The sequence below is a fragment of the Streptomyces lasiicapitis genome, assembly GCF_014646335.1.
GTDB classification, from domain to species: Bacteria; Actinomycetota; Actinomycetes; order Streptomycetales; family Streptomycetaceae; genus Streptomyces; species Streptomyces lasiicapitis.
Window position 1 is genome coordinate 173,015 of the sequence record NZ_BMNG01000019.1, and the last position, 44,845, is coordinate 217,859.

The window sequence follows — 44,845 nt, forward strand, 5'->3', positions numbered from 1 at the left end:
CTCCACCGCCATGATGATCGCGGGCATCGGCACCATCGCCGCGGGCGGCATCAGCTGGGTGCCCACGGGGCCGGACTTCACCCGCTACCTGCCGCGCAACGCCCCGAGCAAGCCGCTGGTCGGCCACGCCGTCGGCGGCGCCGCCATCGTCGTGGTCCCCATGGTCCTGATGGGCGCCGTCATGGCCGTCTCCACGCCGGGCCTGTCCTCCGCGCAGGACCCGGTCGCCTTCCTCGGCGACCTGCTGCCGACGTGGATCGCGGTGCCGTATCTGATCATGGCCCTGATCGGCATGCTCCTGATCAACTCGATGTCGATGTACTCGGCGGGCTTCACGGCCATGACCCTCGGCATCAAGGTCCCGCGCGCGTGGGCGGTCAGCGTGAACGCGATCATCAGCCTGATCTTCGGCTACCTCCTGATGAACGTGGCCACCAGCTTCATGGGCTCCTTCATCTCCTTCCTCACGCTGCTCGCGGTCGCCTTCTCCGCCTGGATCGGCGTCTTCGGCATCGACATGCTGCGCAGGAAGACGTACGACGGCGAAGCCCTGATGGACACCAAGCGCACGAGTGCGTACTGGTACAAGGCGGGCTTCGCCTGGCAGGCCATGACCTCCTGGGGCGTCGCGCTCCTCGTGGGCCTGCTCTTCACCAAGGTCGACTGGTTCAGCGGCCCGCTCGCCACGTCCTGGATCGGGCGCAACGGCCTCGGCTGGCTCATGACGATCGTGGTCGCGGGCGTGCTGTACGCGGTCCTGCCGCGCGAGCCGCTCCCCGAGACGGCCACGCCGACCGAGCCGGCCACCCCGGCCGAGGCCACCGGGCCCACCGCCGAGGCCAAGCCCGCCCCCGCCAAGGCGTGAGCACTCCAACTCTCCGCCCACCCCTGGCTATCTGACGAAGCGTCAGCTAACGTCCCCCTTCGCCGCATCCGGTGAAGGGGGACGTCTTCATGCCCGTCACAGTCGTACGTTTCAACCTCGTCGATCCCGCGGCCACGCCCGACACCCTCAGCGCGCGCTACCGCGCCGCCCTGGAGATGTCCGCGTACGCCGACGACCGCGGCGTGTCCACGATCCAGACCGAGGAGCACCACGGCGTCGCCAACAACTGGCTGCCGTCGCCGTTCGCCTTCGCGGGCGCGGTGTTCGGGGCGACGCGCAAGATCGCGGTGACCGTCTCGGCGGTCATCGGGCCGCTGCACGAGCCGCTGCGCCTGGCCGAGGACATCGCCGTACTCGACCTGCTGAGCGGCGGCCGGCTCGTCACGGTCGCGGGCATCGGCTACCGGCCCGAGGAGTACGCGGCCTTCGGCGTCGAGTGGACGCGGCGCGGGAAGCTCCAGGACGAGCTCCTGGACACCCTCCTCAAGGCCTGGACCGGCGAGGAGTTCACCCACCGCGGCCGCACCGTGCGCGTCACCCCGCGCCCGCACACGCAGCCGCACCCGCTGCTCCTGGTCGGCGGCTCCTCGAAGGCGGCCGCGCGCCGCGCCGCCCGGTTCGGCCTGCCGTTCTTCCCGAGCGCGCACCTGCCGGAACTGGAGGCGTACTACAACGAGAAGCTCACCGAGTACGGCACCGAGGGCTGGACGATGATGCCCGCCGCCGAGACCCCGCTCCTGCACCTCTCCGAAGACCCCGACCGCACCTGGGCGGAGCACGGCGAGCACTTCCTGCACGAGGCGCGCACCTACGCCTCCTGGCAGTCCAAAGACATCCGCTCGGCGGTGCGCTCGGGGGCCACGACGGTCGCGGAGCTGCGCGCCGAGGGCGTCTACCGCGTCCTGACGCCCGACGCGTGCATGGCCTTCGCGGAGGAAGGGGCCAATCTCGTGCTGCATCCGCTCGTCGGCGGGATGCCGGTCGACGAGGGGTGGCGGAGCATGCATCTGTTCGGCGAAAACGTACTGCCCCGGCTCAAGGACCGATTGCGCGGTCCATGAGCCGGGGCAGCCTTCCTCAAGAGGAGAGGGGCAGCGGGGGGTTTAGCCCATCTCCTCCAGGGTCTTGCCCTTCGTCTCCTTGACGAACTTCATGACGAAGGGGATCGAGAGCGCGGCGAAGGCGCCGTAGATGATGTACGAGCCGGTCAGGCTCCACTCCGACATGCTCGGGAAGGTCTTGGTGATCGCGAAGTTGGCGAGCCACTGCGCGGAGGCCGCCACACCGAGCGCCGCGGCACGGATCTTGTTCGGGAAGATCTCGCCGAGCAGCACCCAGACCACCACGCCCCAGGAGAGCGCGAAGAAGAGCACGAAGGCGTTGGCGGCGATGATCGCGGTCAGGCCCTGGCCCTGCGGCAGCGAGACGTCGTCACCGGAGCCGGTCCGGTAGGAGAACGCCCAGGCCATGGTGAACAGGGCGACGGCCATGCCTGCGGAGCCGATCAGGGCGAGCGGCTTGCGGCCGATCCGGTCGACGAAGATCATCGCGATGACCGTACCGACGATGTTCACGATCGACGTCTCGAAGGAGTACAGGAACGAGCTGCTCGGGTCGTGGCCGATCGACTGCCAGAGCTGGTTCGAGTAGTAGAAGATCACGTTGATGCCGACGAGCTGCTGGAAGATCGACAGGAAGATGCCGATCCAGACGATCGGCAGGAAGCCGAACTTGCCGCCCAGCAGGTCCTTGAACGTCGACGTGTGCTCGCGGCGCATGGCCAGCTCGATCTCGGCGGCGCGCGCGTCCACGTCCACCGTGGTGCCCTCGACCTCGGCGAGCACCCTCTTGGCCTCGGCCTGCCGGCCGACGGAGAGCAGGAAGCGCGGGGACTCGGGGATCGCGAAGGACAACAGGCCGTACAGGACGGCCGGGACGACCATGACGCCGAGCATCCACTGCCAGGCCTCGAGGCCGCCGATCTCACCGCGCTGGTCGCCGTCCGCCATGTTCAGGATGCCCCAGTTGACGAGCTGGGAGACGGCGATGCCGACGACGATGGCGGCCTGCTGGAACGAGGCGAGGCGGCCGCGGTAGGCGGGCGGTGAGACCTCGGCGATGTAGGCCGGGCCGATCACCGAGGCCATGCCGATGCCGATGCCGCCGATGAAGCGCCACATCGTCAGGTCCCACGCGGCGAACGGCAACGAGGAGCCGATGGCGCTGGCCGCGAAGAGGACCGAGGCGATCTGCATGCAGCGGATGCGGCCGATGCGGTCGGCGATGCGACCCGCGATCGCGGCACCGACGGCGCAGCCGAGCAGTGCGGTGGCGATGATCCAGCCCAGCATGTCCGCGTCGACGTCGAACCGGTCCTGGATGGCCACGGTCGCGCCGTTGATCACGGAACTGTCGTAGCCGAAGAGGAATCCGCCCATCGCGGCTGCCGCCGTGATGAAGATGACATGGCCCAGATGGTCCGGGTGGGCGTCCCTGGCCCCTGGCTGCGGCGGCTGCGCTGTGCTGGTCACGTGTACTCCTCGGGCCACCGGCTGCGTTGCCGGGGGTGGGGGTGAGAGCCCTTCAAGTGGCGCACAACTTCACGCCGCCCACCACCTGAAGGTAAAAGCAACGTTGCAGAGACTATTCCTTCAAGTTGCGAAGTCAATAGTTCGTTAACAGTGAATCTGAGCCACACGAGACGACACCCCGTGTTCAAGTTCTGAACACGGGGTGGGTCGTGAGAGTGATCCGGCGAGGGGAACCGGGCGGTGGCTAGCGGAGCCGCTGGCTGATCACCTTCGAGACGCCGTCGCCCTGCATGGACACGCCGTACAGCGCGTCCGCAACCTCCATCGTCCGCTTCTGGTGCGTGATGACGATGAGCTGCGAGGCCTCCTGCAGCTCCTGCATGATCCGGATGAGCCGCTGCAGGTTGGTGTCGTCGAGGGCCGCCTCGACCTCGTCCATCACGTAGAACGGGCTGGGCCGCGCCTTGAAGATCGACACGAGCAGCGCCACGGCCGTCAGCGACCGCTCGCCGCCGGACAGCAGCGAGAGCCGCTTGACCTTCTTGCCGGGCGGCCGGGCCTCGACGTCCACACCCGTGGTGAGCATGTTGTCGGGATCGGTCAGGATCAGCCGTCCCTCGCCGCCCGGGAAGAGTCTGCTGAAGACCCCTTCGAACTGCCGCGCCGTGTCCCGGTACGCCTCGGTGAAGACCTGCTCGACGCGCTCGTCGACCTCCTTCACCACCTGGAGGAGGTCGGCCCGCGTCTTCTTCAGGTCCTCCAGCTGCTCGCTGAGGAACTTGTGACGTTCCTCCAGGGCGGCGAACTCCTCAAGGGCGAGCGGATTGACTTTCCCGAGCTGCTGGTACGCCCGTTCGGCTGACTTGAGGCGCTTCTCCTGCTCGGCGCGGACGTAGGGCACGGGCTTGTTGCGCGGGTGCTCCGGGTCCTCGGGCAGCTCCTCGCCCTCGGCCGCGGGCGAGGGCGGCACGAGCTGGTCGGGCCCGTACTCGGAGACGAGCCCCGCGGGTTCCACACCGAGCTCCTCAAGCGCCTTGGTCTCCAGCTGCTCGATCCGCAGCCGCTTCTCCGCGCCGAGCACCTCGCCCCGGTGCACCGAATCCGTCAGCTTGTCCAGCTCGGCCTTGAGGTCGCGCCCCTGGTTCCGCTCGGCGACAAGATCCCGCTCCCGCACCTCCTTGGCGCGCTCGGCCGCCGTCCGCTCGTGGTCCGCGCGTACGAGGGAGACCTCGACGTGGGTGAGCAGCTGCCGCGCCCCGGAGGCCACGGCCTCGGCGACGGCGGCTTCATGGCGCAGCCGGGCCCTGCGCTGTTCGGCACGCGCGCGTGCCTCGCGTTCGGCGCGGGCGGCGCGGTCGAGGGAGTCGGCGCGCCCGGCGAGCCCCTTCACCCGCTCCTCGTGCGTACGCACCTGGAGCCGGGCCTCCATCTCGGTCTGGCGGGCGTTGGCTCCGTCGGCGGCGAGCCGGTCGCGCACGCCGGTGTCGGGCTCCTCCTCGGCCGGCGCCTCCTCGGCGACGGTGAGCCGCTCGGCCAGCTCCTCGACCTCCAACTGGGCGTTCTCCAGGGCGTCCTGGGCCTTGGCGGCAGCGGCGGCCGACCGCTCGGCCTCACCGGCGGCGCCACGGGCCTGCCCCGCGAGCGAGCCGAGCCGCTGCGCGACGGACGACTTCTCCCGGTCGGCGGCGCGCCGCCGCTCCCCCAGCTCCTCGACGAGCGCGGCGCACTCCTTGCGGCGCTCCCCGGCCCGCTCCTGCGCGGTCGCCAACTCCTCGCAGCGCACACCGAGTTCGGCCAGCTCGGCCGCCGCCTCGTCGACGGATGCCTGCGCTTCCAGGAGGCTCGGCGCACCGGCGGACCCGCCCTGCGCGAAGTGCGCCCCGAGCACATCGCCCTCGGCGGTCACGGCCGTCAGCTCCGGGTGCGCGTACACCAGGTCCTCGGCGTCCTCCAGCGTCCCGACCACGACGACGTCGCGCAGCAGCCGCCGCACGGCGGGCATCAACTCGGCGGGGCCACGCACCAGTTCGGCGGCACGCGGAGGGCCGTCGCCACGCGAGTCCGGTGGTACGTCGCCGAAGGCCCTGTCCGCCGAACCGGCACCGGACGGCCCGCGCACCGCACCCGCACCAGAAGCACCCTCGCCGTCCACGCGGCCACCGGAACCATCGTTCCCCGCACGCGCGACAGCACCCCCGGCCGCGGCACCCCCGACCCCGTCGGGCGCCCCCGCCAGCAACAGCGCGGCCCGCCCCGCGTCCTGCTTGCGCAGCAGGCGGATCGCTTCTGCTGCCGATGCGGGCGTCGTCACGGCGATGGCGTCGGCCGCAGCGCCGAACGCGGCGGCCACCGGCACCTCGAAGCCCGGTGCCACGGAGAGGAGTTCGGCGGCGGGGCCGAGCAGTCCGGTGAGCCGGTCCTTGGCGGCGAGCAGCGCGCCCGAGCCGTCCTTGCGGCGCAGTCCGAGGGCGAGGGCGTCGTGCCGGGCGGCGACGGCGGCCCGCTTCCGCTCGGCCGCGGTGGCCGCCTCACGGGCGGCGGTCAGCTCGGCCTCGGCGTCCGTGAGGGCCCGGCGGGCCTCCTCGTGCCGCTCCCCCAGCTCCGCGTCGCCCGCGTCGAGGCCGTCGACCTCCGCCTTGAGCTGTTCGTACTCCTCCTGCGCGGTGACCGCGCGCTCCCGCGCCTCGTCGCGGGCGACGGCGAGCCGGTCGATCTCGGCCTGCGCGGAGGCGGCCCGTGAGCGGGCCGCGTTGACCTGTCCGCCGAGCCGCGCGAGGCCTTCGCGCCGGTCGGCGATGGCCCGTGCCACGTCCTTCAGGCGCCGCTCCTCTGCGGCCAGTTCGCGCTCCAGGTCGGCGCGGTGGGAGACGGTGTCGTCGAGGGCGTGCTGCGCGGCTTCGAGGGCGGCTTCGAGCTCGGCCTCCTGCTCGCGGATGCGCGCGGCCTCCCGCTCCATGTCCTCGGGTTCCCGCCCGCGCCGCTCCTCGGCGGGCGCCGAGCTCGCGCTCTTCACCCGGGCGTCGGCGAGCGAGATCGTGCCGCGCACCCGCTCGGCGAGCTGCGACAGCTCGTACCAGGTCTGCTGGGCCCGCTGGAGGCGCGGGCTGAGCCGCCGGACCTCGTCCTCCAGGACGGCCTCGCGCTGGAGCGCGGTCTTCAGCTCGGCCTCTGCGGCGTCCTTGCGCGACTTGAGGGCGGCCTCGTCGGCGACCTCCGCGTTCAGGGCTTGACGCATCGTGACGAGATCGTCGGCGAGCAGCCTGAGGCGGGTGTCGCGCAGATCGGCCTGGATGACGGCGGCGCGGCGGGCGACGGCGGCCTGCCGCCCTAGGGGCTTGAGTTGGCGCCGCAGTTCGTCCGTCAGATCCTGTACGCGCGCGAGGTTGGCCTGCATCGCGTCGAGCTTCCGCAGCGCCTTCTCCTTGCGCTTGCGGTGCTTGAGGACGCCCGCGGCCTCCTCGATGAAGGCGCGGCGGCCCATGGGGTCGGCGTGCAGGACCGAGTCGAGCTGGCCCTGGCCGACGATGACGTGCATCTCACGGCCGATACCGGAGTCGGAGAGCAATTCCTGGATGTCGAGGAGGCGACACGTATCACCATTGATCTGGTATTCGCTGCCGCCGTTGCGGAACATGATCCGCGTGATGGTGACCTCGGCGTACTCGATCGGCAGGGCGCCGTCGGAATTGTCGATGGTGAGGGAGACCTCGGCGCGGCCGAGCGGTGGCCGGCCGGTCGTCCCGGCGAAGATGACGTCCTCCATCTTGCCGCCGCGAAGGGATTTGGCGCCCTGTTCGCCCATGACCCAGCTCAGCGCGTCCACGACGTTGGACTTGCCGGAGCCGTTCGGTCCGACGACGCAGGTGATGCCCGGCTCGAACTTCAGCGTCGTGGCCGACGCGAAGGATTTGAAACCACGCAGTGTCAGGGCCTTGAGGTGCACGCCGCGTGACTCTACCTTTCGCCGAGAGTTCACCGAGGAAGGTGCGAGCAGTTTCACGGAGGAAGGTGCAGGGCACATCAGACGTAAGGCCCGCACGGGCACGGGGAGCGGCAATGAAAGAAGGGACGCCGAAGCGTCCCTTGCGGATCTCTCAGATCTATTCGATCAAGCAGATCTCTCTGTTCGGCGGCTAGTCACGGACAGGCCTGCCCACGCGGGGCAGGGAGGTCCGCAGCCGGGCTCGGGGGTGGCGTTGGGTCAGGTGAGCGCAGGCTCCGCCTGGGGTACGTCGATGCTCTCGAGGAGCGCGTCGTGAGAAGCGGCGACCGCCAGCGCGTCGTTCTCGGCCTGGATCCTGACGAGCTCGGATTCCAGGTCCTGGACGCGCTGCTGGAGCCGTCGCATCTCGGCGAGGAGTCGCGGGTCGCTGCCGCCGACGTAACCGAGAAGCGCCTTTGCCATGATGGATGGTCCTCCACACTGAGTGACCGACCGAATCGGTGTGGGTCGTGAGGGAATCGCACCCGCGGTGCTTGGCACTCTTCTGTTCTTGCTGGGTGTTACTTGGCCGTTCTCACATGCCAAACAGCTAAGGTGCGCGGGGCTTCCAGAGTCTCACCAAAAAGTTTGACGGTCAACACGATCACGCCCCGTATTGACGGGCAACCCGGGGGCACGCGGCGGTGAAACCTGCGGCGCTGCCTCGGCGGCGGGGCCCTGGGGGCGTCTGGATCAACGTTACCCGCGGAGCCTGCCACGGCAAGTGCTTCTTGGCAACCACCAGGCCTTTCCCGCCCCAGGCGGGTGCTGCGGCCCCACCCCCCGGGGGTCCGCGGAGCGGCGGTCGATCAGCGAATCGCGAACGACTCGTAGCCCCCGCGCGGCGTGTCCCAGATCTCAGTCACACCGTCGACCCGGCCGGGTGTGTCGCCCTCCCGCAGCCAGTCGAGGAGCTGTCCACAGCTCGCGCGTGAACCCTCGGCGACGACTTGGACGCGGCCGTCGTCGAGATTGAGAGCAAAACCACTCACCTCTCCGATCTCCAGCGCCTTGGCCCGCGTGAACCAGCGGAAACCCACTCCCTGTACACGGCCGCGCACCCAGGCGGTGAGCCGGACTTCTTCGTTCATAAGGTGCACGCTAACCGGCCAATTGCTCTGGGAGCACTTCGCCCCCTTGCGCCATCGCGTACAGTCGCGACTCGACGAGCCTCACCCGTATGGGTGAGTCACGCTGACCGTCAGGACGACGCCGGGGCCGAACACCGGGCGTCTGGACGAAAGGCCAGAAGATGGGACGCCACCGACGCTCAGCCGCCGGCCGCGCCGATCATTCCCCGGTTACGCCTGATACCCCCGTTTCCCCTGCTTCCCCCGCGTCGGACACGTATTCCGGTGCGTATGACGCGTATTCGGGTTCGTATTCCGACGCGTCTCCCGACGCGTTTCCCGGCGCCTCTCCGGATGCGTACGAGGGGTACGACGGGTACGCTCCCGCGGCTTATCCCGAGCCCCGCCGGCGCGTGACGTCGCACCGGCGCAGGCGTCGGGCCTCCACGCCCGTGCGCACCGGACTGCTCGGGGTGTCCGCGGCGGTCGCGATGGGCGCCGTCGCGGTGGCCTCGGGCCTGGTGCCCGGCGGTGACAACTACACGCTGGGCGGTGGCGAGGGCCCGGGTGCCGTCCGCTCGGCCGGCTCCCCGTCCGGGCTCGACGCGCAGGGCGGCGACGACGGCGACGCCGATCGCGGCCAGTCGACGCCGAGCCGCGGCACCGGCCGCACCGACGCCCCGGCTCCGACGCCGTCAAAGTCCAGCGGCAAGCCCTCGTCGAAGCCGTCCCAGAAGCCCTCGTCCACGCCGTCGAAGCCGCAGTCCGACTCCGGTGACAAAGCCGGCAAGGACGAGCGCGACGGGAACGCGGGGAACTCCCGGGGCGCCGACAGGGGTGACAAGGGCGCGGACGAGAAGAAGCCGACGCCCACCCCGAGTCGTACGGCGACCGAGAAGCCGAAGCCGACGCCCCCCGCCGAGCAGCAGCCCGCGTCCGGCGAGAACGCGGCCGAGGCCGAGGTGCTCACGCTGGTCAACCAGGAGCGGGCCTTGGCGGGCTGCCGTCCGGTCCGCGCCGACCCCGGCCTCGCGGCGCTGGCCGGCGACTTCAGCGACGACATGGCCAAGCGCGGCTTCTTCGCGCACACCGACCCGGACGGCGCGACCCCGTGGGACCGCGCCGAGAAGGTCGGCATCGCGGACCTGGGCGGTGAGAACATCGCCCGCGGCCAGGCCAACGCCCAGTCCGTCATGGACGCCTGGATGAACAGCCCCGGCCACCGCGCGAACATCCTCAACTGCGACTACCAGACACTGGGCGTCGGCGCGCACTTCGCGCCGGGCGGCCCGTGGTGGACGCAGGACTTCGGGTTCTGAGCCCTCTCCGGCAGGAGAGCCCTCTCCGTGCAGGTGAGCCTTCTCCGTGCAGGAGATCAGGCGGCGACGGCGGCCCGGCCCGCGGTCACGATCCGCGCCGTCTCGGTGACGCGGCGGCCGAGGTGTTCGGCCGTGGCGATGTCCGCCTTGTGCACGGCTTCCGCACCCTCGTCGGAGTTGGTCTGGGCGGCGGCGCCGGAGAAGAAGCCGAGGCGGTTGAGGTCGTTCTCGGAGCCCTCGGTGGAGTTCCAGCCGGGGAGCAGTCCCAGGTTGACCCAGTGCATGCCCTGCTGGGCGGCGAGCGTCTGGAAGTACTGCAGGGTGTGCAGCTTGTCGCCGCTCTTGGACGCGGAGTTGGTGAAGCCCGCGGCGATCTTGTCCTGCCAGGCGCGGGTGAACCAGCGCTTCGAGGAGGCCTCCGCGAAGACGTGGAAGGCGCCCGAGGCGGTGCCCATGTAGGTGGGCGAGCCGAAGACGATGGCGTCCGCCGCGTCCAGCAGCTCCCACTGCTCCTCGGTGATCTCGTCGACCTTGATCAGGTGAGCGGTGGCACCGGCCTCCTCGGCGCCGGCACGGACGGCCTCGGCGACGACGGCGGTGTGGCCGAATCCGGAGTGGTAGGCGATCGCGACGACAGGGCTGGTCATGGGGGTACTCCTCGACAGGAAGGCGTGTTCGGGGTGACACACGAAAGGAAAGCACTAACTTCTAGTTAGCGCAATCCTTGGGTTAGCGCTGCGGGAGAGTACGCTGTCCGTATGGACACCACCGCGCGCGCCGAGGACACGACGGACAGGGACCTGGCGTACAACGTGTTCGCCCGCAGTTGCCCGTCGCGGTCCACGCTGGAGCACGTCACCGGACGCTGGGGGGCGCTCACGCTCGGGGCGCTGCACGACAGCACGTTCCGGTTCAACGAACTGCGCCGCCGGGTCGACGGCGTGAGCGAGAAGATGCTGTCGCAGACACTGCACGCGCTGGAGCGCGACGGCCTGGTGCACCGTGACGCGCGGCCGACCAATCCGCCGCGCGTGGACTACCGGCTGACCCCGCTGGGCGAGCAGATCGCCGGGCACCTGCTGGCCCTCATCCACTTCGTGGAGGGCAGTCAGGACGAGGTGATCGAGGCGCAGCGGCGCTACGATGACCTCGGCGGGCGCTGACAGCGCGGGCAGAAGTAGCTGGAGCGGTTCATCCAGGGGCGCCGCCGGATCGGTGTGCCGCAGCGCCGGCAGGGCTCGTCCTCGCGCCCGTAGGCGTCCAGGGACCGGTCGAAGTAGCCCGACTCCCCGTTCACGTTGACGTAGAGGCTGTCGAAGCTGGTGCCGCCGACGGAGAGGGCCGCGTTCATCACGTCCCGTACGTGGCCGAGGAGTTCGGTGCTGCGGGGGCGCGTGAAGGTGGCCGTGGGGCGCTCGTAGTGCAGCCGCGCGCGCCACAGTGCCTCGTCGGCGTAGATGTTGCCGACGCCGCTGATCAGGGACTGGTTGAGCAGCGCGCGCTTGATGGTGGTGCGGCTGCGGCGCAGGGCCTGGTGGAAGGCCTCGTCGTCGAAGAGCGGGTCGAGCGGGTCGCGGGCGATGTGCGCGATCACGTCGGGCAGTCCGTCCGGGGTGTTCTCGTGCAGTGAGAGCCCGCCGAAGGTGCGCTGGTCGACGAAGCGCAGCTCGGTGCCGGGCGCGGCGTCGTCCGGCGCGTCCTCGAAGCGCACCCGGATCCTCAAGTGCTTCTCGTCCGGGGCCTGTTGAGTCTTGACCAGGAGCTGGCCGCTCATGCCCAGGTGGGCCAGGACGGAGGTGCCGGTGTCCGCCACGGGGATCCACAGGTACTTGCCGCGGCGCATGGGCGCGCCGAAGGCGTGGCCCTTGAGGCGGTGCGCGAAGTCCTCGGCGCCCGCGAGATGCCGCCGGATCGCGCGCGGGTGCATGACCTCCACGTCGGCCACCGTCCGGTGGGCCACCCAGCGGTCGAGTCCCCGCCGCACCACTTCGACCTCGGGCAGCTCGGGCATGTCTCCTCCGGAGGGGGTACGCAGAGCGCCCGCCGCGGTCGGCGAACCGACCACGGCGGGCGTACAGCAATCGTGCCGTCAGGCAGAAGCGACATCCGGTGCGGAGGCCGACGGTGCCTCGGCGGCGCCCTCTTCCTCAGCGGCCGTTTTCTCGGCGGCCGTGGCCGCCTCCCGCGCGTCCGCCGCGGAGCGGATGGCACGCCAAGCGGACTCGGCGGCCTGCTGCTCCGCTTCCTTCTTGCTGCGGCCGGTGCCGGTGCCGTACGAGACGCCTCCGACGCGGGCGGCAGCAGTAAAGGTCTTCTCGTGGTCCGGGCCGCTCTCCGTGACGAGGTACTCGGGCACGCCGAGGTTCTCCGTCGCGGTGAGCTCCTGGAGACTGGTCTTCCAGTCCAGACCCGCGCCGAGGTTCGAGGACTTCTCGATGAGCGGGTCGAAGAGCCGGTGCACCAGCTCGCTCGCCGCTTCCAGACCCCGGTCCAGATAGACCGCGCCGATCACCGCTTCCAGGGTGTCGGCGAGGATGGACGCCTTGTCCCGGCCGCCCGTGCCCTCTTCGCCCCGGCCGAGCCGGATGAAGGAGCCGAGGTCGAGCCCGCGGCCCACCTCCGCAAGCGCACGCGAATTGACCACCGCGGCCCGCAGCTTGGCCAGTTGGCCTTCGGGCAGGTCGGGGTGGGTGGTGTACAGCGTGTCCGTGACCACGAGGCCGAGCACGGAGTCCCCGAGGAACTCCAGCCGCTCGTTCGTGGGCAGACCGCCGTTCTCGTACGCGTACGAACGGTGGGTCAGCGCACGCACCAGAAGGGCGGACTCGAGCTGATACCCGAGCCGCCCTTCCAGAAGCGTGTGGGACGAGGCCGCGTTGTTGCTGTCTGCCATCTTGGCGTCTTCCGCCTTCTTTGGGCTAGACACAGCGCCTCTCACCAGCCGCTCAGACCTCGAGGACCTGGCGCTTGTTGTAGGTGCCGCAAGCGGGGCACGCGATGTGCTGCAGCTTGGGCTCCTGGCAGCGCTCACACGCAACCAGGTTCGGGACCGCAGCCTTCCACTGCGACCGGCGGTGGCGCGTGTTGCTGCGCGACATCTTCCGCTTCGGAACAGCCACGGCTACTTCTCCTGCTTCTCGGCGGCGCGCGCGGAATCAGGCGCTTCGCCGCTCATCTCGTCCTTCTCGCCGTCCTGGATGGAGCCAGCGAGTCCCTGCAGTGCCGCCCAACGGATGTCGACGGCGTCATGGTGGTGGTCCGGGTCGTCCGCGAGGCGCACTCCGCATTCGGAGCACAGGCCCTCGCAGTCTTCCTGGCACACCGGCTGCATCGGCAGTGCGAGCACCACCGCATCACGCAGCATCGGTTCGAGGTCGAACATGCCGTCCTCGAGGAAGAGCCTGTCCTCGTCGTCCTCGGCGTCGTCGGCCGGTTCCGCGGTGCGGCCCCGGTCGTCGGCGTCAGGGTACGAGAACATCTCCTGGAAGTCCGCGTCGAGCGCGAGCTCGAGCGGCTCCAGACACCTTACGCACTCCCCCTTGGCCGATGCACGGGCGGTGCCTGTGACAAGCACCCCTTCCATGACCGACTCCAGCCGGATCTCCAGCACGACCGGAGCGCCTTCCGGCACCCCGACGACCCCTTCGACGCCGAACGGAGCCGGCGAACCGGGGGCGTCGATCGTGCGGGTCACCCGCAGCAGGGCACCAGGCCGCCGACCCAGCTCGTGTGTGTCGAACACAAGCGGGTTGCGGTGGTCGAGGCGCGTGCTCAGGGTGATTCCTGCTTTCGAATCCTGGGAGTTTGGCAAGCGGCCCCCCACGCACATGACGTAGATCCACTTTCGCGGCAGATCTGCGGTGTGAGCGGGCAGCCCGGATCGCGGACATACGCGCGACCGAAGAGCCAGGATACTGGACCTTTCGCTCTCGGCCCAATCGGGACTAGCGCCCCTGCTCGTACTGCCGCAACTGCTCCGCGCTGATCATCGTGGTGTCGAAGAGGCTGGTCTCGTCGAGCACGGCGGGCGCGGGGCCCTGCTGGCCGTAGCCCTGGTGCTGCGGCGGCTGCTGCGGGGCCTGCGGCTGGTTCGGGTCGTACGCCTGCTGCTGGTACGCGTACGGGTCCTGCTGGTAGCCGTACGGATCCTGCTGGCCGTACGACTGCTGATAGGCGTACGGATCGGGCTGGCCGTAGGCGTCCTGGCCGCCGTACTGGCCCGCGCTCTGGGCGTACGGGTCCTGGGTGCCCTGGGCGTACTGGTCCTGCTGCTGGTACGCGTACGGGTCCGGCTCGGCCTGGGGCTGCGGGGGTGCGTACGGCTGCTGGGCGGGGATCGGCGGAGGGCTGTTCTGCGGCTGCGGGCGCTCGGGGGTCTCGGCGAGGTCCGCGAGGTAGTCGGCGTCCGAGGTGTGTTCCTTGGTGTGCTCGCCCAGCTCGCTCAGCTCGTCGGCGGGGGCGCGGCCGTGCAGGGTCTGGCGGCCGCGGCCGACGGCCTCCAGGGTCTTGGCGAGCACCGCCTCGAAGGCGCCGAGCTTCACGTCCACGTAGACGTCGGCGTTGCGGCGCAGGGTCTCCGGGTCGTGGCTGCGCTCGGGGGCGTCCTCGTCCTCGTACCCCTGCTCGTCCACGCCGGGGCCGGTGCCGAGGAGTTTCTCGCGGCCGCGGCCGACGGAGCCGAGCGTCTTGGTGAGGACGACCTCGAAGTTGGCGAGCTTGCTGTCCACGTAGTCGTCGGCCTCGGCGCGGACGTCGGCGGCCTCCTGACGGGCCTCGGCGAGGATGCGGTCCGCCTCGGCCTGGGAGCGGCGCGCGACCTCCGTGTCGGAGATCAGCGAGCCGCGCTCGGCGTGCGCGCCCTCGATGATCCGCTCGGCCTCCTGGCGGGCCTGCTCGACCATCTGCTCGCGGCCGCCGATCAGCTCCTGCGCCTGGGCGAGCGAGCCCGGCAGGGCCTGGCGCACCTCCTCCAGGAGGGCGAGGAGGCCGGCGCGGTTGACCACGCACGAGGCGGACATGGGCATCGACTTGGCGCTGCCGACCGTCTCGACGATCTCGTCGATCTTCTTCTGCACGTCCACCGCGGGCTCGCCACTCTCTACAGCTTGTTGGGAGACGGACGGGACGACTGTAGCCCTTGCTCAGCCCTTCGCGAGGCGCTTGTTGAGGGCTTCGAGCACGACCGGGGGAACCAGGTGCGCGATGTCGCCGCCCCAGGTCGCGACCTCCTTGACGAGCGAGGAGGAGAGGAAGCTGTAGGTGGGGTTGGTCGGCACGAAGAGGGTCTCGACGCCCGAGAGGCCGTTGTTCATCTGGGCCATCTGCAGTTCGTAGTCGAAGTCGCTGACGGCGCGCAGGCCCTTGACGATGGCCGGAATGTCGCGCTCCTTGCAGAAGTCGACCAACAGGCCCTGGAACGACTCGACTTCCACGTTGCCGAACTCGGCGGTGACCTGGCGGATCAGCTCGATCCGCTCCTCGATCTCGAACAGGCCCTGCTTGGACTTGTTGATCATCACCGCGACGTGCACGACGTCGTACAGCTTGGAGGCGCGGGCGATGATGTCGAGGTGTCCATTGGTGATGGGGTCGAACGACCCCGGACAGACGGCGCGGCGCAACGGAAGTCCCTCGCTCTCCGGTCGGGTCATGGCGCGATCTCTGGCTCTTGGTGCGAAGAGTTGTCGGTTTCTTCTTCGCACGTCGAGCTTTCCGGCTCTTTGTACGAAGAGGCGGCGCGACCGTACCAAAACGTTCCCTCGCCGTAGCGACGGGACCTCAGTGGCTCGAAGCCGTCCGGCCAGCCGAATTCTCCGCCCCTCGTACTGCGTTCAACGGTGACGAGCGCGTCGTCCGTGAGCCAGCCTCCCGAGCGGAGTGTGAGCAGGATCTCCCGAAGATCGTCGTCGCCGACGGCGTAGGGGGGGTCGAGAAACACCAGGTCATAGGGGGTGGCAGGGGTTGACTCACGGATGATCTGGGCCGCTTTGCCCGCCCTGGCCTCGGCGCCGGGCAGGCCGAGCGAATTGATGTTCTCGCGGATGGTGCGCGCGGCGCGGGCGTCGGCCTCGACGAGCAGGGCGTGCGCGGCACCGCGGGACAGGGCCTCCAGGCCGACGGCGCCGGAGCCCGCGTACAGATCGAGGACGCGGGCGCCGTCGAGGGTGCCCTGGAAGGCCTGCCAGGTGGAGAACAGGCCCTCGCGGGCGCGGTCCGAGGTGGGCCGGGTGCCGTTCCCCGGCGGGACGGCGAGGCGGCGTCCGCCGGCCACGCCGGCGATCACGCGGGTCATAGGGTCTCTGCGTCCTTCGGCTGGGGGCGGGGCTGCCCTTGGGGATGGGGCCTGCCCTCACGATATGCCGTGCGAGCGCGTCAGCCCTTGTCAGCCCTTGTCGAGGTACTGCTCGCGTTCCGCGTCCAGGAGGGCGTCCAGTGCCGTGCGCAGTTCGGGCAGGTGCTCCAGCTCCGGGTCGCGGGAGACCACGGCCGTCGCCTCCTCGCGGGCCGCGGCGATGATCTCCTCGTCGTCGATGACGGCGAGCATGCGCAGCGAGGAGCGGACGCCGGACTGGGCCTGGCCGAGGACATCGCCCTCGCGGCGCTGCTCCAGGTCGATGCGGGAGAGCTCGAAGCCGTCCAGGGTCGCGGCCACGGCGCCGAGGCGGGCGCGGGCGGGGCTCGCCTCCGGCATGTCGGTGACCAGCAGGCACAGGCCCGGCGCGGAGCCTCGGCCGACGCGGCCGCGGAGCTGGTGGAGCTGCGAGACGCCGAAGCGGTCGGCGTCCATGATCACCATGGCGGTGGCGTTCGGGACGTTCACCCCGACCTCGATCACCGTCGTGGCCACCAGGACGTGGGTCTCGCCGGAGGCGAAGCGGCGCATCACCGCGTCCTTGTCGTCCGGCTGCATGCGGCCGTGCAGGACCTCGACCTTGAGGCCTCGCAGGGGGCCGTGGGTCAGCTCCTCGGCCACGTCGAGGACGGCGAGCGGAGGACGCTTCTCGGCCTCGTCCTCCGGGGACTTCTTCTTGCTGCCCTTGCCCTTCTTGGGCTCTTCCTCGGCATCGTCGCCGATGCGGGGGCAGACCACGTACGCCTGGTGGCCGTTCTCCACCTCTTCGCGCACGCGCTCCCACGCGCGGGCGAGGAAGTGCGGCTTGTCCTGTGCCGGGACGACGTGCGTGGAGATCGGCGAGCGACCGGCCGGGAGCTGGTCCAGGACGGAGGTCTCCAAATCACCGAAGACCGTCATCGCGACCGTGCGCGGGATGGGGGTGGCCGTCATGACCAGCAGGTGCGGCGGCTGCTTGCCCTTGCCGCGCAGGGCGTCGCGCTGCTCGACGCCGAAGCGGTGCTGTTCGTCGACCACGACCAGGCCCAGGTCGTGGAACTGGACCTTGTCCTCGATCAGGGCGTGCGTGCCGATGACGATGCCCGCCTCGCCGGTGACGAGGTCGAGGAGTGCCTGGCGGCGGGCCGGTGTGCCCATGGAGCCGGTGAGCAGGGTGACCTTGGTGGCGTGCTCGGAGCCACCGAGCATGCCGCCCTGCGCCAACTCGCCCATCATCTCGGTGATCGACCGGTGGTGCTGCTGGGCCAGGACCTCCGTGGGCGCGAGCATCGCGGCCTGGCCGCCCGCGTCCACCACGGCGAGCATGGCGCGCAGGGCCACCATCGTGTTGTGCGTGACCGTGAAGTTGTCCGTGATGTAGGCCCGCGTGGGGTGGGCGACGCTGATGCACTGGACCGGTTTGCGCCCTACGTGGTCGACCCTGCGGATCCCCCGACGGAAATTGGTGTACTTCGGTCGGTCCTGTACCCGCTCCGCCTTGCGGGTCAGCCGGAAGGGGGCGTACGCCGCGGGCAGCGCGACCGACACGTTGAACGCGTCCCTCTTCGGCAGCACCCGTGCCCGGCCGCCCAACGAGCGTACGAGCCAGGCGACGTCCTGGGCGAGCCTCGGGGAGGCCGAGCACAAGGAAATGCTCAATCCGTCCGGCTGGACCGTGCCGTCCGTGTCGAGCAGTCCCTGCAGCAGCGCAAGGCGATGCTTGATCGACGTGTTCTTGAATGCCTCCGGAATGAACTTGCTGTGTGATGTCGCACCCCAGAGGCCCAGGTCGCGCAGTGCCTGGATGACGGGATTGCGGACGCCTCCCGCTCGATGGGTGAGCTGGATCGTGTAGTCGTACTCGCTGCCGGTCACCGGGATCAGACGGCAGTCCGGTGCCACTGCGGCGGCCGCGGCGTCGCGAATCTCGGTGTCGGCGGTGGACAGGCGGAGGTTGTGCCGGAAGGAACCGTCGCCCAGCAGGAGGCCGAAGAGGTAGGGGTCGAGCGGCAGTTCCTCGTCGCCTCCCAGGTCCACGGGTGTCGCGGCGGGGACGTACCACTTCGACGATCCGTTCGCCTTGAAGAGGTCATGGCGGATCTCTCGGGTGGTCAGCACCTTGGGAGGCTGTCCTCGGTGCCATCCGCAGCTCGTACCGACGATCCAGAGGTGCTCGTCGTCGCATTCGACGGAACTGCCGTCCGAGAGCGTCAGACTCCACACGTCGCGCTCGCCTTGGGGAAACACCCCGTCGATCACCGCGACATCGCCTGAGGGCACGACGACGGTGTCCCCCGTCTTCATGTCGCCCATCGGCCGGAAACCCCCAGGGGTCAGGATCAGCGCATCGAGGGGCTGGGCCTTGCCCGACCCGACCTCGCCCTGGAGCAGGCGGTGCATCGGGTGCTCGGTGGCCAGGTCGTCGAAGATCTCCTTGGAGACCCTGCGCTGGCCGTCCGTGAGCTCGAAGGGGAGCTTGGCGTCGAAGGCGTCAAGCAGGCCGTCGGGGGACGGCCTGCGGGCCACCGCCGGCAGTTGCGCGTCCGCGAACCTGCGCCGGGCCAGGGCGACCTGGAGCACGAACGCCTCGTCCCACTTCAGGCGGTCCCTGGCGGTGGCGATGTCCGCCTTCGTGTGCGGCCTGTGGATCTTCAGGAGTGCTTCGGGGAGCGGGATCAGGCCCCTGCCCTCGCGCAGCGACGGCGGCAGCGGGTCCAGGGCCTCCTGGGCGCTCGGCAGCACCGCGTCCACCGACTTGGCGATCTTCCAGGACTCCAGCTTGGCGGTGGCCGGATAGATCGGGATGAGGGCTCCGGCCCAGGAGCCGACGGCCTCGGCAGCCTCCGTGGCCGAGTCGCCGTCGCCGCGCAGCAGTTCGTACGCCGGGTGGGCGAGCTGCATTTTGCGGTTGAACACCGACACCTTGCCCGCGAACATCGCGCGGGTGCCCGGCAGCAGGTCCTTGTGCGGCTTGTGGATGCCGCGGCCGAAGAAGACCAGCTGGAGCTGGCCGCTGCCGTCCGTGATCGTGACCTCGAGGCGCTGGCCGCTGCCGCCGTTGAACCGCAGCACGCGGGCCGTCGCCACCTGGGCCACGACCGTCACGTGCTCGTCCAGCGGGAGGTCGGAGAGGCGGGTCAGCTCGCCTCTCTCGGCGTACCGCCGGGGGTAGTGGTGCAGGAGGTCGCCGACCGTGTGCAGGGCGAGGTGCTCGGCCATCACCTTCGCGGTGGCCTGGCCGAGCGCGTTCTTCAATGGTTCTTGGAGCGCGTGCACGAGATCCATTGCACACCACGGGACTGACAATTGGGGTGCGGGGCCCTGCGGGGCCTTCCCCGATCCCGCCCCTTCCCGAAACCGGGGGCTCCGCCCCCGGACCCCCGTATCGGCCTGAACGGAGCGCCGATCTGCGGGGCGGCGGGCGAAGGGTCACTCCACGCCGATGAGGAGCAGGGCCGACTGGGGCCCGCCCCGGTACAGCACCGTGTCCACGGCCAGGTGGCCGTCGCGTACGTGCTTCTCCAGGTGCTCGGCCACCGCGTCAGAGACGGCGTCACCCAGCACCAGCGTGACCATCTCGCCGCCCGCGGCGAGCATCCGGTCGAGCACGGCGGCCGCAGTGCGGGCCACCTCGGGGCCGATCACCGCCACGTCGCCGTCGATCAGGCCGAGCACGTCCCCGGCCTGGCAGATTCCCGCCGTCGTCCAGGACTGCCGCTCCGCCACGGCCAGTTCGGCGTAGCGGGTCGCCCCGGCCGCCGAGGTCATGGCGACGACGTCCTCGTCGAAGCGGCGGTCCGGCTCGTGCACGGCGAGCGCGGCGATGCCCTGGACCGCGGAGCGGGTGGGGATCAGCGCGACGCGTACGCCTTCGGAGCGGGCCTGTTCGGCGGCGGCCGCCGCGGTGTGGCGCAGCCCGGCGTCGTTGGGCAGCAGCACCACCTCGCGCGCGTGCGCCCGCCGGATCGCCTCGACCAACTCGCCGCTGGCGGGCGGCTCCCCCGCGCGCGCGGGCACCGTCGTGGCCCCGGCCTCGGCGTACAGGGCGGCGAGGCCGTCGCCCGGCACGACGGCGACGATGCCGCGCTGGACGCGCTCCCGGGGCGGTGCCTGCGTTCGTACGGTGTGGGCGTCGCCGAGGCCGAAGTGCGTGATGCGGATGCGGTACGGACGGCCCGCCTCGACGCCCGCCTCGACAGCCGCGCCCGCGTCGTCCACATGGACATGGACGTTCCACAGGCCGTCGCCACCGACGACCACGAGCGAGTCACCAAGCGCGTCCAGCCGCCCCCGCAACCGGTCGACGGCCGCGTCCTCGGCCTCCAGGAGGTAGATCACCTCGAAGGCGGGGCCGGCTCCGTCGGGAGCGGGGTCGGCGCAGGCAGCGGGCTCTGTGGCCGCGGGGGGCGCGGTGGGTCCAGTGGGGCCGGCGGGTGCGACAGCTCCGGCAAATCCCGTGGGTCCGGTTGACGCGGCGGCACCGGTGATCCCAGTCGCCCCACCCGCCGCACCGGTCACCACAGCCGCAGTCACCACACCAGGCACGTCCGCCCGCCGCCGCACGGTCTCCCCCGACAGCGCCCCCACCAACGCCCCCAGAACCGCCACAAGGCCCCGCCCACCGGCGTCCACCACTCCCGCGCGCCCCAGCACCGCGAGCTGTCCCGGAGTCGCGTCAAGCGCCGCGCAGGCGCCTTCGTACGCCGCCCGTGCCACCGCGGCACAGTCCCGCGGGTCGCGTGAGTCCCGCGCCGCGGCATCGGCCGATGCCGCGGCAGCCTTGGCGACCGTCAGGACCGTGCCCTCCACGGGGTGCGCCACGGCCCGGTACGCGGACTCGGACGCGCGGCCCAGCGCGAGCGCGAGGCGCGCGCCGTCGGCGTGATGTGCGTCACTGGCGCGACGGTGGCCGTCACCGTCACCCGCGTCGCGACGATGCGAGTCGCCGTCACCCGCATCCGCGTCCGCCGAAAGCACCTGCGCCATCCCCCGCAGCAACTGCGCCAAGATCGTCCCGGAGTTCCCCCGGGCCCCGATCAACGCGCCGTGCGCCATCGCCCGCACCACCTCGACGAGCGCCGGCTCGGCCGGTTCGAGGCCCGTGAAGACCGCGTCGACGGCCTGGGAGGCCGATTCCATCGTCAAGTAGAGGTTGGTCCCGGTGTCCCCGTCCGCGACCGGGTAGACGTTGATCGCGTCGATCTCCTCGCGGGCCTGCCCCAGTGCCTCCAGAGCCAGTGCGCTCCAGGCGCGGACTGCGACAGCGTCGAGGTTCTGCGGCAACTGTCGCCTCCTAGGGGCGTCGCGGGACGCCTCCGTCATGCGTACGGGACGCCTCCGTCGTGCGTCTCGGGATGGGACGCAGCGTAGACCTGGGACGGAGGGGAGGCGGGGGCGGGGCAGCGGCGGAACATGGTAGTTTCGTTGTACCGAAGCAGTCGTTGTATGCTGCTCCGGTTGCCCGATACGCATCGGGCCATCCCTCCTGGCAACGCCACTCCGATCATTGCACTGATCCCGGCATGCCGGGTTTAACCGTAAGTGCATCTGAAGTCTTTGGAGTGACCCGTGGCTGCCAACTGCGACGTCTGCGGCAAGGGGCCGGGCTTCGGCAACAACATCTCGCACTCGCACCGCCGTACGCCCCGTCGCTGGAACCCGAACATCCAGCGTGTGCGTGCCGTGGTGAGTGGGACGCCGAAGCGCCTCAACGCCTGCACCTCGTGCATCAAGGCCGGCAAGGTCTCGCGCTGACGTTTCTGCGCGGCCACCTAGCTGGTTGCTGAAAAGCCGGTCTCCTTCGGGAGTACCGGCTTTTTCGCATGCCCTGGGGCAGAGCTTCCGCGCGTGCCCGCGGCCGGGCCGGACCCGTGCGGCCTCCCGCCGAAATCCGCGCCTGCCAGAATCCGGCAGATGCGCTTCGGCATCCTCGGCTCCCTCGACGTCCGCACCCCCGACGGCTCCCCCGTCGACCCCGGTGGCCCCCGCCCCCGCGCCCTGCTCACCCTGCTCCTCCTGGACGCCGGCCGCAGCGTCTCCGCCGAGCGACTGGCCGACGGTCTCTACGGGGAGCAGCCCCCCGCCGGAGCCACGAACGCGCTGCAGTCCCAGGTGTCCCGGCTGCGCAAGCGTCTCGGCGTCGACATCGAGACCACCGCCACGGGCTACCGCCTCGCCGTCTCCCCCGACGACGTCGACGCCCACCTCTTCGAGCGTCTGGCCCGCGAGGGCCGCTTGGCGCTGTCCTCCGGAGACCACCCCCGGGCCGCCGCCCTCCTCAAGGAGGCGCTCGGCCTGTGGCGCGGGCCCGCGCTCGCCGACCTGCCCGGCGCCCCTGCACACGCGCCCGTCATCCGGCTCGACGAGCTCCGGCTCGCCGCTCTCCAGGACCGCGTGGACGCCGACCTGGCGACCGGCGGCGGCCCCGGCCTCGTACCGGAGCTGAGAGAGCTGGTCGCCGCTCATCCGCTCAGCGAGCGGCTCTACGAGCAGCTGATGCGGGCGCTGCACGCGGCCGGGCGGTCCGCGGAGGCCCTTGTCGTGTTCGACGAGGCGCGTGGCGTCCTCGCGCGGGAGCTGGGCGCCGATCCGTCGGCGGAGCTCGCCGCGCTCCACGTGGAGCTGTTGCGCGGCGCCGAGCCGGCCCGCGCGCCGGCCGTCCCCGTGCCGCTCACCCCGCTCATCGGCCGCACGGCCGAGCTGGCCCGTGTCCACGACCTCCTCGACGACGCCCGCCTGGTGACGCTCACAGGGCCCGGCGGCACCGGCAAGACCCGGCTCGCCCTGGAGGCCGCGCGGGAGCGGGAGAGCGGGCGGGGCGGCGGGCCCGGGAGCGTGTGCTTCGTGGAGCTGGCGCCGCTGGCCGACGGGGAGCGGGTGACGTACGCGATCCTCCGCGCCCTGGGAGTGCGCGACGGGTTCCACGCGCGCGGGGGTGACGCCACCGAGCGGCTACTCGCCGCGCTGGAGGGGCGTGAGCTGCTGCTCGTGCTCGACAACTGCGAGCACCTGGTCGACGACGCCGCGCGGGTCGCCGGGCTGCTGCTCGGCGCCTGCCCCGGTGTACGCGTCCTCGCCACCAGCCGGGAGGCGCTCGGCATCACCGGTGAGGCGCTGTGCCCGGTGCCACCGCTCGCCGCCGGGCCCGCCGAGCGGCTCTTCGTGGACCGGGCGGTGGCCGTACGCCCGGACTTCGCCTCCCAGGCGGGCGGTCGGGCCGACCTCGTCCGGTCCCTGTGCGCCGCGCTCGACGGGCTTCCGCTCGCCATCGAACTGGCCGCCGCCCGGCTGCGCACCCTCACGCTCGACGAACTCGCCGCGCGGCTCGACGACCGCTTCAGGCTCCTGTCGCGCGGCGACCGTACGAAGGCGCCGCGCCACCGCACCCTGCACGCCGTCGTCGAGTGGAGCTGGGACCTGCTCGACGACGAGGAGCGGGAGCTGGCCGCGCGGCTGACCGTGTTCCCCGCGGGCGCCACGCTCGACGCCGTCGAGGCGGTCTGCGAACTCCCCTGTCCGGAGGACCTGCTGGCGTCGCTCGCGGAGAAGTCGTTCGTCGAGGCGGCGGGCGGCCGGTACCGGATGCTGGAGACCATCCGCGCCTTCTGCGCCCACCGGCTCGCCGAGGCGGGCGACGAGGACAGACTGAGGGACGCGCACGCCGCGTACTTCCTGCGCCTCGCCGAAGAGGGCGCCCCTCGGCTGCACGGCGCCGAGCAGCTCCCCTGGCTCGACAGGCTCGCCGCCGACCACGGCAACCTCGACGCCGCCCTGCGCCACCTCGCGCGCACCGATCCGCCCGCGGGCCTGCGCCTGCTGGCCGCGCTGTCCTGGTACTGGCGGCTGCGCGGCCTCTACGGAGAGCGCGCCTCGCTCGCCTCGGGCCTCCTTGAGGCCGTCGGGCCGCGGCCTCCGGAGGGGCTCACCGAGGAGTACGTCCTGTGCGTGGTCAACACGATCGTGGGCGAGGGCGACGATCCCGCCGAGCCGGAGCGCCTCGCGCGCGCCGACGCCCTGCTGACGTCCCTGGAGGGGCCGTTGCGGCTGCCGTTCCTGATCGTGCTCTGGTCGCTCGTGGGCGGGCCGCGGCGGGCCATGGAGGAGCGGGTGCGCGGGCAGGTCGGCGACCATCCGTGGGGGCGCGCCCTGCTGGACCTCGGGCGGGGCTTCCAGGAACTGTTCGCCGGGCGGCCGACGGACGCGGAGGCGGCCTTCGCGCGGGCGCTCGCCGCCTTCCGGGAGAACGGCGACCGCTGGGGCATGGCCAACTGCCTGGACCCGCTGGCGATGTTCGCCGACTGGCGCGGCGAACGGGAGCGCGCCTTGGAGCTCCTGGACGAGGGCCTCGCCCACGTCGTCGAGCTGGGCGCCCCGGAGGAGACCGGCGACCTGCTGCACCAGCGCGCCACGGTCCTGCTGCACGGCGGCGCCCTGGAGGACGCGGCGGACCACTTCCGGCAGGCGGAGGAGCGCGCCCGCACCGTGGGCGTGCGCGACAAGGTGGCGACCGCGCGGCGCGGCCTGGGAGATGTGGCCCGGCTGCGCGGCGACACCGCACGCGCGCGTGCGCACTACGAAGCGGCCCTCCAGGCGTGTGCCGCCAACTGGTTCAGCGTCGCGGAGACCGCGCGGATCTTCATCGGCCTCGGCCGCACCGCGCTCGCCGAGTCCCGCCCCGAGGAGGCCGCCGACTGGTTCGAGCAGGCCCGCGTGCTCGCCGTGGACGCCACTGGTGTGGCCGAACTGGCCGAGGTGGCGGAGGCGTTGGCCGCCGCAGCGCCGCTCCCCCAGGACGCCGCCCGGCTCCTGGGCGCCGCGGCGAGCCTGCGCGGCACGCTGATCGAGGGCCACCCCGACGTCGTACCGGTCCAGGAAGCGGCACGCGCGCGGCTTGGCCCGGCGGCGTACGAGAAGGCCTTCGAGGCGGGCCGCGGGGAGGGGCCGAGAGCGGTGGGGCGCGGCTGAGGGTGACGGCGGTCAGCGCCGGTCAGCCGACGGTACGCCGCCGGTAAGCGCCCCCTCCGAAGCTCGGGGCATGACGAACATGACGAACACGAAGACTACGAAGACCGCAAAGGCTACGAAGACCGCGAAGCACACCACCCGCACCACACGGCCCGCCCGCCCCCTCGCCCACCTCGAAGTCCTCATCTCCGGTGCCAGCGTCGCCGGTCCCGCGCTCGCCCTGTGGCTGTCCCGGTACGGCGCCCGCGTCACCGTCGTGGAGAAGGCGCCCGCCCTGCGCGAGGGCGGCTTCGCCGTCGACTTCCGGGGCCACGCGCACCGCACCGTCCTTAAGCGCATGGGCATCTGGGACGAGGTGCACCGCCGGCAGACCCACATGGGGCGCCAGATCGTCGTCGACGCCGACGACAAGGAGACGGTGGATCTGCCCGCGTTCCTGATGAGCGGCGACGTGGAGATCTTTCGCGGCGAGCTCTCCAAGATCCTGTACGAGCGCACCAGGGATCATGTGTCGTACGTCTTCGGGGACTCCGTGGCGAGTCTCTCCGAGGCCCCCGGGGACACGGGCGGCGTCGACGTCACCTTCGAGCGCGGCGCGCCCCGCCGTTTCGACCTCGTCGTCGGCGCGGACGGCCTGCACTCGCACACCCGCCGCCTCGCCTTCGGCGACGAGTCGCAGTACCTGCGCTTCCTCGGCCACTACGTGGCGGGCTTCAGCATGCCCAACCACCTGGGCCTGGACCGCACGGCCCGCATCCACAGCGAGCCCGGCCGCATGATCGACCTCTGCAACTACGACGGCGATCCGCACCGGGCGGGCGTGGGCTTCGTCTTCCGCTCCGAGCAGCTCGACTACGACCGGCACGACGTCGCGCAGCAGAAGCGGATCCTCGCCGAGAAGTACGCCGGAATGCGCTGGCGGCACGCGCCGATGGCCCTGAAGGCCCTGGAGGAGGCCGACGACCTGTACTTCGACGCGATCGCGCAGATCCATGTCGACCGGCTGTCCAAGGGGCGCGTCGTGCTCCTCGGCGACGCCGGGTACGGCGCCACGATGGGCGGCATCGGCACGGGCACGGCGCTCGTGTGCGCGTACGTCCTGGCCGGTGAGCTGGCCCTCGCGCGCGGGGACCACCGGACCGCCTTCGCGGCGTACGAGGCGGAGGTCCGCGACTACGCGAAGGGCTGCCAGAAGACCTCCGGCAACGCGGGCCCCTTCCTCGCGCCGCCCACGGAGAAGAAGATCCGCAGCCGCGACCGGGCGTACCGGATGCTGAGCTCCCGCTTCCTGGCGGGCTTCTTCAAGCGCCTTACGGAGAAGGCCGCCAACGGAATCGACCTCAAGGAGTACGCGATTGACGGAACCGACAAGAACGAGGCCACCGACAAGAACGAGGCCTCCGAAGACACCGCTTACGAAGCCCCCGTGCCGTCCCCGAACCGCCAGCCGTGATCCACGGGCCCGATCCCGCCGCCGAGTGCGAACCCGGCGGCGATGGCCCCGGTGACGTACTCCTTGGCGGCCGTCACGGCCTGTGGGACGGACTGCCCCTTCGCGAGCTGCGCCGCCACGGCGCTGGCGAGGGTGCAGCCCGTGCCGTGCGTATGACGGTTGTCGTGGCGCGGGGCGCGCAGCCAGTGCTCTTCGGAGCCGTCGGTGAGCAGGTCCACGGCGTCGCCGCTGAGATGGCCGCCCTTGATGAGCGCCCACTTCGGCCCGTACGCGAGGACGGCGGCCGCAGCGCGCCGCATGCCGTCCTCCGAGTCGACCTCGATGCCGGTGAGTTGGGCGACCTCGTCGAGATTGGGCGTCGCGACCGTGGCGACCGGAAGCAGCTTCGTGCGGACCGAGTCCAGCGCGGACGCCGCGAGCAGCGAGTCGCCGTGCTTGGAGACGCCGACGGGGTCGACGACAGCAGGGGCGTCCGTGCCGGCGAGCAACTCCGCCACCGCCTCGACCAGTTCGGCCGACGCCAGCATGCCGGTCTTCACGGCCTGCACGCCGATGTCGTCGACGACGCTGCGGTACTGCGCCCGCACCGCCTCCACCGGCAGCTCCCAAGCGCCCTGCACGCCCAGGGAGTTCTGCGCGGTGACGGCCGTGACGACGCTCATGCCGTGCGTGCCGAGGGCGAGCATCGTCTTCAGGTCGGCCTGGATGCCCGCGCCGCCCCCGGAGTCGGAGCCGGCGACGGTGAGCACCCGCGGCGGCGCGGTACGGGCCGTGCGGCTCGGGCTCGCCGCGCTCACGAGTCGCCGCCGCCGTTCTCCCCGAAGTGGTCCCAGCCCTTGCTGGTCCAGGGCGCGCCGTCCACCGTGACCTGCGGCTGCGCCGACGGGTTGAGGACCTCGCCGATGACCTTCCAGCGGGCGGGCAGCTTCACGTCCTGCGGGAACGTCGCCACGATCGCGTGGTCCTCACCGCCGTTGAGCACCCACTGCAGCGGGTCGACGCCGACGGCCTGCCCGATGTCGTTCATCTGCGAGGGCACGTCCACGTCGCCGGAGCGGATGTCGATGCGCACCTTGCTGGCCTCGGCGATGTGGCCGAGATCGGCGATCAGGCCGTCGCTGACGTCCGTCATGGAGGTCGCGCCGAGCCCGGCGGCGGCGGGGCCCGCGTGGTACGGCGGCTCGGGCCTGCGGTGGGCCTCCACGAAGGCGCGCGGCGAACGGAAGCCGCGCGAGAGCACCGCGTGCCCGGCGGCGGACCAGCCGAGCCAGCCGGTGACGGCGACGACGTCGCCGGGCTGGGCGCCCGCGCGCGTGACGGGCTCGTGGTTGCGCAGATCGCCGAGCGCGGTGATCGAGACGGTGATGGTGTCGCCGCGTACGACATCGCCGCCGACGACGGCCGCGCCCGCCACCTGGCACTCGTCCCGCAGGCCGTCCATGAGCTCGGTGGGCCAGCTCACGGGGAGTTCGGCGGGCACGACGAGGCCGAGCAGGATGGCGGTGGGCACCGCGCCCATCGCGGCGATGTCGGCGAGGTTCTGGGCGGCGGCCTTGCGGCCGACGTCGTAGGCCGTGGACCAGTCGCGGCGGAAGTGCCGGCCCTCCAGGAGGATGTCGGTGCTTGCCACGACCCTGCGGTCCGGCGCGGCCACGACGGCGGCGTCGTCGCCGGGGCCGAGGCGTACGGCCGGGGTGGAGGTGAGCCGCGAGGTGAGCTCCTTGATGAGCCCGAACTCGCCCAACTCGCCGACGGTGCCCTTCATGCGCGTGCTGCTCCTTCTGCCACGGTCGCCGCGGTCCGCTTGCGGTCGCGAGCCGTCCCTGTCGTCGGTACGGTCGACGTGACCGTCAACCTCTGTTGTCCGTCTCTCTGCCCGTACGCCGCGATGTGCGCGCCACAGCTCCCCCGGGTCTCCCCGTGGCGAGCGACGACGCGGTACCGTGGCGTCCCTTCTCCCCACATGATCCTCGTGGCCGCCCTGGAGGTTCCGTGGTACAGGCGTACATCCTGATCCAGACCGAGGTCGGCAAGGCGTCGACCGTCGCCGAGCTGATCGGCAAGATCCCGGGAGTGATCCAGGCCGAGGACGTGACCGGTCCCTACGATGTCATCGTGCGCGCGCAGGCGGACACGGTCGACGAACTCGGCCGCATGGTGGTCGCCAAGGTCCAGCAAGTGGACGGCATCACCAGAACCCTGACCTGCCCGGTCGTGCACTTGTAGCCCCCGTCTACCCTGGCCCGGTGAACTTCCCCCGTCTCCGGCGCCGCTGTCTCATCGGCACATCCGCTCTCGCACTGCTGATCGCGACAGCGGCCTGCTCATCAACGGACGACGAGGGGTCGGTGGTGGTTCCGTCCCCGGCCGCGAAGGCCGCGGGACTCTGCCGGGATCTGCACAAGCAGCTCCCTGAGAAGGTCGACGGTCGTGGGCGCACCGACCCCGGGCCCAAGTCGGACTTGACCGCCGGGTGGGGAGACCCGGCGATCATACTGCGCTGCGGCGTGGAGCGGCCCCCGGAGATGCTCGACCCCGATGTGGCCAAGTCGGACGGCGTGAAGGTGAACGGCGTCGCCTGGCTGCTGCAGAAACGCGACGACGGCAGCTACGTCTTCACCACCGGGCTGCGCCTCGCCTACGTAGAGGTGACCCTGCCGAAGGAGCGGACGGGGGACGGCCTCGGCCCGCTCACGGACTTCGCCGCCCCCATCAAGAAGACCATCCCCAAGGGCGTGGCCTAGCCCCGCACCCCGAAAGGGGCACGGGGAGGCGCCGCGCGCTAGCGCAGCCCGGTGGACCTGTTGAGCGCCGCCTGGATGAGGCGGTCCACCAGCTCCGCGTAACCCACGCCGCTCTTCTCCCACATCTGCGGGTACATGGAGATCGGCGTGAAGCCCGGCATGGTGTTGATCTCATTGATGACGAACCGGCCGTCCTCGGTGAGGAAGAAGTCCGCGCGCACCAGGCCCTCGCAGGAGGCGGCCTCGAAGGCCTCGACCGCGAGCCGCTGCACCTCGGCGGTCTCCTCGGGCGTCAGCGGGGCGGGCACGAGGCCGGGCGTCGAGTCGATGTACTTCGCCTCGAAGTCGTAGTAGTCGTGCGCCTGCACGGGCGGGATCTCGGCGGGCACGCTCGCGCGGGGGCCGTCCTCGAACTCCAGGACGCCGCACTCGATCTCGCGGCCGCGAAGGAGCGCCTCGACGATGATCTTCGGGTCGTGCCGCTGGGCCTCCGCGATGGCCTCGTCGAGGCCGTCGAAGGAGTCGACCTTGGTGATGCCGATCGAAGAGCCCGCGCGCGCGGGCTTGATGAACAGCGGCCAGCCGTGCTCGCCCGCGAAGTCCGCGACGCGCTGCCGGGCGCTCTTCTCCTCGCGCTGCCACTCGCGGGGCCGGATCACCAGGTACGGGCCGACGGGCAGCCCGAAGGAGGTGAAGACCCGCTTCATGTACTCCTTGTCCTGGCCGACGGCCGAGGCGAGCACGCCCGCGCCCACGTACGGCACGCCGGACAGCTCCAGGAGCCCCTGGAGGGTGCCGTCCTCGCCGTACGGGCCGTGCAGCATCGGGAAGACCACGTCGACCTCGCCGAGCGCCTTGGGCACGGCGCCGGGCTCGCTGTAGACGACCTCGCGGTTGCCGGGGTCGACGGGCAGGACGACGCCGCCGTCGGCGGACTCGGCGAGCTCGGTGACGCTCGGGACCTTGCGGTCGGTGATGGCCATGCGGTCCGGCTCGTCGGCCGTCAGCGCCCAGCGCCCGTCCGTCGTGATGCCGATCGGCAGCACGTCGTACTTGCTGCGGTCGATGGCACGCAGCACGGCACCGGCGGTGACGACGGAGATGCCGTGCTCCGAGCTGCGGCCGCCGAACACGACGGCGACACGCGGCTTACGGGGGCTCTGGGGGAGGTTCTCGCTGCTCATATCGCGTTGAGCGTACCCGCTGCCTCCAGCGGAGTCAGTGTGCCGCCCGTGACCAGCGGGTCAGCGGCGTTCCGGCTTGGCGCTGCGCGACATCAGCTCCTTGAGGGCGACCACAGGCGGCGTGCCCTCGTGCACGATGCCCACGACCGTCTCGGTGATCGGCATGTCGACGCCGTGCCTGCGGGCCAGATCGAGCACGGACTCGCAGGACTTGACGCCCTCCGCGGTCTGCTTGGTGACCGCGATGGTCTCCTGCAGGGTCATGCCCTTGCCGAGGTTGGTGCCGAAGGTGTGGTTGCGCGAGAGCGGCGAGGAGCAGGTGGCCACCAGGTCCCCGAGGCCCGCGAGGCCGGAGAAGGTGAGCGGGTCCGCGCCCATGGCGAGGCCGAGCCGGGTGGTCTCGGCGAGCCCGCGCGTGATGAGCGAGCCCTTGGTGTTGTCGCCGAGCCCCATGCCGTCCGCGATGCCGACGGCGAGCCCGATGACGTTCTTCACGGCGCCGCCGAGCTCGCAGCCGACGACGTCGGTGTTCGTGTACGGCCGGAAGTACGGGGTGTGGCAGGCGGCCTGGAGGCGCTGGGCGACCGTTTCGTCGGTGCAGGCGACCACGGAGGCGGCGGGCTGGCGGGCGGCGATCTCCCGGGCCAGGTTGGGCCCGGTGACGACGGCGATCCGCTCGGCGGGCGCCTTGGTGACGTCCTCGATGACCTCGCTCATGCGCATGGCGGAGCCCAGCTCGACGCCCTTCATCAGCGAGACGAGCACCGTGTCGGGGGCGAGCAGCGGCGCCCACGCGGCGAGGTTGCCGCGCAGTGTCTGCGAGGGCACGGCGAGCACGGTGAAGTCGGCGCCGGCCGCGGCCTCGGCGGGGTCGGTGGTGGCGGTCAGGTTCCGCGGCAGCTCGACGCCCGGCAGGTAGTCCGGGTTGGTGTGGGTGGAGTTGACCGCGTCGGCGAGTTCGGCGCGGCGGGCCCACAGGGTGACGTCGCAGCCGGCGTCGGCGAGGACCATCCCGAAGGCCGTCCCCCACGAGCCGGTTCCGAAGACGGCGGCCTTCAGGGATCGGGTCACTTGCTCTCCTCCGAACTGCCTTGCTCCGTACGGCTGCTGACGCCTTCGGCGGCGCCGGTCTCCTTGGCCTTGCGGCGCTGCGCGAGACGTACCTCACGCGGGTCGTAACGCTTCTGCGGGGCCTGCTCGCCGCGCAGTTCCGCGAGCAGCTCGGTGATGGCCGCCATGATGGCCTCGGTGGCCTCCTTCAGGAGGTCCGGGGTCATCTCCTTGTCGTAGAAGCGCTGCAGGTCCACCGGCTCGCCGACGAGCACGTGGTGCGTCTTGCGGGGCAGGATGTCGGGCTTCTTCGCGTACGGCGGCAGCACGTGGTTGGCGCCCCACTGGGCGACGGGCACGACCGGGCACTTGGTCTGCAGCGCGACGCGCGCGACACCCGTCTTGGCCGTCATGGGCCACAGGTCCGGGTCGCGGGTGAGGGTGCCCTCGGGGTAGAACGCCACGCATTCGCCGCGCTCGACGGCCTCGATGGCGGCCCGGAAGGCGCTCAGCGCATTGGTGGTCTCGCGGTAGACCGGGATCTGTCCGGTGCCTCGCATGAACGCCCCGACGAAGCCCTTCTTGAAGAGCCCGTCCTTGGCGAGGAATCGCGGGACCCGACCGGTGTTGTACTGAAAGTGGGCGTACGCGAGCGGGTCGAGATGCGAATTGTGGTTCACGGCGGTGATAAAACCGCCGTCGGCCGGAATGTTCTCCATTCCCCGCCAGTCCCGCTTGATCAGAACCACCAGCGGCGGTTTAGCGATGACCGCCGCCAGGCGGTACCAGAAGCCGATTCTGCGGCGGGACACTCGGACACCTTCCTCCATGAGCCTGGTCGGCCGCACAAGTGTCGCCCCGGGCTGCCGTCCTGTCGAGAACACCGTACGCCCACCCGTCCGCCCTCCCCCCTTCACGCCCCTGCGCGCCCCTCCCCGCCCCGAATTCGCGCGCCGTACCGGCGTCCGGCCGCGCACCCCGGCCCGCCGCCGTCTTTTTCCCGCAGGTCACAATGGGCCCGACGCGAAGGACGGAGCCCGGTGTGCAGTGGACCCTGGTGATACCGCTCAAGCCCCTCGAGCGGGCCAAGAGCCGCCTCGCGCCCGCCGCGGGCGACGGCCTGCGGCCCGCGCTGGCCCTGGCGTTCGCGCAGGACACGGTGGCCGCGGCGGTGGGCTGCCCGTCGGTGCGGAATGTGGTGGTCGTCACGGACGACGCCCGGGCGGGCCGCGAACTGGCCGCGCTCGGCGCCCGCGTCGTCCCGGACGCCCCCGCGGACGGGCTCAACGCCGCTCTGGCGTACGCGGCGGACCAGGTGCGCGCCGCGCGCCCCCAGGCACCCGTGGCGGCTCTCAACGCCGATCTGCCCGCGTTGCGGTCCCATGAATTGGCCCGGGTCCTCGATGCCGCCGCCCAATTCCCCCGGGCCTTTCTCCCGGACACCGCCGAAATCGGCACGACCTTGCTCTCCGTGGGCCCCGGCACGGAATTGCGCCCCCAATTCGGCGCCGCGTCGCGCGCCCGCCACCTGGACTCCGGCGCCGCGGAACTGGGCCTTCACGGCGTCGGTTCCGTACGCCAGGACGTGGACACCGGCGAGGACCTGCGCGCCGCGCTCGCCCTCGGCGTGGGCCCGCACACGGCCACCGCCGCCGCGGGGCTGCTGATCCCGGACTGAGTACGCTGCCTCCATGCAGGCCACCGCGTACACGTACGACTCCGAAACCCGCACCGGCAGCGTCCTCCTCGACGACGGCACCCCCGTCCCGTTCGACGCCCCCGCCTTCGACGCGGGCGGCCTCCGCCTCCTGCGGCCCGGCCAGCGCGTACGCATCGAGGTGACCGGCGAGGCCGAGCGGCGCCGCATCACGTTGGTGACCCTGCAGACGTTCTAGCGGCGATCCGGCGAGCCACAGCCCCCGGGCCGCCCCGCAGGGCCCCACGCACGCCGCGGGCCGGGCTCCCCCGAGGGGAGCCCGGCCCGGCGCGTGAGTGCCCTGTGCCCTTACTTCTTGCGGGCGGTGGCCTTCTTGGCGGTCGTCTTGCGCGCCGTGGACTTCTTGGCGGGCGCCTTCTTGGCGGTGGCCTTCTTGGCGGGAGCCTTCTTGGCCGCCGCCTTCTTGGCGGTGGTCTTCTTCGCCGTGGCCGCCTTGGCGGTCTTCTTGGCCGTGGTCTTCTTGGCCGTGGCCGTCTTCGCCGCCTTCTTGGCGGTGGTCTTCTTGGCCGTCGCCTTCTTGGCGGTGGTGGCCTTCTTCGCGACGGTCTTCTTGGCGGTGGTCTTCTTCGCCGCCGCCTTCTTGGCGGTGGTGGCCTTCTTGGCCGCCGCCTTCTTGACCGTCGCCGAAGCGCCGCCCGACAGGCTGCCCTTGGGCGCCTTCTTGACCGCCACGTCGTTCTTCGGGAGCTTCTTCGAGCCGCTCACCAGGTCCTTGAAGCCCTGACCCGCGCGGAAGCGGGGCACCGAGGTCTTCTTGACCCGGACGCGCTCCCCGGTCTGCGGGTTGCGGGCGTACCGGGCCGGACGGTCGACCTTCTCGAACGAGCCGAAACCAGTGACCGAAACACGGTCTCCGCTGACGACGGCACGGACGACGGCGTCCAGAACCGCGTCCACGGCGTCGGCGGCCTGCTGACGGCCACCGACCTTGTCGGCAATCGCTTCTACGAGCTGTGCCTTGTTCACGTCTTCCCCTTCGGAGACATTGCCTGAGCGAATGTGCCAGGCTTTTTCGCACGTTAGGCAGATATATACCGCAAATCAAACACGAAACGGGCTAATCACCCTTGTGCCGCAACGACCTGGACTCTCGAGGAGTTCCTCGAAGGCCCGTTGAGGCCTGCCGCTCAGCTGTCTTCAGGGATTCGGCCCTCGTCGGCTTCGTCGAGGGACGCCATCAATCGCTCCAGACGCCTTGCCGCATCGGCGAGATCGTGTTTGGCCGCGGCCGTAATGACCAGCAGCTTCCGGGTCAGCGCCATCCGTACGCCCTCCGGGACTTGCAGTGCGCGCACTCGGGAGTGCGCTTCCTTCAACTGGTCCGCCACGAGTCCGTAGAGCTCGAGTTGGTCGTCGCGTCCCATGCACCGATTGTGCCATCTGGGGCGAGTTGTCGCCTCCGCAGGGGGTAACTACCCACCTCCGGCGCCCATCTGAGGATACCCGCACCCACTGCGTGCAAGTGGATTTCCGGCCTCTTCTCCCCTTCAGATCAAGGCAGTTGAGACCACCCGTTCAGGTCATCGGGGGGCAAACGGGACCGGACACAGATGTACCCCCAACCGTCCACGGATGGGGGTACATCGGGTGCCGAGAAGCGGGATCGAGGGGCCGGGTTCGGCCACCCCGGTGAGTCGGCTCAGGCCGCCTGCACCGTGCGCGGCTTGTGGGCGGGGCGCCCGGACTCGTACGCCGAGATGTCCTGCTCGTTCTGGAGCGTGATGCTGATGTCGTCCAGGCCGTTCAGGAGCCGCCAGCGGGCGTTCTCGTCCAGCTCGAAGGCGGCCGTGACGCCGGGGGCGCGGACTTGGCGTTCGTGCAGGTCAACTGTGATCTCGGCCTGCGGGTCCGCGTCCGTCAGGGCCCACAGCTCGTCGACCGTGGACTGCTCCAGAACCACCGTGAGCAGGCCGTTCTTGAGCGAGTTGCCGCGGAAGATGTCGGCGAAGCGGGAGGAGATGACGGTCTTGAAGCCGTAGTTCTGGAGCGCCCAGACGGCGTGCTCGCGGGAGGACCCGGTGCCGAAGTCGGGGCCGGCGACCAGCACCGTGGCCCCCTGCCGCTCGGGCTTGTTGAGCACGAAGTCGGGGTCCTTGCGCCAGGCCTCGAAGAGCCCGTCCTCGAAACCGTCCCGGGTGACCTTCTTCAGCCAGTGGGCCGGGATGATCTGGTCGGTGTCGACGTTGCTGCGGCGCAGCGGTACGGCCCGGCCGGTGTGCGTGGTGAAGGCTTCCATGGCTGATCAGACTCCGGCGGTGGTGGGGGCGTCGGCGAGGTCGGCGGGCGAGGCGAGCAGGCCCGTGACCGCGGTGGCGGCGGCGACCTGCGGGGAGACCAGATGGGTGCGCCCGCCCTTGCCCTGCCGGCCCTCGAAGTTGCGGTTGGAGGTGGACGCGGAACGCTCGCCGGGGGCCAGTTGGTCGGGGTTCATGCCCAGGCACATCGAGCAGCCCGCGTGCCGCCATTCGGCGCCGGCCGCGATGAACACCTTGTCCAGGCCCTCCTCGACGGCCTGCAGGGCGACCCGCACCGAGCCGGGCACGACCAGCATCCGTACGCCGTCGGCGACTTTGCGCCCCTCGAGCACGGCGGCGGCCGATCGCAGGTCTTCGATACGGCCGTTGGTGCACGAGCCTACGAAGACGGTGTCCACCTTGATGTCGCGCAGCCGCTGTCCGGCGCTCAACCCCATGTATTCCAGGGCCTTTTCGGCGGCGAGCCGCTCCGAAGCGTCCTCGTACGAAGCCGGGTCGGGGACGTTGGCCGACAGGGGCAGGCCCTGGCCCGGGTTGGTGCCCCAGGTGACGAACGGCGACAGGGCGGCGGCGTCGATGTAGACCTCGGCGTCGAAGACCGCGTCGTCGTCGGTGCGCAGCGTCTTCCAGTACGCGACGGCCTCGTCCCAGTCCGCGCCCTGCGGGGCGTGCGCGCGGTCCTTGATGTACGCGAAGGTCGTCTCGTCCGGGGCGATCATGCCCGCGCGGGCGCCGGCCTCGATCGACATGTTGCAGATGGTCATGCGGGCTTCCATCGAGAGCTTCTCGATGGCCGGGCCGCGGTACTCCAGGATGTAGCCCTGGCCACCGCCGGTGCCGATCTTGGCGATGATGGCGAGGATCAGGTCCTTGGCGGTGACGCCGTCGGGCAGTTCGCCGTCGATGGTGATGGCCATGGTCTTCGGGCGGGCCAGGGGCAGCGTCTGGGTGGCGAGCACGTGCTCGACCTGCGAGGTGCCGATGCCGAAGGCCAGCGCGCCGAAGGCGCCGTGCGTGGAGGTGTGGGAGTCGCCGCACACCACGGTCGTGCCCGGCTGGGTCAGTCCCAGCTGCGGTCCCACTACGTGGACGACGCCCTGTTCGACGTCGCCCAGGGGGTGCAGCCGGACGCCGAACTCGGCGCAGTTCTTGCGCAGCGTCTCCAGCTGGGCCCGGGAGACCGGGTCCGCGATGGGCTTGTCGATGTCGAGGGTCGGGGTGTTGTGATCCTCGGTGGCGATGGTGAGATCGAGGCGCCGTACCTGGCGGCCGGCCTGCCGGAGGCCGTCGAAGGCCTGGGGGCTGGTCACCTCGTGCAGCAGGTGCAGATCGATGAAGAGGAGGTCGGGCTCGCCTTCTGCGCGCCGGACGACGTGGTCGTCCCAGACCTTCTCCGCGAGAGTCCTACCCATCGCTTTCCCTCCGACCGGCGTCGTGCGCCGGCCCAACTAGAGAATCAGTTCGCCGACGCCGTACCCCTCGTGACTTCCGTATCGGTCGTCGGCCGCGCGTCCGTTGGTCCGCGGACCGCTCCTACAGAGTGGCGGGTTCCCGGAGATTTTGAACTTGCGTTTCACAGAGTGAGACGCGAGTATCGTTTCATGGACAACTCTAGCGGCGTCGGCGTTCTCGACAAGGCAGCCCTTGTCTTGAGCGCCCTGGAGTCCGGTCCCGCCACCCTTGCCGGGTTGGTCGCGGCCACCGGGCTGGCACGACCCACGGCCCATCGTCTGGCCGTGGCTCTGGAACACCACCGGATGGTGGCGCGGGACATGCAGGGCCGGTTCATTCTGGGCCCGCGCCTGGCCGAGCTGGCCGCGGCGGCGGGCGAGGACCGGCTGCTCGCGACGGCGGGGCCGGTGCTCACGCATTTGCGGGACGTGACGGGCGAGAGCGCGCAGCTGTATCGGCGGCAGGGCGACATGCGCATCTGCGTGGCCGCCGCCGAGCGGCTCTCGGGTCTGCGGGACACGGTTCCCGTGGGTTCGACGCTCACGATGAAGGCGGGCTCTTCGGCGCAGATCCTGATGGCCTGGGAGGAGCCCGAGCGGCTGCACCGCGGCCTGCAGGGCGCGCGCTTCACGGCGACGGCGCTTTCGGGGGTACGCCGCCGTGGCTGGGCGCAGTCGATCGGTGAGCGCGAGCCGGGGGTGGCGTCGGTGTCGGCGCCGGTGCGCGGCCCGTCGAACCGCGTGGTGGCGGCCGTCTCGGTCTCCGGACCGATCGAGCGTCTGACGCGCCACCCGGGCCGGATGCACGCCCAGGCGGTCATCGACGCCGCCGGCCGCCTCTCCGAGGCGCTGCGCCGCACCGGCTGACACCTGCGCGCGGTGCCTGCGCGCCGCGCCTGTTGACGTTCCGCGCTTCCCCACTCCCGGCCCGTGGCTCCAACGCCGCAGCGGCGGGCCGGAGTTGGGGGCGCCTCACGTCACGTACGCGACGTACTGAACACGCGAAGAAGCCCTCCCCTGCCGGGGAGGGCTTCTTCGTTGCGTACCCCCGACCGGATTCGAACCGGCGCTACCGCCTTGAGAGGGCGGCGTGCTAGGCCGCTACACAACGGGGGCTTGCTCGTACTGCTGTTACTGCGCTGGGCTACCAGGACTCGAACCTAGAACAAAGGAACCAGAAACCTTCGTGTTGCCAATTACACCATAGCCCACTGGTGGTCTAGACCAGACCACAGTACCCCCGACCGGATTCGAACCGGCGCTACCGCCTTGAGAGGGCGGCGTGCTAGGCCGCTACACAACGGGGGCCCTAGCGATCCTGCATTGAGGTCAGTGGGTGCGACCCGAACTGTCCTCACGGGAAGGATCTGTACCCCCGACCGGATTCGAACCGGCGCTACTGCCTTGAGAGGGCAGCGTGCTAGGCCGCTACACAACGGGGGCTTTGCGAATCAATGATCCGCAGTTGCAGATGAGCTCTGCGAGCTGGCCTACCAGGACTCGAACCTAGACTAACGGAACCAGAAACCGTCGTGCTGCCAATTACACCATAGGCCATCAAAGCGCAACCCCCTATGGGGGTTTTGCTTGACTTGCGCTTCCCGGCCGGACCTTTCGGCCCTCTCGGGCGGCGCAGGAAGAACATTACCCGAAGGTGGACGGCGCTCCAAAACGGGTATCGGCCCGCAACAGCGCGGGAAGCTCGGTGAGAGCGGCGATGCGGTGGATGCCCGACGGGCCTTCCTGCGCCGAGCCGTTGCGGTCGAGCCAGATGCCGAGCAGGCCCGCGTCGCGGGCTCCGCGCGCGTCGATCTCCGGCTGGTCGCCGACGTACGCGATCTCCGCCGGCGCGAGGCCGAGCTCCTCGCAGACGGCGTGGAACGCCTCCGCCGCGGGCTTGGAAACGCCCAGGTCGGCGGCGCACAGGAGGGCCTCGAAGCGGTCGCGCACACCGAGGGTGCGGAGCTTGTGGTCCTGCACGGCGTGGGCGGAGTTGGACAGGACCGCGTGCCGGTAGCGGTCGGCGAGCGCGTCCAGGGTCGGGACGGTGTCCGGGAAGAGGGTCCAGGCGGCTTCGTAGTGCGTGCGGTAGCGGGCGAACCAGGCGTCGGCCTCGGTGTCGTCGAGCGCGGCGCCCACGAAGTCGCGTACGCGGTCGCGGCGCTGCGTCTCGAAGTCGACCTCGCCGGCGCCGAAGCGGGCCCAGTGGCGCTCGGTGGTCTGCTTCCACAGCGTGAGGGCCTCCGCGGCCGTGCCGTACCTGGCCAGGAGGTCCTCGGCGACGAGGTGGGCGCGGATGCCCTCGGTGTCGGCGTGCGCGTAGTCGAAGATCGTGTCGTCGATGTCCCAGACAACGGCTTTGATCGACACGGCTTCGAGCGGCACGGCTTCGAGCGGTCCGGCGTTGATCGGCATGCTTCGAACGTACGCGAAGGGCCCGGAGGCCATGGTGGCTTCCGGGCCCTTCGTACGTGACGTGCCTGCGCGGTTACGCGGTGAGCTTGGCCAGGGCCGCGTCGACGCGGGCCAGCGTGACGTCCTTGCCCAGGATCTCCAGGGACTCGAAGAGGGGCAGGCCGACCGTGCGGCCGGTGACGGCGACGCGGACGGGGGCCTGGGCCTTGCCGAGCTTGAGGCCGTGGGCCTCGCCGGCGGCCAGGACGGCCTCCTTCAGGGACTCCGCGCTGGACCAGTCGGCCGCGGCGAGCTTCTCGCGGGCCGTGCGGAGCAGGGCGTCGCTGCCCTCCTTCATGGCCTTCGTCCAGGACGCCTCGTCGAAGACCGGCTCCGGCAGGAACAGGAAGTCGACGTTGTCCGTGATCTCGGAGAGGACCTTGATGCGGGTCTGCGCGTGCGGGGCGATCGCGTCCCACTTGTCCTGGTCGAAGCTCTCCGGCGCCCAGGGGGCGAAGGGGGCCTTGAGCCAGGGGGCGCAGCGCTCGGCGAAGTCCTTCACGTCGAGCAGGCGGATGTGGTCGGCGTTGATCGCCTCGCACTTCTTGAGGTCGAAGCGCGCCGGGTTGGGGTTCACGTCGGCCACGTCGAAGGCGGCGATCATCTCGTCCGCCGTGAAGATGTCCTGGTCGGCGGAGAGGGACCAGCCGAGCAGGGAGAGGTAGTTGAGCAGGCCCTCGGGGAGGAAACCGCGCTCCCTGTAGACGTTGAGGGAGGCCTGCGGGTCGCGCTTGGAGAGCTTCTTGTTGCCCTCGCCCATCACGTACGGCAGGTGGCCGAAGGCGGGGATCTCCTTGGCGACGCCCAGCTCGATCAGCGCCTTGTAGAGCGCGATCTGGCGCGGGGTGGAGGAGAGCAGGTCCTCGCCGCGCAGGACGTGGGTGATCTCCATGAGGGCGTCGTCGACCGGGTTGACCAGCGTGTAGAGGGGAGCGCCGTTCGCGCGGACGATGCCGTAGTCGGTGACGTTCTCCGCCTGGACGGTGATGTCGCCGCGGACCAGGTCCGTGAAGGTGGTCGCCTCGTCGGGCATCCGGAAGCGCACGATGTGGCTGCGGCCCTCGGCCTCGTACGCCTGCTTCTGCTCGGCGCTCAGGTCGCGGCAGTGGCCGTCGTACCCGGAGGGCTTTCCGGCGGCGCGGGCTGCCTCGCGACGCTGGTCGAGCTCTTCGGTGGTGCAGTAGCAGGGGTACGCGTAGCCGCCGGCGAGCAGCTTCTCGGCGATGTCGCGGTAGATGTCCATGCGCTGCGACTGCCGGTACGGCGCGTGCGGGCCGCCGACCTCGGGGCCCTCGTCCCAGTCGAAGCCCAGCCAGCGCATCGAGTCCAGGAGCTGCTCGTAGGACTCCTCGGAGTCACGAGCCGCGTCGGTGTCCTCGATGCGGAAGACCAGGGTGCCGCCGTGGTGCCGGGCGTAGGCCCAGTTGAACAGGGCGGTGCGGACCAGGCCCACGTGGGGGTTGCCGGTCGGGGAGGGACAGAAACGTACGCGTACGTTCGTCGCGTTAGCCACGCTTGATCACCTTGTTGGTGAGAGTGCCGATGCCTTCGATGGTGACGGCGACCTCGTCGCCGACGTTGAGCGGGCCGACCCCTGCCGGGGTGCCCGTGAGGACGACGTCGCCGGGGAGCAGCGTCATGGCCTCGGTGATGTGGACGATGAGGTCCTCGATGGGACGGATCATGTCCGCGGTGCGCCCGAGCTGGCGCTGCTCGCCGTTGACCGTGCACTGGATGGTGAGGTCGGCGGCGCGCGCCAGGTCGATGTCGGTCTCCACCCAGGGGCCGAGCGGGCACGCGCTGTCGAAGCCCTTGGCGCGCGCCCACTGCTTCTCGCGCTTCTGTACGTCGCGCGCGGTGACGTCGTTGGCGCAGGTGTAGCCGAGGATGACGTCGGCCACGCGCTCGCGCGGGACCTCGCGGCACATCCGGCCGATGACGACGGCCAGCTCGGCCTCGTAGTGCACCTCCTGGGAGAAGGAGGGGTACTCGATGGGGTCGCCGGGGCCGGTCACGGAGGTGGACGGCTTGAAGAAGGCGACCGGGGCGTCCGGACGGCCTTGATCGTCGACGAGGGCGTTACCGAGTTCCGCGACGTGCTCCGCGTAGTTGCGGCCGATGGCCACGACCTTGTTCGGCAGCACGGGCGGCAGGAGGCGGACCTTGTCGAGGGGGACCCGGGTGCCGGAGAGCTCGAAGTCCGCGAACGGGATGCCCTTGATGATGTTGAGGACGAGCCCTTCGGTGGATCCGGGGGGAGCTTCGCCCTCGACCGCGCCGAAGGCGACATTGCCGTCGATGGAGAATCTGGCGATGCGCAACGGGGCCCCTTGCGTTTGGGTGGAGTGTGTCGCCCCGAGTCTATGGGGCTTCGCCCCTTTCCCCCTGATCGCCGCTTCGCGGCTCGTCCTCAAGCGCCGGACGGGCTATTTCCTGCCGGGCGCCGCTCTTCGTCTTACGGCGCTTCCATCAGGACCGTGCGGCGGGGGTTGGCCGTCTGGGTGGGGAGGTCTACGGGGTGCTCCGGCTGGTCGGCCGCGGGCTGCACGTCTTCGGCGTCCTCGAGGTGCGCGAGGGTGGTGCGGCGGGGGTTGGCTATGTTGCGGAACATCAGCGTGGACTTCATCTGCCGTTCGGACCCTGTCGGTTGGGGCGTCCGTCGAGTGGACGCCGGTTGTCGGTTTCGCCATCCCTGTAAAGCGTCAGGCTAAACATTCAATTCCCGACCAAAGTCCAGAAGAGGCCATGATCTTCATGTGAGTTTGCTCACTGAGGAGCGGGCAAAAGGGTCAATTCCGGCTAGTGGTCCGCCCTTTGAAAACGGACATTGTCCACCTGAAGGCCTCATTCCGCTCCTGATCATGAAGACTGGGACACCCGCTACGACCGAGGTTCTCGTACGGAAACGTCCGTTATGGGCGACTTCACTTTCTACGTCTCGTAACGCGCCAATCACGTGCTGTCACGGAGTTCATGGCCTGGCCCACGGGCCTTGTTGGAGATCCTGCACTGTGCTGGAATTCCCGGGACCGCCGCGGGATCGAACCGGCGCACAGGGGCGCAACGCAGCGCCGAGTGGCGGCGGGAAGGGGGAGCAGCGCCGGTCTCACGACCACCAAGGGGTGCCTGGCGCCCCGAGACGCCGACACCGTCCCGCCGCCACGCGGCAGGACGCCTGGTCCAGAGGTTGCGACGCTAGTGCAGGGACGTTTCAAGAGGGATGGCAAGGGGTCTCCCCAGGCCCGCCAGGGCCGTGGGGAAGCCGCGCAGGAAGGCGCGCGCGGCGGAAGTGACCGCGGCTCCTCGGCCCAGCACGCCCAGAACCCGGGACAGGTGCAGTCCGGTGACGGCGGCGCGGGTGCCCCGGGCTCGGGCCCGGCCACGGGCGGAGCCCTGCCCAAGGGTTCCAAGACACCCCCGGGTCCCGGCCCGCGAATAGCCCTGCGCAACTGGCGCATCTCGACCCGTCTGGTCTCGCTCCTGGCACTGCCCGTCATCGCGGCGACCTCGCTGGGCGCCCTGCGTATCAACTCGTCGATGGACGAGATCGAGCAGCTCGACAACATGAAGCTGCTGACCGACATGACCAAGCAGGCCACCGACCTGGCCGCCGCGCTCCAGGAGGAGCGCGACCAGTCGGCGGGGCCGCTCGCGCACGGCGCGAAGGACACGGACTTCGTCGTCAAGGGCTCCCGGGAGAAGACGGACCGGGCCTACAAGAACTTCCTTCGGGGCACGCAGCAGCTGGACGACAGCGAGAGCGACAAGGGCCTCGTGGGTGTGCGGCAGAGCACCATCCAGATCACCCAGCAGCTCCAGAAGATCAGCGACGTACGCCGCAACGCGTACGCCGACGCCAAGTCGGTCTCGCAGACGGTCGACGCCTACAGCCAGCTCATCGAGCAGCTCCTCGCGCTCTCCGAGGACATGGCGCAGGCGACCAGCAACCCGGACATGATCCAGCGCACCCGCGCGCTCGCCGCGTTCTCCTCCGCCAAGGAGTACGCCTCCGTGCAGCGCGCCGTCATCGCGGCCGCGCTGCCCCCGAACAACCGCGAGTTCGGCAAGCTCTCCGAGACCGACCGCCGCTACGCGTTCTCCGCGCTCGACAAGGAGGGCTCGGAGCTCCAGTCCTTCAACCGGATCTACACCGGTGACCGCGAGGAGCTCCTGAAGCCCATCAGCGAGGGCAACTCCGCCATCCAGGCCGCCAACTCCTATGCCAAGCGCGTGCTTGAGCAGGAGGGCGGCATCAAGCTCCGCGGCAAGCGCTCCTACAAGGACTGGGTGGACTCCGACTCCACCAAGATCTCGGAGATGTCGAAGATCGAGCTGACGCTGCTCGACGAGATGGAGCAGAAGGCCCGTTCGCTCAGGAACGAGTCCGAGCAGCAGGCCATCCTCAACGGCGCGCTCATCCTGCTCGTCCTCGGCGTCTCGCTCGTCGGCGCCTTCGTCGTGGCCCGGTCCATGATCCGCTCGCTGCGCCGGCTCCAGGACACCGCCACCAAGGTCGCCCAGGACCGCCTGCCCGAGCTGGTCAAGCAGCTCTCCGAGTCCGACCCGCAGGACGTCGACACGTCCGTGGAGTCGGTCGGTGTGCACTCCCGGGACGAGATCGGCCAGGTGGCCGCGGCCTTCGACGACGTGCACCGCGAGGCCGTCCGCCTCGCCGCCGAGCAGGCCCTCCTGCGGGGCAACGTCAACGCGATGTTCACCAACCTCTCGCGCCGCTCCCAGGGCCTCATCCAGCGCCAGCTCTCGCTCATCTCCGAGCTGGAGTCCCGCGAGGCCGACCCCGACCAGCTCTCCTCGCTGTTCAAGCTCGACCACCTCGCGACCCGCATGCGCCGTAACGGCGAGAACCTCCTCGTCCTCGCCGGTGAGGAGCCGGGCCGCCGCTGGACCCGCCCCGTCCCCCTCGTCGACGTGCTGCGCGCCGCCGCGTCCGAGGTGGAGCAGTACGAGCGCATCGAGCTGTCCGCCGTGCCCTCGACCGAGGTCGCGGGACGCGTCGTCAACGACCTCGTGCACCTCCTCGCCGAGCTGCTCGAGAACGCGACCTCGTTCTCCTCGCCGCAGACCAAGGTCAAGGTGACCGGTCACGCGCTGCCCGACGGCCGCGTGCTCATCGAGATCCACGACACCGGCATCGGCCTCTCCCCCGAGGACCTCGCCGCGATCAACGAGCGGCTCGCCTCGCCGCCCACCGTGGACGTCTCGGTCTCCCGCCGCATGGGTCTGTTCGTGGTCGGCCGTCTGTCGCAGCGACACGGCATCCGCATCCAGCTCCGCCCCTCCGACTCCGGTGGCACGACCGCGCTGGTCATGCTGCCCGTCGACGTCGCCCAGGGCGGCAAGAAGGCTCCGAGCAAGCCGGGCGCGCCCGCCCCGACCGGCGGTCCCGCCGCGGCGCAGGCCGCAGCGGGTGCCGCGGCCGCGCGGCGCGGCGGC

The 44,845-nt window shown here is 70.8% G+C and carries 40 protein-coding genes and 5 tRNA genes (1 of these 45 only partly in view); 13 read left to right on the forward strand and 32 right to left on the reverse strand.

What is annotated here, in order from left to right; genetic code table 11:
* Positions 1 to 865 carry the 3' portion of a purine-cytosine permease family protein gene (locus tag IEY91_RS35395; protein WP_189177100.1) on the forward strand. The gene continues 626 nt to the left of window position 1, outside the view, so only the last 865 of its 1,491 coding nucleotides appear in the window; the start codon falls outside the window, past its left edge; the stop codon is at positions 863 to 865.
* 89 nt (positions 866 to 954) lie between these two features.
* Complete coding sequence (locus tag IEY91_RS35400) at positions 955 to 1,947, forward strand: LLM class flavin-dependent oxidoreductase (protein ID WP_189177101.1); 993 nt, start codon at positions 955 to 957, stop codon at positions 1,945 to 1,947.
* A 42-nt stretch (positions 1,948 to 1,989) separates the two neighbouring features.
* Here IEY91_RS35400 and IEY91_RS35405 read toward each other — a convergent pair whose 3' ends face one another.
* From IEY91_RS35405 to IEY91_RS35420, 4 genes are all read right to left on the reverse strand, one after another.
* The gene (locus tag IEY91_RS35405) at positions 1,990 to 3,417 is read right to left on the reverse strand and encodes a sugar porter family MFS transporter (RefSeq protein ID WP_164320122.1); all 1,428 of its coding nucleotides are present in this window, start codon (positions 3,415 to 3,417) and stop codon (positions 1,990 to 1,992) included.
* A gap of 244 nt (positions 3,418 to 3,661) precedes the next feature.
* On the reverse strand, positions 3,662 to 7,360 hold the full coding sequence (locus IEY91_RS35410; protein ID WP_189177102.1) for an SMC hinge domain-related protein: 3,699 nt from the start codon (positions 7,358 to 7,360) through the stop codon (positions 3,662 to 3,664).
* A 258-nt stretch (positions 7,361 to 7,618) separates the two neighbouring features.
* Positions 7,619 to 7,822, reverse strand: coding sequence for a hypothetical protein (locus tag IEY91_RS35415; RefSeq protein WP_164320126.1), 204 nt, complete (start codon positions 7,820 to 7,822; stop codon positions 7,619 to 7,621).
* A 386-nt stretch (positions 7,823 to 8,208) separates the two neighbouring features.
* Positions 8,209 to 8,490, reverse strand: a complete 282-nt coding sequence (locus IEY91_RS35420; RefSeq protein WP_164320128.1) for an acylphosphatase — start codon at positions 8,488 to 8,490, stop codon at positions 8,209 to 8,211.
* 431 nt (positions 8,491 to 8,921) lie between these two features.
* Here IEY91_RS35420 and IEY91_RS35425 point away from each other — a divergent pair, with 431 nt between their 5' ends.
* Positions 8,922 to 9,788, forward strand: coding sequence for a CAP domain-containing protein (locus tag IEY91_RS35425; RefSeq protein WP_306309943.1), 867 nt, complete (start codon positions 8,922 to 8,924; stop codon positions 9,786 to 9,788).
* 56 nt (positions 9,789 to 9,844) lie between these two features.
* Here IEY91_RS35425 and IEY91_RS35430 read toward each other — a convergent pair whose 3' ends face one another.
* Positions 9,845 to 10,435, reverse strand: a complete 591-nt coding sequence (locus IEY91_RS35430; protein WP_164320132.1) for a flavodoxin family protein — start codon at positions 10,433 to 10,435, stop codon at positions 9,845 to 9,847.
* 111 nt (positions 10,436 to 10,546) lie between these two features.
* On the opposite strand from IEY91_RS35430, the gene IEY91_RS35435 reads away from it, so the two are divergent.
* Entirely contained in the window at positions 10,547 to 10,951 is a 405-nt protein-coding gene (locus IEY91_RS35435) for a winged helix-turn-helix transcriptional regulator (RefSeq protein ID WP_189177104.1), read from the forward strand.
* Here the strand turns inward: IEY91_RS35435 and mutM are convergent.
* The 9 genes from mutM to fakA all read right to left on the reverse strand — a co-directional run bounded on the left by mutM (position 10,927) and on the right by fakA (position 21,441).
* A complete protein-coding gene (gene mutM / locus IEY91_RS35440; RefSeq protein ID WP_189177105.1) occupies positions 10,927 to 11,799 on the reverse strand; it encodes a bifunctional DNA-formamidopyrimidine glycosylase/DNA-(apurinic or apyrimidinic site) lyase in 873 nt (290 codons plus the stop codon). The genes IEY91_RS35435 and mutM overlap by 25 nt on opposite strands.
* 78 nt (positions 11,800 to 11,877) lie before the next feature.
* On the reverse strand, positions 11,878 to 12,726 hold the full coding sequence (gene rnc, locus IEY91_RS35445) for a ribonuclease III (protein WP_189177106.1): 849 nt from the start codon (positions 12,724 to 12,726) through the stop codon (positions 11,878 to 11,880).
* Between the two features lie 7 nt (positions 12,727 to 12,733).
* Positions 12,734 to 12,907 carry a 50S ribosomal protein L32 gene (gene rpmF, locus IEY91_RS35450; RefSeq protein ID WP_164320141.1) on the reverse strand — a complete coding sequence of 58 codons (174 nt, stop codon included), beginning with the start codon at positions 12,905 to 12,907 and terminating at the stop codon, positions 12,734 to 12,736.
* A 2-nt stretch (positions 12,908 to 12,909) separates the two neighbouring features.
* Positions 12,910 to 13,569: a YceD family protein gene (locus IEY91_RS35455; protein WP_164328161.1), complete on the reverse strand. Its 660-nt coding sequence runs from the start codon at positions 13,567 to 13,569 to the stop codon at positions 12,910 to 12,912.
* A 163-nt stretch (positions 13,570 to 13,732) separates the two neighbouring features.
* Positions 13,733 to 14,869 carry a F0F1 ATP synthase subunit B gene (locus tag IEY91_RS35460; protein WP_189177107.1) on the reverse strand — a complete coding sequence of 379 codons (1,137 nt, stop codon included), beginning with the start codon at positions 14,867 to 14,869 and terminating at the stop codon, positions 13,733 to 13,735.
* A gap of 60 nt (positions 14,870 to 14,929) precedes the next feature.
* A complete protein-coding gene (gene coaD, locus IEY91_RS35465; RefSeq protein WP_016640644.1) occupies positions 14,930 to 15,409 on the reverse strand; it encodes a pantetheine-phosphate adenylyltransferase in 480 nt (159 codons plus the stop codon).
* 26 nt (positions 15,410 to 15,435) lie between these two features.
* Entirely contained in the window at positions 15,436 to 16,080 is a 645-nt protein-coding gene (gene rsmD, locus IEY91_RS35470) for a 16S rRNA (guanine(966)-N(2))-methyltransferase RsmD (RefSeq protein ID WP_164320146.1), read from the reverse strand.
* Between the two features lie 90 nt (positions 16,081 to 16,170).
* Positions 16,171 to 19,404 (reverse strand): helicase-related protein, encoded by a 3,234-nt coding sequence (locus IEY91_RS35475; RefSeq protein ID WP_189177108.1) that lies wholly within the window; start codon positions 19,402 to 19,404, stop codon positions 16,171 to 16,173.
* 144 nt (positions 19,405 to 19,548) lie between these two features.
* Entirely contained in the window at positions 19,549 to 21,441 is a 1,893-nt protein-coding gene (gene fakA / locus IEY91_RS35480; protein WP_189177109.1) for a DAK2 domain-containing protein, read from the reverse strand.
* Between the two features lie 246 nt (positions 21,442 to 21,687).
* On the opposite strand from fakA, the gene rpmB reads away from it, so the two are divergent.
* From rpmB to IEY91_RS35495, 3 genes are all read left to right on the forward strand, one after another.
* Positions 21,688 to 21,873 carry a 50S ribosomal protein L28 gene (gene rpmB, locus IEY91_RS35485; RefSeq protein ID WP_016642993.1) on the forward strand — a complete coding sequence of 62 codons (186 nt, stop codon included), beginning with the start codon at positions 21,688 to 21,690 and terminating at the stop codon, positions 21,871 to 21,873.
* 159 nt (positions 21,874 to 22,032) lie between these two features.
* Positions 22,033 to 25,083: an AfsR/SARP family transcriptional regulator gene (locus tag IEY91_RS35490; protein WP_189177110.1), complete on the forward strand. Its 3,051-nt coding sequence runs from the start codon at positions 22,033 to 22,035 to the stop codon at positions 25,081 to 25,083.
* Between the two features lie 79 nt (positions 25,084 to 25,162).
* Positions 25,163 to 26,536: an FAD-dependent monooxygenase gene (locus tag IEY91_RS35495; protein WP_189177126.1), complete on the forward strand. Its 1,374-nt coding sequence runs from the start codon at positions 25,163 to 25,165 to the stop codon at positions 26,534 to 26,536.
* On the opposite strand, the gene thiD is transcribed toward IEY91_RS35495, so the two are convergent.
* A complete protein-coding gene (thiD, locus tag IEY91_RS35500; RefSeq protein ID WP_189177111.1) occupies positions 26,497 to 27,333 on the reverse strand; it encodes a bifunctional hydroxymethylpyrimidine kinase/phosphomethylpyrimidine kinase in 837 nt (278 codons plus the stop codon). The genes IEY91_RS35495 and thiD overlap by 40 nt on opposite strands.
* Positions 27,330 to 28,301 (reverse strand): thiamine-phosphate kinase, encoded by a 972-nt coding sequence (locus IEY91_RS35505; RefSeq protein WP_164320154.1) that lies wholly within the window; start codon positions 28,299 to 28,301, stop codon positions 27,330 to 27,332. Before IEY91_RS35505 ends, thiD begins: the two co-directional genes overlap by 4 nt.
* A 227-nt stretch (positions 28,302 to 28,528) precedes the next feature.
* On the opposite strand from IEY91_RS35505, the gene IEY91_RS35510 reads away from it, so the two are divergent.
* Both IEY91_RS35510 and IEY91_RS35515 read left to right on the forward strand, forming a co-directional pair.
* On the forward strand, positions 28,529 to 28,762 hold the full coding sequence (locus tag IEY91_RS35510) for an Lrp/AsnC family transcriptional regulator (RefSeq protein ID WP_016642988.1): 234 nt from the start codon (positions 28,529 to 28,531) through the stop codon (positions 28,760 to 28,762).
* Positions 28,763 to 28,782: 20 nt separating this feature from the next.
* Entirely contained in the window at positions 28,783 to 29,280 is a 498-nt protein-coding gene (locus IEY91_RS35515) for a DUF3515 domain-containing protein (RefSeq protein ID WP_164320156.1), read from the forward strand.
* A 38-nt stretch (positions 29,281 to 29,318) separates the two neighbouring features.
* Here IEY91_RS35515 and IEY91_RS35520 read toward each other — a convergent pair whose 3' ends face one another.
* The 3 genes from IEY91_RS35520 to IEY91_RS35530 are packed head-to-tail and all read right to left on the reverse strand — an operon-like array spanning position 29,319 to position 32,326.
* On the reverse strand, positions 29,319 to 30,464 hold the full coding sequence (locus tag IEY91_RS35520) for a D-alanine--D-alanine ligase family protein (RefSeq protein ID WP_164320158.1): 1,146 nt from the start codon (positions 30,462 to 30,464) through the stop codon (positions 29,319 to 29,321).
* 60 nt (positions 30,465 to 30,524) lie between these two features.
* The gene (locus IEY91_RS35525) at positions 30,525 to 31,535 is read right to left on the reverse strand and encodes an NAD(P)H-dependent glycerol-3-phosphate dehydrogenase (protein WP_164320161.1); all 1,011 of its coding nucleotides are present in this window, start codon (positions 31,533 to 31,535) and stop codon (positions 30,525 to 30,527) included.
* Positions 31,532 to 32,326: a lysophospholipid acyltransferase family protein gene (locus tag IEY91_RS35530; protein ID WP_164320165.1), complete on the reverse strand. Its 795-nt coding sequence runs from the start codon at positions 32,324 to 32,326 to the stop codon at positions 31,532 to 31,534. The genes IEY91_RS35525 and IEY91_RS35530 overlap by 4 nt, the downstream gene beginning before the upstream one ends.
* Positions 32,327 to 32,556: 230 nt before the next feature.
* On the opposite strand from IEY91_RS35530, the gene cofC reads away from it, so the two are divergent.
* Together cofC and IEY91_RS35540 are read left to right on the forward strand one after the other, a co-directional pair.
* Positions 32,557 to 33,192, forward strand: a complete 636-nt coding sequence (cofC, locus tag IEY91_RS35535) for a 2-phospho-L-lactate guanylyltransferase (protein ID WP_189177112.1) — start codon at positions 32,557 to 32,559, stop codon at positions 33,190 to 33,192.
* Positions 33,193 to 33,205: 13 nt separating this feature from the next.
* On the forward strand, positions 33,206 to 33,409 hold the full coding sequence (locus IEY91_RS35540; protein ID WP_189177113.1) for a hypothetical protein: 204 nt from the start codon (positions 33,206 to 33,208) through the stop codon (positions 33,407 to 33,409).
* A gap of 110 nt (positions 33,410 to 33,519) precedes the next feature.
* Here IEY91_RS35540 and IEY91_RS35545 read toward each other — a convergent pair whose 3' ends face one another.
* The 4 genes from IEY91_RS35545 to leuC form a co-directional block, all read right to left on the reverse strand.
* Positions 33,520 to 34,197 (reverse strand): HU family DNA-binding protein, encoded by a 678-nt coding sequence (locus tag IEY91_RS35545; protein ID WP_164320175.1) that lies wholly within the window; start codon positions 34,195 to 34,197, stop codon positions 33,520 to 33,522.
* Positions 34,198 to 34,358: 161 nt separating this feature from the next.
* Positions 34,359 to 34,595 carry an SCO5555 family protein gene (locus IEY91_RS35550; protein WP_164320178.1) on the reverse strand — a complete coding sequence of 79 codons (237 nt, stop codon included), beginning with the start codon at positions 34,593 to 34,595 and terminating at the stop codon, positions 34,359 to 34,361.
* Between the two features lie 275 nt (positions 34,596 to 34,870).
* Positions 34,871 to 35,467 carry a 3-isopropylmalate dehydratase small subunit gene (leuD, locus tag IEY91_RS35555; RefSeq protein WP_189177114.1) on the reverse strand — a complete coding sequence of 199 codons (597 nt, stop codon included), beginning with the start codon at positions 35,465 to 35,467 and terminating at the stop codon, positions 34,871 to 34,873.
* A 6-nt stretch (positions 35,468 to 35,473) separates the two neighbouring features.
* Complete coding sequence (gene leuC, locus IEY91_RS35560; protein WP_189177115.1) at positions 35,474 to 36,898, reverse strand: 3-isopropylmalate dehydratase large subunit; 1,425 nt, start codon at positions 36,896 to 36,898, stop codon at positions 35,474 to 35,476.
* A gap of 189 nt (positions 36,899 to 37,087) precedes the next feature.
* Here leuC and ndgR point away from each other — a divergent pair, with 189 nt between their 5' ends.
* Complete coding sequence (gene ndgR / locus IEY91_RS35565) at positions 37,088 to 37,804, forward strand: IclR family transcriptional regulator NdgR (RefSeq protein WP_010984119.1); 717 nt, start codon at positions 37,088 to 37,090, stop codon at positions 37,802 to 37,804.
* A gap of 176 nt (positions 37,805 to 37,980) precedes the next feature.
* Here ndgR and IEY91_RS35570 read toward each other — a convergent pair.
* The 9 genes from IEY91_RS35570 to IEY91_RS35610 all read right to left on the reverse strand — a co-directional run bounded on the left by IEY91_RS35570 (position 37,981) and on the right by IEY91_RS35610 (position 42,017).
* Positions 37,981 to 38,053 (reverse strand) — tRNA-Glu (locus IEY91_RS35570).
* Between the two features lie 23 nt (positions 38,054 to 38,076).
* Positions 38,077 to 38,148 (reverse strand) — tRNA-Gln (locus IEY91_RS35575).
* A gap of 24 nt (positions 38,149 to 38,172) precedes the next feature.
* A tRNA-Glu gene (locus IEY91_RS35580) sits at positions 38,173 to 38,245 on the reverse strand.
* 62 nt (positions 38,246 to 38,307) lie between these two features.
* Positions 38,308 to 38,380, reverse strand: a tRNA-Glu gene (locus IEY91_RS35585).
* Positions 38,381 to 38,422: 42 nt separating this feature from the next.
* Positions 38,423 to 38,494: transfer RNA gene (locus IEY91_RS35590), tRNA-Gln, on the reverse strand.
* Between the two features lie 87 nt (positions 38,495 to 38,581).
* The gene (locus IEY91_RS35595) at positions 38,582 to 39,307 is read right to left on the reverse strand and encodes an HAD family hydrolase (RefSeq protein ID WP_189177127.1); all 726 of its coding nucleotides are present in this window, start codon (positions 39,305 to 39,307) and stop codon (positions 38,582 to 38,584) included.
* A 118-nt stretch (positions 39,308 to 39,425) separates the two neighbouring features.
* Positions 39,426 to 40,904 (reverse strand): glutamate--tRNA ligase, encoded by a 1,479-nt coding sequence (gltX, locus tag IEY91_RS35600; RefSeq protein WP_164320194.1) that lies wholly within the window; start codon positions 40,902 to 40,904, stop codon positions 39,426 to 39,428.
* Positions 40,897 to 41,712, reverse strand: coding sequence for a fumarylacetoacetate hydrolase family protein (locus tag IEY91_RS35605; protein WP_164320197.1), 816 nt, complete (start codon positions 41,710 to 41,712; stop codon positions 40,897 to 40,899). Before IEY91_RS35605 ends, gltX begins: the two co-directional genes overlap by 8 nt.
* A 134-nt stretch (positions 41,713 to 41,846) precedes the next feature.
* Positions 41,847 to 42,017: a hypothetical protein gene (locus IEY91_RS35610; RefSeq protein WP_189177116.1), complete on the reverse strand. Its 171-nt coding sequence runs from the start codon at positions 42,015 to 42,017 to the stop codon at positions 41,847 to 41,849.
* A gap of 572 nt (positions 42,018 to 42,589) precedes the next feature.
* Here IEY91_RS35610 and IEY91_RS35615 point away from each other — a divergent pair.
* On the forward strand, positions 42,590 to 44,845 hold a 2,256-nt coding region (locus tag IEY91_RS35615; protein ID WP_189177117.1), incomplete at its 3' end, for a sensor histidine kinase.

Bases quoted from the DNA above. Each gene is read 5' to 3' on its own strand.
- IEY91_RS35435 (WP_189177104.1), top strand. From the start codon at position 10,547: ATGGACACCACCGCGCGCGCCGAGGACACGACGGACAGGGACCTGGCG.
- IEY91_RS35475 (WP_189177108.1), bottom strand. From the start codon at position 19,404: ATGGATCTCGTGCACGCGCTCCAAGAACCATTGAAGAACGCGCTCGGC.
- IEY91_RS35400 (WP_189177101.1), top strand. From the start codon at position 955: ATGCCCGTCACAGTCGTACGTTTCAACCTCGTCGATCCCGCGGCCACG.
- IEY91_RS35420 (WP_164320128.1), bottom strand. From the start codon at position 8,490: ATGAACGAAGAAGTCCGGCTCACCGCCTGGGTGCGCGGCCGTGTACAG.
- IEY91_RS35505 (WP_164320154.1), bottom strand. From the start codon at position 28,301: ATGAAGGGCACCGTCGGCGAGTTGGGCGAGTTCGGGCTCATCAAGGAG.
- leuD (WP_189177114.1), bottom strand. From the start codon at position 35,467: ATGGAAGCCTTCACCACGCACACCGGCCGGGCCGTACCGCTGCGCCGC.
- IEY91_RS35490 (WP_189177110.1), top strand. From the start codon at position 22,033: ATGCGCTTCGGCATCCTCGGCTCCCTCGACGTCCGCACCCCCGACGGC.
- IEY91_RS35610 (WP_189177116.1), bottom strand. From the start codon at position 42,017: ATGAAGTCCACGCTGATGTTCCGCAACATAGCCAACCCCCGCCGCACC.
- leuC (WP_189177115.1), bottom strand. From the start codon at position 36,898: ATGGGTAGGACTCTCGCGGAGAAGGTCTGGGACGACCACGTCGTCCGG.
- IEY91_RS35520 (WP_164320158.1), bottom strand. From the start codon at position 30,464: ATGAGCAGCGAGAACCTCCCCCAGAGCCCCCGTAAGCCGCGTGTCGCC.
- IEY91_RS35430 (WP_164320132.1), bottom strand. From the start codon at position 10,435: ATGACCAGCCCTGTCGTCGCGATCGCCTACCACTCCGGATTCGGCCAC.
- fakA (WP_189177109.1), bottom strand. From the start codon at position 21,441: ATGACGGAGGCGTCCCGCGACGCCCCTAGGAGGCGACAGTTGCCGCAG.
- rsmD (WP_164320146.1), bottom strand. From the start codon at position 16,080: ATGACCCGCGTGATCGCCGGCGTGGCCGGCGGACGCCGCCTCGCCGTC.
- mutM (WP_189177105.1), bottom strand. From the start codon at position 11,799: ATGCCCGAGCTGCCCGAGGTCGAAGTGGTGCGGCGGGGACTCGACCGC.
- IEY91_RS35540 (WP_189177113.1), top strand. From the start codon at position 33,206: ATGCAGGCCACCGCGTACACGTACGACTCCGAAACCCGCACCGGCAGC.
- ndgR (WP_010984119.1), top strand. From the start codon at position 37,088: ATGGACAACTCTAGCGGCGTCGGCGTTCTCGACAAGGCAGCCCTTGTC.
- IEY91_RS35495 (WP_189177126.1), top strand. From the start codon at position 25,163: ATGACGAACACGAAGACTACGAAGACCGCAAAGGCTACGAAGACCGCG.
- IEY91_RS35415 (WP_164320126.1), bottom strand. From the start codon at position 7,822: ATGGCAAAGGCGCTTCTCGGTTACGTCGGCGGCAGCGACCCGCGACTC.
- IEY91_RS35550 (WP_164320178.1), bottom strand. From the start codon at position 34,595: ATGGGACGCGACGACCAACTCGAGCTCTACGGACTCGTGGCGGACCAG.